General features: G+C 75.8%; 51 protein-coding genes, 1 tRNA gene, 1 pseudogene and 1 riboswitch (2 of these 54 cut by a window edge). Of the genes and pseudogenes, 25 read left to right on the forward strand and 28 right to left on the reverse strand.

Annotation, left to right across the window (positions count from 1 at the left end; translation table 11 throughout):
• A protein-coding gene (locus AAHH18_RS01090; protein ID WP_343300252.1) for an MFS transporter crosses the window boundary here: on the forward strand, nt 1–221 show its 3' end. The gene continues 1,078 nt to the left of window position 1, outside the view; only the last 221 of its 1,299 coding nucleotides appear in the window; its start codon lies beyond the left edge, outside the window; it ends in the stop codon at nt 219–221.
• Between the two features lie 74 nt (nt 222–295).
• Here AAHH18_RS01090 and AAHH18_RS01095 read toward each other — a convergent pair whose 3' ends face one another.
• A complete protein-coding gene (locus tag AAHH18_RS01095) occupies nt 296–1,027 on the reverse strand; it encodes a DinB family protein (RefSeq protein WP_343300253.1) in 732 nt (243 codons plus the stop codon).
• A 169-nt stretch (nt 1,028–1,196) separates the two neighbouring features.
• On the opposite strand from AAHH18_RS01095, the gene AAHH18_RS01100 reads away from it, so the two are divergent.
• Nucleotides 1,197–1,694 (forward strand): DUF2975 domain-containing protein, encoded by a 498-nt coding sequence (locus tag AAHH18_RS01100; RefSeq protein WP_343300254.1) that lies wholly within the window; start codon nt 1,197–1,199, stop codon nt 1,692–1,694.
• A complete protein-coding gene (locus tag AAHH18_RS01105; protein ID WP_343300255.1) occupies nt 1,694–1,924 on the forward strand; it encodes a helix-turn-helix domain-containing protein in 231 nt (76 codons plus the stop codon). Before AAHH18_RS01100 ends, AAHH18_RS01105 begins: the two co-directional genes overlap by 1 nt.
• 11 nt (nt 1,925–1,935) lie before the next feature.
• On the opposite strand, the gene AAHH18_RS01110 is transcribed toward AAHH18_RS01105, so the two are convergent.
• A complete protein-coding gene (locus tag AAHH18_RS01110) occupies nt 1,936–2,898 on the reverse strand; it encodes a cold-shock protein (RefSeq protein ID WP_343300256.1) in 963 nt (320 codons plus the stop codon).
• 226 nt (nt 2,899–3,124) lie between these two features.
• Here AAHH18_RS01110 and AAHH18_RS01115 point away from each other — a divergent pair, with 226 nt between their 5' ends.
• Nucleotides 3,125–4,648 (forward strand): SDR family NAD(P)-dependent oxidoreductase, encoded by a 1,524-nt coding sequence (locus AAHH18_RS01115; protein ID WP_343300257.1) that lies wholly within the window; start codon nt 3,125–3,127, stop codon nt 4,646–4,648.
• Nucleotides 4,649–4,669: 21 nt separating this feature from the next.
• On the opposite strand, the gene AAHH18_RS01120 is transcribed toward AAHH18_RS01115, so the two are convergent.
• From AAHH18_RS01120 to AAHH18_RS01145, 6 genes are all read right to left on the reverse strand, one after another.
• The gene (locus AAHH18_RS01120; protein ID WP_343300258.1) at nt 4,670–5,320 is read right to left on the reverse strand and encodes a TetR/AcrR family transcriptional regulator; all 651 of its coding nucleotides are present in this window, start codon (nt 5,318–5,320) and stop codon (nt 4,670–4,672) included.
• Between the two features lie 192 nt (nt 5,321–5,512).
• Nucleotides 5,513–6,751: an Nramp family divalent metal transporter gene (locus AAHH18_RS01125; RefSeq protein WP_343300259.1), complete on the reverse strand. Its 1,239-nt coding sequence runs from the start codon at nt 6,749–6,751 to the stop codon at nt 5,513–5,515.
• A gap of 206 nt (nt 6,752–6,957) precedes the next feature.
• Entirely contained in the window at nt 6,958–7,590 is a 633-nt protein-coding gene (locus AAHH18_RS01130; protein ID WP_283318892.1) for a hypothetical protein, read from the reverse strand.
• A gap of 107 nt (nt 7,591–7,697) precedes the next feature.
• Nucleotides 7,698–8,741: an ABC transporter ATP-binding protein gene (locus tag AAHH18_RS01135; protein ID WP_343300260.1), complete on the reverse strand. Its 1,044-nt coding sequence runs from the start codon at nt 8,739–8,741 to the stop codon at nt 7,698–7,700.
• Nucleotides 8,738–10,519 carry an ABC transporter permease gene (locus tag AAHH18_RS01140; protein ID WP_459349053.1) on the reverse strand — a complete coding sequence of 594 codons (1,782 nt, stop codon included), beginning with the start codon at nt 10,517–10,519 and terminating at the stop codon, nt 8,738–8,740. The genes AAHH18_RS01135 and AAHH18_RS01140 overlap by 4 nt, the downstream gene beginning before the upstream one ends.
• 4 nt (nt 10,520–10,523) lie before the next feature.
• Nucleotides 10,524–11,618 carry a thiamine ABC transporter substrate-binding protein gene (locus tag AAHH18_RS01145; RefSeq protein WP_343300261.1) on the reverse strand — a complete coding sequence of 365 codons (1,095 nt, stop codon included), beginning with the start codon at nt 11,616–11,618 and terminating at the stop codon, nt 10,524–10,526.
• An 83-nt stretch (nt 11,619–11,701) separates the two neighbouring features.
• Nucleotides 11,702–11,835: riboswitch (TPP riboswitch) on the reverse strand.
• A 154-nt stretch (nt 11,836–11,989) separates the two neighbouring features.
• Between AAHH18_RS01145 and AAHH18_RS01150 the strand changes: the two genes are divergently transcribed.
• Both AAHH18_RS01150 and AAHH18_RS01155 read left to right on the forward strand, forming a co-directional pair.
• A complete protein-coding gene (locus AAHH18_RS01150; RefSeq protein ID WP_283318888.1) occupies nt 11,990–12,277 on the forward strand; it encodes a DUF4235 domain-containing protein in 288 nt (95 codons plus the stop codon).
• An 87-nt stretch (nt 12,278–12,364) separates the two neighbouring features.
• Nucleotides 12,365–13,123, forward strand: a complete 759-nt coding sequence (locus AAHH18_RS01155) for an SAM-dependent methyltransferase (protein ID WP_343300262.1) — start codon at nt 12,365–12,367, stop codon at nt 13,121–13,123.
• A gap of 41 nt (nt 13,124–13,164) precedes the next feature.
• Here the strand turns inward: AAHH18_RS01155 and mnhG are convergent, their stop codons facing one another.
• Genes mnhG through AAHH18_RS01185 form a run of 6 tightly spaced genes read right to left on the reverse strand, consistent with a single transcriptional unit; the run spans nt 13,165 to nt 19,843 of the window.
• A complete protein-coding gene (gene mnhG / locus AAHH18_RS01160; RefSeq protein ID WP_283318886.1) occupies nt 13,165–13,599 on the reverse strand; it encodes a monovalent cation/H(+) antiporter subunit G in 435 nt (144 codons plus the stop codon).
• Nucleotides 13,596–14,045, reverse strand: coding sequence for a monovalent cation/H+ antiporter complex subunit F (locus AAHH18_RS01165; RefSeq protein ID WP_283318885.1), 450 nt, complete (start codon nt 14,043–14,045; stop codon nt 13,596–13,598). Before AAHH18_RS01165 ends, mnhG begins: the two co-directional genes overlap by 4 nt.
• Nucleotides 14,042–14,638: a Na+/H+ antiporter subunit E gene (locus tag AAHH18_RS01170; RefSeq protein ID WP_343300263.1), complete on the reverse strand. Its 597-nt coding sequence runs from the start codon at nt 14,636–14,638 to the stop codon at nt 14,042–14,044. The genes AAHH18_RS01165 and AAHH18_RS01170 overlap by 4 nt, the downstream gene beginning before the upstream one ends.
• Nucleotides 14,635–16,185 carry a Na+/H+ antiporter subunit D gene (locus tag AAHH18_RS01175; protein WP_283318883.1) on the reverse strand — a complete coding sequence of 517 codons (1,551 nt, stop codon included), beginning with the start codon at nt 16,183–16,185 and terminating at the stop codon, nt 14,635–14,637. The genes AAHH18_RS01170 and AAHH18_RS01175 overlap by 4 nt, the downstream gene beginning before the upstream one ends.
• Entirely contained in the window at nt 16,182–16,703 is a 522-nt protein-coding gene (locus AAHH18_RS01180) for a Na(+)/H(+) antiporter subunit C (RefSeq protein WP_283318882.1), read from the reverse strand. Before AAHH18_RS01180 ends, AAHH18_RS01175 begins: the two co-directional genes overlap by 4 nt.
• Nucleotides 16,700–19,843, reverse strand: coding sequence for a Na+/H+ antiporter subunit A (locus AAHH18_RS01185; RefSeq protein WP_343300264.1), 3,144 nt, complete (start codon nt 19,841–19,843; stop codon nt 16,700–16,702). Before AAHH18_RS01185 ends, AAHH18_RS01180 begins: the two co-directional genes overlap by 4 nt.
• Nucleotides 19,844–20,134: 291 nt before the next feature.
• On the opposite strand from AAHH18_RS01185, the gene AAHH18_RS01190 reads away from it, so the two are divergent.
• Nucleotides 20,135–22,471, forward strand: a complete 2,337-nt coding sequence (locus tag AAHH18_RS01190) for a (Fe-S)-binding protein (protein ID WP_343300265.1) — start codon at nt 20,135–20,137, stop codon at nt 22,469–22,471.
• Nucleotides 22,472–22,755: 284 nt separating this feature from the next.
• Nucleotides 22,756–23,889 (forward strand): alpha/beta hydrolase, encoded by a 1,134-nt coding sequence (locus tag AAHH18_RS01195; RefSeq protein WP_343300266.1) that lies wholly within the window; start codon nt 22,756–22,758, stop codon nt 23,887–23,889.
• A 39-nt stretch (nt 23,890–23,928) separates the two neighbouring features.
• On the opposite strand, the gene AAHH18_RS01200 is transcribed toward AAHH18_RS01195, so the two are convergent.
• The gene (locus tag AAHH18_RS01200; protein ID WP_343300267.1) at nt 23,929–25,512 is read right to left on the reverse strand and encodes an MFS transporter; all 1,584 of its coding nucleotides are present in this window, start codon (nt 25,510–25,512) and stop codon (nt 23,929–23,931) included.
• A gap of 82 nt (nt 25,513–25,594) precedes the next feature.
• Between AAHH18_RS01200 and AAHH18_RS01205 the strand changes: the two genes are divergently transcribed.
• Both AAHH18_RS01205 and AAHH18_RS01210 read left to right on the forward strand, forming a co-directional pair.
• Entirely contained in the window at nt 25,595–26,110 is a 516-nt protein-coding gene (locus AAHH18_RS01205) for a TetR family transcriptional regulator (protein ID WP_283318876.1), read from the forward strand.
• 463 nt (nt 26,111–26,573) lie between these two features.
• Nucleotides 26,574–29,288: pseudogene (locus tag AAHH18_RS01210) on the forward strand (cation-translocating P-type ATPase); the annotation flags it as partial.
• A gap of 579 nt (nt 29,289–29,867) precedes the next feature.
• Here AAHH18_RS01210 and AAHH18_RS01215 read toward each other — a convergent pair.
• From AAHH18_RS01215 to dcd, 5 genes are all read right to left on the reverse strand, one after another.
• Nucleotides 29,868–30,668, reverse strand: coding sequence for an SDR family NAD(P)-dependent oxidoreductase (locus AAHH18_RS01215; protein WP_343300268.1), 801 nt, complete (start codon nt 30,666–30,668; stop codon nt 29,868–29,870).
• A gap of 123 nt (nt 30,669–30,791) precedes the next feature.
• Nucleotides 30,792–32,579: a glycoside hydrolase family 15 protein gene (locus AAHH18_RS01220; protein WP_343300307.1), complete on the reverse strand. Its 1,788-nt coding sequence runs from the start codon at nt 32,577–32,579 to the stop codon at nt 30,792–30,794.
• Between the two features lie 109 nt (nt 32,580–32,688).
• Complete coding sequence (locus AAHH18_RS01225) at nt 32,689–33,582, reverse strand: SDR family oxidoreductase (protein ID WP_343300269.1); 894 nt, start codon at nt 33,580–33,582, stop codon at nt 32,689–32,691.
• 132 nt (nt 33,583–33,714) lie between these two features.
• The gene (locus AAHH18_RS01230) at nt 33,715–34,821 is read right to left on the reverse strand and encodes a hypothetical protein (protein ID WP_283318873.1); all 1,107 of its coding nucleotides are present in this window, start codon (nt 34,819–34,821) and stop codon (nt 33,715–33,717) included.
• A 13-nt stretch (nt 34,822–34,834) separates the two neighbouring features.
• Entirely contained in the window at nt 34,835–35,410 is a 576-nt protein-coding gene (gene dcd, locus AAHH18_RS01235) for a dCTP deaminase (RefSeq protein WP_283318872.1), read from the reverse strand.
• 196 nt (nt 35,411–35,606) lie between these two features.
• Between dcd and AAHH18_RS01240 the strand changes: the two genes are divergently transcribed.
• The 9 genes from AAHH18_RS01240 to AAHH18_RS01280 all read left to right on the forward strand — a co-directional run bounded on the left by AAHH18_RS01240 (nt 35,607) and on the right by AAHH18_RS01280 (nt 41,395).
• Nucleotides 35,607–38,102 (forward strand): GH36-type glycosyl hydrolase domain-containing protein, encoded by a 2,496-nt coding sequence (locus AAHH18_RS01240; protein WP_343300270.1) that lies wholly within the window; start codon nt 35,607–35,609, stop codon nt 38,100–38,102.
• A gap of 82 nt (nt 38,103–38,184) precedes the next feature.
• A tRNA-Gly gene (locus AAHH18_RS01245) sits at nt 38,185–38,258 on the forward strand.
• 135 nt (nt 38,259–38,393) lie between these two features.
• Entirely contained in the window at nt 38,394–38,654 is a 261-nt protein-coding gene (locus tag AAHH18_RS01250; RefSeq protein WP_343300271.1) for a hypothetical protein, read from the forward strand.
• Nucleotides 38,655–38,743: 89 nt separating this feature from the next.
• Complete coding sequence (locus AAHH18_RS01255) at nt 38,744–39,370, forward strand: nucleotidyltransferase domain-containing protein (protein WP_343300272.1); 627 nt, start codon at nt 38,744–38,746, stop codon at nt 39,368–39,370.
• A 1-nt stretch (nt 39,371) separates the two neighbouring features.
• Nucleotides 39,372–39,749, forward strand: coding sequence for a HEPN domain-containing protein (locus tag AAHH18_RS01260; protein WP_343300273.1), 378 nt, complete (start codon nt 39,372–39,374; stop codon nt 39,747–39,749).
• A 190-nt stretch (nt 39,750–39,939) separates the two neighbouring features.
• Entirely contained in the window at nt 39,940–40,059 is a 120-nt protein-coding gene (locus AAHH18_RS18285; protein ID WP_459349056.1) for a hypothetical protein, read from the forward strand.
• A gap of 164 nt (nt 40,060–40,223) precedes the next feature.
• On the forward strand, nt 40,224–40,484 hold the full coding sequence (locus AAHH18_RS01270) for a hypothetical protein (RefSeq protein WP_343300275.1): 261 nt from the start codon (nt 40,224–40,226) through the stop codon (nt 40,482–40,484).
• Nucleotides 40,485–40,490: 6 nt separating this feature from the next.
• Complete coding sequence (locus tag AAHH18_RS01275; RefSeq protein ID WP_343300276.1) at nt 40,491–41,078, forward strand: hypothetical protein; 588 nt, start codon at nt 40,491–40,493, stop codon at nt 41,076–41,078.
• Nucleotides 41,079–41,116: 38 nt separating this feature from the next.
• Nucleotides 41,117–41,395 (forward strand): DUF7710 domain-containing protein, encoded by a 279-nt coding sequence (locus tag AAHH18_RS01280; protein WP_343300277.1) that lies wholly within the window; start codon nt 41,117–41,119, stop codon nt 41,393–41,395.
• A gap of 68 nt (nt 41,396–41,463) precedes the next feature.
• Here AAHH18_RS01280 and AAHH18_RS01285 read toward each other — a convergent pair whose 3' ends face one another.
• Nucleotides 41,464–41,682 carry a hypothetical protein gene (locus AAHH18_RS01285; protein WP_343300278.1) on the reverse strand — a complete coding sequence of 73 codons (219 nt, stop codon included), beginning with the start codon at nt 41,680–41,682 and terminating at the stop codon, nt 41,464–41,466.
• 160 nt (nt 41,683–41,842) lie between these two features.
• Here AAHH18_RS01285 and AAHH18_RS01290 point away from each other — a divergent pair, with 160 nt between their 5' ends.
• Nucleotides 41,843–42,454, forward strand: a complete 612-nt coding sequence (locus AAHH18_RS01290; protein WP_343300279.1) for a hypothetical protein — start codon at nt 41,843–41,845, stop codon at nt 42,452–42,454.
• A gap of 828 nt (nt 42,455–43,282) precedes the next feature.
• Here AAHH18_RS01290 and AAHH18_RS01295 read toward each other — a convergent pair.
• The gene (locus tag AAHH18_RS01295) at nt 43,283–43,765 is read right to left on the reverse strand and encodes a DinB family protein (RefSeq protein ID WP_343300308.1); all 483 of its coding nucleotides are present in this window, start codon (nt 43,763–43,765) and stop codon (nt 43,283–43,285) included.
• A 332-nt stretch (nt 43,766–44,097) separates the two neighbouring features.
• On the opposite strand from AAHH18_RS01295, the gene AAHH18_RS01300 reads away from it, so the two are divergent.
• From AAHH18_RS01300 to AAHH18_RS01310, 3 genes are all read left to right on the forward strand, one after another.
• Nucleotides 44,098–44,790, forward strand: coding sequence for a biliverdin-producing heme oxygenase (locus tag AAHH18_RS01300; RefSeq protein ID WP_343300280.1), 693 nt, complete (start codon nt 44,098–44,100; stop codon nt 44,788–44,790).
• A gap of 45 nt (nt 44,791–44,835) precedes the next feature.
• Nucleotides 44,836–45,462 (forward strand): TetR/AcrR family transcriptional regulator, encoded by a 627-nt coding sequence (locus AAHH18_RS01305; protein ID WP_283318865.1) that lies wholly within the window; start codon nt 44,836–44,838, stop codon nt 45,460–45,462.
• Between the two features lie 82 nt (nt 45,463–45,544).
• On the forward strand, nt 45,545–46,882 hold the full coding sequence (locus AAHH18_RS01310) for a GGDEF domain-containing protein (protein WP_343300281.1): 1,338 nt from the start codon (nt 45,545–45,547) through the stop codon (nt 46,880–46,882).
• Between the two features lie 53 nt (nt 46,883–46,935).
• Here the strand turns inward: AAHH18_RS01310 and AAHH18_RS01315 are convergent, their stop codons facing one another.
• The 5 genes from AAHH18_RS01315 to AAHH18_RS01335 form a co-directional block, all read right to left on the reverse strand.
• Nucleotides 46,936–48,906: an NHL domain-containing thioredoxin family protein gene (locus AAHH18_RS01315; protein WP_343300282.1), complete on the reverse strand. Its 1,971-nt coding sequence runs from the start codon at nt 48,904–48,906 to the stop codon at nt 46,936–46,938.
• Between the two features lie 151 nt (nt 48,907–49,057).
• Nucleotides 49,058–49,285 (reverse strand): DUF6458 family protein, encoded by a 228-nt coding sequence (locus AAHH18_RS01320; RefSeq protein WP_283318862.1) that lies wholly within the window; start codon nt 49,283–49,285, stop codon nt 49,058–49,060.
• A 188-nt stretch (nt 49,286–49,473) separates the two neighbouring features.
• Nucleotides 49,474–51,642, reverse strand: coding sequence for a S9 family peptidase (locus tag AAHH18_RS01325; protein ID WP_459349054.1), 2,169 nt, complete (start codon nt 51,640–51,642; stop codon nt 49,474–49,476).
• A 12-nt stretch (nt 51,643–51,654) separates the two neighbouring features.
• Entirely contained in the window at nt 51,655–53,757 is a 2,103-nt protein-coding gene (locus AAHH18_RS01330) for a cytochrome c oxidase assembly protein (protein WP_343300283.1), read from the reverse strand.
• Nucleotides 53,757–54,554, reverse strand: coding sequence for a copper resistance CopC family protein (locus tag AAHH18_RS01335; protein WP_343300284.1), 798 nt, complete (start codon nt 54,552–54,554; stop codon nt 53,757–53,759). The genes AAHH18_RS01330 and AAHH18_RS01335 overlap by 1 nt, the downstream gene beginning before the upstream one ends.
• Before the next feature lie 128 nt (nt 54,555–54,682).
• On the opposite strand from AAHH18_RS01335, the gene AAHH18_RS01340 reads away from it, so the two are divergent.
• Nucleotides 54,683–55,372, forward strand: coding sequence for a JAB domain-containing protein (locus AAHH18_RS01340; protein WP_343300285.1), 690 nt, complete (start codon nt 54,683–54,685; stop codon nt 55,370–55,372).
• A gap of 6 nt (nt 55,373–55,378) precedes the next feature.
• On the forward strand, nt 55,379–55,813 hold the full coding sequence (locus AAHH18_RS01345) for an NUDIX hydrolase (protein WP_343300286.1): 435 nt from the start codon (nt 55,379–55,381) through the stop codon (nt 55,811–55,813).
• A gap of 80 nt (nt 55,814–55,893) precedes the next feature.
• Here AAHH18_RS01345 and AAHH18_RS01350 read toward each other — a convergent pair whose 3' ends face one another.
• Nucleotides 55,894–57,671, reverse strand: the 3' portion of a protein-coding gene (locus AAHH18_RS01350) for a putative Ig domain-containing protein (RefSeq protein WP_343300287.1). 55 nt of this gene lie beyond the right edge of the window; 1,778 of the gene's 1,833 nt are visible here — the last part of the coding sequence; its start codon lies beyond the right edge, outside the window; it ends in the stop codon at nt 55,894–55,896.

Here is a 57,671-nt window from a genome sequence, read left to right on the forward strand (position 1 = left end):
TCGTCAGCTGGCTGCTGCGCGTCGGGTTCCTGGTGTCGCCGACCGTGGTGGGCGTGATCGCGGACGCCTCGAGCCTGCGGGTCGCGCTGCTGAGCGTCGTCGTGTCGGGCCTCGTCGTCGCCGGGGTGGGCCGGGTGCTGCTGACGCGCGCGGCCGCGACCGAGCCGGACGAGGAGCCCGTGACCGCCTCGGGTGGGCCGGCGGCGTCGCCCGGCGCCTGACGCGCCCGACCGCGCACGACGAGACCGGACCGACGCGGCCTCACCCGGCCGGACCAGCCGCGCGGCCGGAGCCGTCAGGCCGGGTCGGCGTCGGTGCGGCGCGCCGCGAGCGCGTCCAGGTCCCGCAGCGCGAACCGCAGGTGCGACCACTCCTCGTCGAGGATCGTGTGCAGGCAGGACAGCACCGTCTCGAGGTGGTCGGGCCCCCACGGGTTCGGCCGCGTGCCGGCCAGGTCCTCCGGGGTGACGGAGGCGAGGTGGTCGCGGACCATCGCCTGGCGCTCGGCCCGCACGGCCAGCACCCGCTCGAACGTCGGCGACGCCTCGGAGAACACGGCGGGGTCGTGCCCGTCGGTGGCGTACTCGACGTTCGGCTGCCCGACCGGGTGGTACGGCCGCTCGATCCCGAGCACCGCGCCGCGCAACCACGTGTCGGTCGCCATCACCAGGTGCCGCAGGGTCTGCGAGAACGACCACTCGCCGTCCACCTGCAGGTCCACGGTGCCGGGCGGCATCGCGGCGGCACGCTCGACGGCCCCGTCCCACGCCCGCTCGACCGCCGCCCAGGCGGCACGCAGCCCCTCGGGGTCCTGGGCCTGGCGCAGCGCCCGGCCGGGGAACCGCCGGTCCAGCTCGGCCTCCACCAGCGGCGCCACGTCCACGCCGTTGACGAGGAACCTCCCCTCGCCGAGCCACGGCGCGTCGAGGTCGGCCCCGTCCACGTCGACCCCGCGCAGCACCGCCCCGGACAGCGTGCTCCGGACGAACCTCGCCCCCCGCAGGTCCTCGTCCACGAACTCGGTCACCACCGCGTCCCCCTCCGCTCGCGCACGGTCGCGCCCCTCGCCGGCCGCTACCCGATGTCTACACCCGGCCACCGACACCGTCCACGGCCACCCACCCCACCGTCCAACGATCGAATGCTATCGTTTGTCGATAGCCTGGCGCGCGCGTCGGGCACCGAGAGGAGTCGCCATGCCCCAGCTCGTCCGACGCCTCCTGCGGGTGGTGATCGTCCTGCTGCTCGCCGGGATGCTGTTCTTCCAGGCCGTGCTCATCCCGCTGCTCGGCGTCGACATCGCCGAGGGCGGCCCGGACGTCGTGCACCTGCGCTGGCCGGTGGTCGTCATCGGCGTGCTCGGCGTCGCCACGGTGGAGGTCGTGCTCGTCTGCCTGTGGCGGCTGCTGACGATGGTCCGCACCGGGACCGTGTTCAGCCGCTCGGCGTTCCGCTGGGTCGACGTCGTCATCGGCGCCCTGGCCGTCGCCGCCGGCCTCGTGGTGCTGCTCGGCGTCCTGCTCGCGCCGGGCGAGGCCGTGCCCCCCGGGATCGTGCTGGCCCTCGGCGTCGTCGCGATCGGCATCGGCGGCGGCGCGCTGGTCGTCCTCGTCATGCGCGCGCTGCTGGCGCAGGCCGTCGCGCTCGACACCACCGCCACCACGCTGCGCGCCGAGCTCGACGAGGTCATCTGATGCCGATCGTGGTCGACGTCGACGTCATGCTCGCCCGCCGCAAGATGTCCGTCGGGGAGCTGGCCGACCGGGTGGGCATCACGCCGGCGAACCTCGCCGTGCTCAAGAACGGCCGCGCCCGGGCCGTGCGGTTCAGCACCCTGGACGCGCTCTGCGCGGTGCTCGACTGCCAGCCGGGCGACCTGCTGCGCCACGTGCCCGGGGAGGTCACCGCCCCGGCGGGCCGGTGACCTCCGACCGGTCAGAGCAGGTCGACCCGGTCCGCCTGGGGGCCCCGGTCGCTCTGGCGCACCTGGTACCGCACCCGGTCGCCCTCGTAGAGCTCCTCGCCGTCCCGCACGACCGACACGTGCACGAACAGGTCCGGACCGCCGTCGTCCGGCGTGATGAACCCGAAGCCGCGCTCCGCGTCGTAGCGCGCGACGACGCCCTGGCCGCCGCGCTGCGGGCCGCGGGACGGCGCCGGGCCCCGGCCGGGGTCGCGCCGGTCCGACCCGCCGCGACCGCCGCGGCCGCCTCGGGACGGGCCGCCGACCAGCCGGACGCCCTGGGCCTGCAGGCCCTTCTCGCCCTCCGAGGCGCGGTAGCTCACCCGGTCGCCCTCGACGAGCTCGGTCAGGTCGCCGTGCAGCGAGCGCGCGTGCACGAACACGTCCTGCTCCCCGGAGTCGGGGGTGATGAAGCCGAAGCCCTTGCCCGCGTCGTACCAGGTCACGGTGCCGTCGGCGCCGTCGTCCGTCGCCGCGGCGCGGCCCGGTCCCGCGGCCGCGTCCGCGCCGAGCGGCAGCAGGTGGTCGGCCTGCGGCCCCTTCTCCCCCTCGACGACGAGGAACGCGACGCGCTGGCCCTCCGTGATCACACCGCCCCCGACGATCGCCGAGCTGTGCACGAAGATCTGCGCGTCGCCGCCGTCGGGCGTGAGGAACCCGTAGCCCTTCGCGGGCTCGTACCAGGCCACCGTGCCCAGCACCCCGAGCGCCGCGTCTGCCGCGACGTCGCCGGTCACCCGCACCTGCCGGGCCTGCGGACCGCGGTCGCCCTCGCCGACCTCGAACTCCACGGCCTGGCCCTCGCGGAGCGAGCGGGTGCCGTCCTGGCCGACGATCTCGGACGCGTGGACGAAGAGGTCCTCGGCGTCGTCACCGAGGGCGAGGAAGCCGAACCCTCGCTCGGCGTCGAACCAGCGGACGGTTCCCTGGGGCACGGTGACTCCTCGTGGTGCTGCGGTGGTGCTGCGCTGACGGTTGCTGCCTCCCAGTGTCCCCCGTCCCGGGGGCGGCGCGTCACGCCGGTCCCCGGCCGGTGCCCGCGACGTCGGGACCCCGGCGGCACGACGGCCCCGTCTGGGTGCCGGCAGCGCGCGCCGCGTACGATCCTCCGGGCCCCGCGCGACCGCGGCGCCCTTCCCCCACCCGAGGACGGACGGCGCTATGAGCGCGCAGACGACCACGCCCCCGCAGCACCCGGACGCACCCGGCGACGGCACGGACCCCGCCGTGCCCGGCGTCGACCCCGCGGAGTTCGCGACGTTCCTGCGGGTGGCCGACCAGGTCGCTGCCCTCCCGCAGACGCACCCGCAGCACGCCGCCGCCCGGCGCGCCGCGTCCGCCATGTTCAAGGCCGCGAAGAAGCACCGCCGCGGGGAGAAGCGCCGCCTGGTCGCGGAGGCCGACGCCGCCGTGGTCGCCGCCACCGCGACCGGCAGCCCCGGCCGCATCGACGACGAGACCGCCGGCATCCCGATCACGTCGTCGGCCACCGGCGCGATCGCCGGGACGCTGCTGCGGCCGCGCGCCTGCTACGTCTGCAAGCAGGACTACACGGTGGTCGACGCGTTCTACCACCAGCTCTGCCCGGAGTGCGCCGCGCTGCACCACGCCAAGCGGGGCGCGCGCACGGACCTCACCGGCCGCCGCGCGCTGCTGACGGGCGGCCGGGCGAAGATCGGCATGTACATCGCGCTGCGGCTGCTGCGTGACGGCGCGGACCTGACGATCACCACCCGGTTCCCCCAGGACGCCGTCCGCCGGTTCCGCGCGATGGACGACTCCGCCGACTGGATCGACCGGCTGCACGTCGTGGGCATCGACCTGCGCGACCCGGCGCAGGTGGTCGCGCTCGCCGACCACGTCGCCGCCCAGGGGGCTCTGGACGTCCTCATCAACAACGCCGCGCAGACGGTGCGGCGGTCGCCGGGGGCGTACGCGCGGATCGCCGAGGCCGAGGACGCCCCGCTGGACACCGACGCCGCGCGGATGATCACGACGTTCGGCCGGACCAGCGACGCCCACCCGCGTGCGCTGGCGGGGTCGGTCAGCGAGCTGAGCAGCCCGGCCCTGGCGATCGAGCGGGCCGGGCGCGCCGCCGCGGAGGCGCTGACCGCGCAGTCCCTCACCGCCGAGGCGGCGAGCCTCGAGCGGCTGGTGGCGGGGACGTCGATCGACGCCGGCGGGCTGATCCCCGACGTCGCGGAGACGAACTCCTGGGTCGCGACGGTCGAAGACGTCGACCCGATGGAGCTGCTCGAGGTGCAGCTGTGCAACCAGACGGCGCCGTTCATCCTCATCAGCCGGCTGCGGCCCGCCCTCGCGGCGTCGCCGGCGCGCCGGACGTACGTCGTCAACGTCTCCGCGATGGAGGGCGTGTTCGCCCGGGGCTACAAGGGCCCGGGCCACCCGCACACCAACATGAGCAAGGCCGCGCTCAACATGCTGACGCGCACGAGCGCGGGCGAGATGCTCGCCGACGGCATCCTCATGACCGCCGTCGACACCGGGTGGATCACCGACGAGCGGCCGCACCCCACGAAGGTGCGGCTGGCCGAGGAGGGGTTCCACGCGCCGCTCGACCTGGTGGACGGTGCGGCGCGCGTGTACGACCCGATCGTGCGGGGCGAGGCCGGCGAGGACCTGTACGGCTGCTTCCTCAAGGACTACGCCCGCTCGGCCTGGTGAGGGCCCGGGGCGCGGCGGCGGTCAGGCGCCGGGTTCCCACCGGGAGGGCACGAGGTCCGCGAGCAGCGCGCCGTGCGCCCAGCGCGCCCACGCGAGCGCGCTCCAGCCGCCGCGGCGCACCAGCGCGTTCCACGGCTCGGGGCCGAGCAGCAGCGTGAGCAGGTCGACGGCGTGCAGCGGCTCCAGCCCGGGGCGCAGCGACCCGTCGGCCACCAGCGCGTCGACCAGCAGGCCGTGCACCGCCCGCCGCCGCGTCTCGTCGCGCTCCCACGCGTCCCGCAGCACCGCGTCGCCCGGGGCGGCGGAGCGCACGAGGTCCTGCACGCCCGCGGCCCGGCCGAGCAGCTCGGCGAACCCGCGCACGTGCAGGAACACGCGCCGCGCCGGGTCGGCCTCGGCGACGACCGCGCGGACCCAGGCCTGGTCGGCCAGGTCGCGCTGCGCGTCCCGGCGGTCCGCGCCGTCCACCGCGTGGTCGAGGCAGCCGACCAGGATGTCCGCCTTGGTGGGGTACGAGTAGTAGACGGTCTGGACGCCGACCCCGGCGGCACGCCCGACGGCCGTGATGGTGGTGGGGCCGTAGCCGTCGGCCAGGAACAGCCGCGTCGCGGCCTGCGCGACGCGCGCCCGGGTCGCCACGGCCCGCAGGGTCCGCCCGTCGCCGCTGGTCACGCCGCTCATGGTAGCGCCGCTACGGATAGATTCCCGTACCGCCGCTCCGAAAATCTCGCCGCGCCCGGCGTCAACGGCACCCGCCCGGGGCCCGTCCGCCCCTCCGGCCCGGTCCGCGGGGTCGGTCGGGGCCCGCGACGTCCCCGCGTCGCCGCAGGTCGCGGCGGGTTCCGGGAGTCGCGCTCCGACTACTCAGGCCCCCGTCGCCAGCAGCACCAGCAGGGCGAGGTTCAGCGCCACCACCAGGGCCACGACGACGACCAGCACCGCCTGCAGCCGCGGCCCGTTGGCGTGCGCGCCCAGCAGCCCCCGGTCCCGGTTGAGCCGCACCAGCGGTACCGCGGCGAACGGGATGCCGAACGACAGCACCACCTGGCTCACCACCAGCGTCCACGTCGGGTCGGCCCCGAGCGCCAGCAGCACCAGCGCCGGGACCAGCGTGATCGCGCGCCGGAGCAGCAGCGGCACCCGGCGGTGGATGAGGCCCTCCATGACGGCCGCACCCGCGTAGCAGCCCACGGACGTCGAGGCGAGGCCCGAGGCGAGCAGCCCGACCGCGAACACCACGCCGACCCCGCCGCCGAGCGCGCCGCTGATCGCCGCGTGCGCGCCCTCGATCGTGTCCGTGCCCTCGACGCCGCGCAGGTTGGCCGCCGCCAGCAGGAGCAGCCCGATGTTGACCGTCCCGGCGACGCCGAGCGCCGTGCCCACGTCCCAGCGCGTGGCGCGCAGCAGCCCGGCGCGCAGCTCGGGCGCCGGCGTCCGGCCGAACCGGTCCCGGCTCAGCGCCGAGTGCACGTAGATCGCGTGCGGCATCACCGTGGCGCCCAGCATCGACGCCGCCAGGAGCACCGAGTCGGTGCCCGCGAACCGCGGGGCGAGCCCGGCGAGCATGCCCGCGGGGTCGGGCGGCCCCAGCAGCAGGCCGCCGAGGAACCCGACGACGATGACCACCAGCAGCGCGACGACGAGCCGCTCGAACCGCCGCTGGCCGTACCGGTCCTGCGTGGCCAGCAGCAGCATCGACACCACGCCGACCACGAGGCCGCCCGCGACGAGCGGGAGGCCGAACAGCAGGTGCAGCGCGATGGCGCCGCCCACGACCTCGGCGATGTCCGTCGCGGCGGCCACGACCTCCGCCTGCGCCCAGAACGCCAGCCGGGGCCCGCGTCGCATCCGCCGGCCGAGCAGCCCCGGCAGCGACTCCCCGGTGACGATGCCGAGCTTCGCCGACTGGTACTGCACCAGCACGGCCATGGCGTTCGCGGCGACCAGCACCCACAGCAGGAGGTAGCCGTACCGGGCGCCGGCCGTGAGGTTCGCGGCGACGTTCCCCGGGTCGACGTACGCGATCGCGGCGACGAACGCCGGGCCCAGCAGCGGCAGCACGCGCCCGCGCGACACCGCGGCGCGATCCTGTGTGGCGGTCACCGTACCTCCAAGTTCGGACGTCCGAACTCATCCTAGGCACACGCCGCCCCGGCCGCCGCCCGCCCCCTCCGGCGAGGTCGGCAGCTCGTGCGCGAGGTCGGCACTTCGTGTGCGAGTTCGGCACCTGGAGCTGCCGAACTCGCCTGGGACTGCCGACCTCGGCGGACGGGACCGGACGGGATGGGGCGGGGCGGGGCGGGCGGGGGTCAGGGGGTGGCGGGGGCGACCTCGCGGCGCCAGCGGCCCGCTTCTTGGGTGAAGCCGACGCGGCGGAGGTAGTCGCCGGAGTCCTGCGCGTCGTCGACGACCACCAGGGAGCGCAGGCCAGCGCCCGCGAACGCCCCGCTGCGGCGGTACACGAACTCGCCGGGCGCGAAGTCGCGGAACCGGGGCGTCACGTAGTCGAGCTGCACCTCGCCGACCCCCTCGCCGGCGTCGCGCACGACGACGACGCCGACCGTCTCGTCGCCGTGCAGCACGAGGTACGCCCACCGCGCGCCGGGGTCGTCGAGCGCGAACGACGGGTAGTACCGGGCGATGTCGGCGGCGTGCACGCCGAGCACGTGCCGCAGGTAGTCGTCGCGCGGGCCGACGGGCACCACCTGGTAGACGTCCGCGTCGTGCCGCTCGCGGGTGAGCCGCCACAGCCAGTAGGCGTCGATGACCGCGATGACGCCGTTCATGGCGGCGAACGGCCAGATCCCGACCACGGCGTTGTAGCCGGCGGCGACCACGGAGCCGGCGAAGTTCATCCACCGGAACCGCAGCACGCGGGCCTGCATGAGGGACACGACGACGAGGACGGACCCGGTCCACCCGATGATCTCCAGCCACGGCATGGCGTGACGCTACCGCCCGGTAGCGCCGCCGCACGATTCCGTAGCAGGACTACAGGATCCCGGCGCCGCCGCCACGGGCGCCACCACGCGCCCGGGACCGGTGCACGTCAGCCGCCGAGCACCGCCACCGACCCCTCGTCGGCCGCCACCCGCACGCGCGCGCCGTCCGCGGGTGCGCCGCCGTGCGCCGGCGTCGCGGCCACCGCCACGCCCTCCGGCTCGATGACCGCGACGAGCTCCAGGCGACCGCGGCGGGAGCGGCGCCCGGTGACCCGCGCGTCCCGCACCGGAGCACCCTCCCCCGCGGACTCCCCCGGGGCCAGCACGCGCCAGCCGCCCGGCGCCACGGCGAGCGTCCCCGCCAGCAGCGGGCCGTCGGCCGGCGGGGCCGCCGAGCCCCAGTCCGCGGCGGCGAGGAACGTCCGGTACCCCAGGAACTCCGCGACCTCCCGCCCGGCGGGGCGGTGCCACAGCTCCTCCGGCGGCGCGACCTGCAGCAGCCGGCCCGCCGCCATCACCGCGACCCGGTCCGCCACGGCGAACGCCTCGTCCTGGTCGTGCGTGACGAACAGCGCGGTCGTCCCGGTGGTCACCAGCACCCGCCGCAGGTCGTCGGCGAGCCGCTCGCGCAGCGACCGGTCGAGGGCCGAGAGCGGCTCGTCCAGCAGGAGCAGCCGGGGGCGCGGGGCCAGCGACCGCGCGAGGGCGACCCGCTGCCGCTCCCCGCCGGAGAGCGTCGCCACCGGCCGCGGGCCGTAGCCGGGCAGGCCCACGAGGTCCAGCAGCTCCGCCACCCGGGCGGTGCGCTCGGCGCGGCCGACGTCCCGCAGCCCGTACCCGACGTTGCCGGCGACGTCGCGGTGCGGGAACAGCTGACCGTCCTGGAACACCAGGCCGAACCCCCGCCGGTGCACCGGCACGGACGCCAGGTCCTGCCCGTCCCACAGCACCCGGCCGGCCGTCGGCGGCTCGAGCCCGGCCACGGCGCGCAGCAGCGACGACTTCCCGCAGCCCGACGGGCCCAGCAGGGCGAGCACCTGCCCCTGCGGCACGTCCAGGTCGACCCCCGCGACCGCCGTCACCCCGGCCGCGCCCCGCGTCGCCCCCGGGTACCGCACCTCGAGGTCCCGTACCGCCAGCCCGTCCGTCACAGCTCTCCTCCCACCGGCCCGCGCAGCCGCTCCGCGACCGCCATCACCCCCGCCGTCAGCACGGCCAGCACGACCCCGGCCGCCAGCGCCATGCCGTAGTTGTCCGCACCCGGCTGGCCGATCAGCCGGAAGACCACGACGGGCAGCGTCGGGCGGTCCGGTCGCGCCAGGAACGACGTCGCCCCGAACTCCCCGAGCGACACCGCGAACGCGAACCCCACCGCGAGGCCGACGGAGCGCGCCGCGAGCGCCCCGTCCACCGTCGCCAGCACGCGGCCGGGCCCGGCGCCCAGCGTCCGGGCCGCCTCCTGGAGCCGCGGGTCGACGGCGCGGAGCACGGGCAGCACCGTCCGGACGACGAGCGGCACCGCGACGACCGCCTGCGCGACGGGCACCAGCACGCCGGTGGCGCGCAGGTCGGTCGCGATGCCGAAGGGGTGCCCGAGCGTGAGCAGCGCGCCGAAGCCGACCGTCACCGCGGAGACGCCCAGCGGCAGCATGAACACGCCGTCCAGCACCCCCACGGCCCGCCGCGCGGCCGGCCGCCGGGGGCGCCGCGACACCAGCAGGGCGACCAGGCAGCCCACCACCAGGGCCAGCACCGTCGCGTCGACGGCCACCCGCAGCGAGTTGCCGAGCGCCTCCCAGACCGTGACCGTCAGCGCGTTCCGGCCGCCGGTGGTGCCCAGCGCGCGGTAGTGGTCCAGCCCCCAGCCGTCGCCGGTGCGCAACGACCCGAGCACCAGCGCGGCGAGCGGCAGGGCGAGCAGCACCAGCACCACCGCCGTGACGACCGCCGGCAGGGGGTGCGGGCGGCCGACCGCCCGGACGGGCGTGTCGACGAGCGACAGCGCGCGCTCCCGCCGGGCCCGCGCGCGGCCGGCCACGGCGAGCGCGGCGACGACCACCACCACCTGCACCACCGACAGCACCGAGGCGGCCCGCAGGTCCAGGAACTGGGTGGTCTGGATCCAGATCTCCGTCTCGACGGTGCCGAACCGCATCCCGCCGAGCACCAGCACCGTCCCGAACGCCGTCGCGCAGAACAGGAACACCAGCGACGCGGCGGACGTGAGGGCGGGGGTCAGCGCGGGCAGCGTCACGGTGAGGAACGCGCGCGCGGGCGACGCGCCGAGCGACCGGGCGGCCTGCTCGGGCCGAGGGTCCAGGCGCTCCCACAGGCCCCCGACGGTCCGCACGACCACCGCGTAGTTGAAGAACACCAGCGCCGCGACGATCGCGGCGAACGTCCCGTCGAGGTGCAGGAACCCGAGCGGCCCGTTGTCGCGCAGCAGCGCCCGGAACGCCACCCCCACCACGACGGTCGGCAGCACGAACGGCACGGTGACGAGCGCGCGCAGCACCCCCCGCCCCGGGAACCGGCTGCGGTACAGCACCGCCGCACCGGGCACGCCCAGCAGCACCGAGATCACCGTGCCGAGGGTCGCCTGCGCCAGCGTCAGCCCGACGATCCGCCAGGTCCGCGGCCGCCCGAGCACCTCCGCGAACCCGGACAGGTCCAGCGACCCGTCGGCGACGAGGCCGCGCCCGACGAGCGTCAGCACGGGCCACGCGAAGAACACCCCGAGGAACAGCAGCGGCACCGCGGCCGCCACCGCCCACGCCGTCCCGCGCGCGACCGCCCAGCCGCGTCCGGGGGCGGTGGGCGCGGTGGGCGCGGCCGGGGGCGGCGCGGGGACCTCCGGAGGGGTCGCGCGCGCCCCCGTCCCCGGCCGGCCGGAGCCGGTCGGGGACGGGTGCGTCAGCGGGCGGGTCACGACGTCAGCCCGTCACCAGGTCCGTCCACTCACGGACCCACGTCTCCCGGTTCGCCGCGATCTCGTCGAGCGGCACGGTGTACGGCTCGTCGGCCAGCGGCGCCCACTGCGCCCAGTCCTCCGGCAGGTCCACCGCCGAGCTCACCGGGTACATGTACATCGACCCGGGGATGTCGGCCTGCACCGCGTCCGACAGCAGCCAGTCCACCAGCCGGCGCGCGCCCTCGGGGTTCTGCGCGCCCGCGAGGACGCCGGCGTACTCGACCTGCCGGAAGCAGGTGCCGAGCAGCGCCCCGGTGGTCGGCTCGCCGCCGCCCTCGGGGATCGTCTCGGGCGGCGACGACGCGTACGACAGCGCGATCGGCCGGGAGCCGCCGCCGCCCCCGCCGGAGAAGTCGGTGTAGTACGCGTCCGACCAGCCCTCCGCGACCTTCAGGCCGTTCGCCGTGAGGTCACGCCAGTACTGCTGCCAGCCGTCCTCGCCGAACGCCCCGACGGTCGCCAGCAGGAACGCCAGCCCGGGGCTGGACGTCGCCGCGTTCGTCACGACGGTCAGGTCCCGGTACGCGGGGTCGGTCAGGTCCTCGAGCGTCGCCGGCTCCGGGACGTCCCGGTCGGCGAACCAGGCGTGGTCCACGTTGAGGCACACGTCGCCGAGGTCGACGGCGGTCAGCGACCCCGAGTCGTCGGGGGCGTACGGCTCCGCGTCGGCCGCGGCCGGCACCTGCGACGTGTAGGGCTCCAGCACGCCCTCGTCGATCGCCCGCGACGCGAACGTGTTGTCGATCCCGTAGACGACGTCGCCCAGCGGGGCGTCCTTGGTCAGGATGAGCTGGTTCACCAGCGCCCCGCCGTCACCGGGCGCGACCTGCGTGACGGTCAGCCCGGTGTCCGCCTCGAACTGCTCGAGCAGCCCGTCGCTGACGTGGAACGAGTCGTGGGTGACCAGCGTGACCGACCCGCCCGCCGTGCCGTCGCCGCCCGCGGACCCGCCGGACGGCGACCCGCCGGTGGCCGAGCAGGCCGTGAGGGCCAGGGCCGCGACCCCCAGGGCCGCGGTGTGCCGGATGGTCCGGCGTGCTGCGCGCGTGCGCGCCATGCGTCCTCCTCGATGTGCAACCGAGGGGGTCGCCGCGCGTCGTCCGCCCGCGCGCGCTGCCGCACCCGTGCCGACGACACGAGGCGACTGAGATCCCGACTCCCTACGCCGGTGCTAACCGGATCAGGTGCGAGGGTCTGCGGTTCCGTCCGCACTCTCAGCGTCGGTCGGGCGCCACCTCGCGGCGGCGGTCCGGGACGCTCCCCTGTCGTTCGGGGCCGACCCTACACCGCCGTCCCCGACGCCCCCTGCCGCCGCCCCCGCGCGACTGCGTGCGCCGGGGTGACCTGCGGTGCGGCACCCGCGGGGCTAGCGTGGGGCGCAGCACGCACGCGCCCGCACGACACCGCACCGACGCAGCAGGAGGAACCGTGGCCGACGAGGAGACCCAGTCCACGTTCGCGAAGATCACCGGCCTGGTGGTGGCGGGCGCGGTCGCGTGGCTCGCCGGGAAGGCCGTGGACGCCGCCTGGAAGGCCGCCGTCGGCCACAAGCCGCCGAAGCCGGAGGACGACGCCGACGACATCCGCATCGGCGAGGTGGTCGCGGCCTCCGTGATCACCGCCGGCGCCGTGACGCTGGCGCGGGTGTTCGCCACGCGCGGGACCAAGAAGTTCGTGCAGCGCGTCGACAGGAACCGGCACCTGCCGCACGCCTGACCAGGCACGGAGGTCCCCCTCCGGCCGACCTGCGCCCCGCTAGGCTCGAGCGTCCCGCTCGCCGACGAATGCGCAGGTCAGCCCGCCATGCCCGCGACGCCAGCCCGGCCCGCACGCCGCTGTGTCCAGACCGTCGACGACGTGCTCGACCTCATGGACCACCTGTTCGCCGAGCAGGCCGACCGGTGGTCGGACCGGGGCGGCGCGGACTTCTGGGACCGGTTCTACGCCGACCGCGGCCGGGGCGTGCCGTTCTTCCGCTGGGCCCCGGACGAGAGCCTGGTGGCGTGGCACGCCGACGGCCGGCTGCCCCTCGGTCCGGGCGCCCGGGTGCTGGAGCTCGGCTGCGGGCCCGGCCGCAACGCCGTCTGGCTCGCGCAGCAGGGCTGCACCGTCGACGCGCTCGACCTCTCGCAGGCGGCGCTGGACTGGGGACGGGAGCGGGCCGACGAGGCCGGCGTCGACGTCCGGTTCGCCCGCGCGGACGTCCTCACGTGGCAGCCGCCGGCGGAGCAGTACGACCTGGTCTACGACTCCGGCTGCTTCCACCACCTGCCGCCGCACCGCCGGCTGACGTACCGCGGGCTGCTGGAGCGGACGGTGCGCCCCGGCGGGCGGTTCGGCCTGGCCTGCTTCGCGACCGGGCACGACGGGCGCGGCGGCACCGAGGCGGACGACGCCGACCTGTACCGCGAGGGCGGGCTCGGCGGTGGGCTCGCCTACGGCACCGACGACCTGCGGCGCGCGTTCGGCTGGCTGGACGAGGTGGAGCTGCGCCGCATGCGGTCCGGCGACCCGGCGACGTTCGGCGAGGACTTCCTCTGGGCGGCGCTGTTCCGCCGGTGACGGCACACCGCCGGGGCGGGCACCGGAGGCCGGCGCCGGGGTCAGCCCCTGCGGCCGGACGCGCCCGGGGCGCCGTGCGCGTCGTCGTGGTCGTCGTCCTCGTCCCCGTCCTGCGTCCCCTCGCGCTCCGACGCGCGCTCCTGCGCCTCGGTGAGCTCGTCGACGACGAGCAGGTCGCGGCGCACCTTGCCCGTGCGGTAGCCCGCCCGCCCGACCAGGTGGGCCGCGACGGGCGCCGTGAGCATCTGGAACAGCGCCACCAGGATCAGCGCCCACACCGCGCCGCCGGACCGCAGCCGCAGCGACAGCCCGATCAGCACCAGCACCAGCCCGAGCACCTGCGGCTTGGTGCCGGCGTGCATCCGGGACAGCAGGTCGGGGAACCGCAGCACGCCGACGCCGGCCGCGAGCGCCAGCAGCGCACCGCCGATCAGGCAGACCGCCGCCACGACGTCCGCGACGGTGTCCGCGCTCATCGTCCGCTCCCCTGGCGCTCGTCGTCCGCGTGGTCCTCGTGCCCGTGCGCCGCCTCGTCGTGCACCACCTGCGCGTCCGCCTCCTGGGCACGGCGCCGGCGGCGCTGCTCCTCGGCCTCCTCCTCGGCGCGGATGCGCTCGGCCTCCTCCTGCGCGATCTCCTCGCGGCTGCGCACGCGCCCCTCGCCCTCGGGCTCCACGGACGCGAACCGCGAGATGGTCACCGAGCCGACGAACCCGACGAGGGACAGCACGACGAGCACGGGCACCACGTCGGTGCGCCGGTCGATCGACGCGTAGAGCGCGACGGCCGCGACCACGACGGTCACCACGATGTCGAGCGCGACCGTGCGGTCCAGCATCGACGGGCCGCGCTCCGCGCGGATCAGGGCCAGGGCGCCGGCGACGGTCAGCAGCGCGGCGCACAGCAGGTACACGACGGTCACGCGCCCACCTCCGTCCGGGGTGCCGGGCGCCGGGCCGTCCGGCGCGGGTGCGGGTCGAGGCCGGCGTCGCGCAGCTCGGAGTCCGACGCGAACGCCCGCAGCACGCGCTCCTCCTGGTCCAGCACCGCCTGCCGCGCCGCCTCCACGCCGCCGGACTGCTCGACGTCGAGCACGTGCAGGTACAGCATGCCGGTGAGCCGGTGCGCCTCCACGACGAGCGACCCCGGCACCAGCGAGCACAGCTCGGCCGTCATCGTGAGGTATAGGTCGGAGTGGCTGCGCAGCTGCACGCCGATCACCGCGCCGCGCGGCGTGTGCCGCGGGCGCAGCGCGAGCCACGACACCTCGACCGACGCGACCAGCAGGTCCCCGGCGAACCGCGCGACGAGGACGACCAGCCCCCACGGACGGAGCCGGCCGTGGAAGTCGATCGGGGTCATCCGCAGCGCGCCGGTCACGGCGACGGCCACGACGGCGCCGGCGAGGACGTTCGCGACGGTCAGGTCGCCCCACAGCAGCACCCAGACGACGACCAGCCAGAGCATCGTGGGCCACTGCGCGGCGAGCCGCCGCCGGCGCGGGTGCAGGCTCATCCGTCCGCCTCCGCCCGGGCGGCGTCCGCCGACTCGCCCTCACCCCGGCCGCCGTCGGGCAGCACGGACTGCACGTACACGTCGCGGTCGGCCAGCGCCGCGGCGGCCCGCTCGGCGTACCCGTACAGCGGGCCGGCGAACACCGTCAGCCCGAGGCCGAGCGCGACGAGGGCGGCCGCGGGGCCGACCATGCCCTTCGGGAGGGTGGCGTCGGGCAGGGGCTCCGGCGGCGTCTGCCAGAACGCCTTGTTCCACGCCTTGATGAGGGCGTAGAGCGTCAGCAGCGACGTCAGCACGCCCCCGACCACCAGCGCGAGCGCGAGCGGGCGGGCGTCCTGCACGCCGGCCTGCAGCAGCCCGACCTTCCCGAGGAACCCCGACAGCGGCGGGATGCCCCCCAGGTTCATCGCGGGGATGAAGAACAGCACCGCGAGCACGGGCGCGATCTTGGCGAGGCCGCCGAGCGACTCGAGCGACGTCGTGCCGCCGCGGCGCTCGATGAGCCCGGCCACCAGGAACAGGCCGGTCTGCACGGTGATGTGGTGGGCGACGTAGTAGATCGACGCGGCCCACCCCGCCTGCGACGACAGGGCGATCCCGAAGATCATGTAGCCGATGTGGCTGACGAGCGTGAACGACAGCAGACGCTTGAGGTCGTCCTGCGCGACGGCGCCGAGGATGCCCACGACCATCGTCGCGAGCGCCGCCCACAGCAGCACGTCGTCCATGCGGCCCTCGGGGAACAGCAGCGTCTGCGTGCGGATGATCGCGTAGACGCCGACCTTGGTGAGCAGGCCCGCGAACACGGCGGTGACGGGCGCCGGCGCGGTCGGGTAGGAGTCGGGCAGCCACGCGGACAGCGGGAAGATCGCCGCCTTGATGCCGAACGCGAGCAGCAGCAGCACCTGCAGCAGCAGCCGCACGTCCGGGTCGATCTCCGGGAGCCGCTCGGCGAGCTGGGCCAGGTTCACGGTGCCGGTCGCGGCGTAGGTCAGCGCGATGGCGATGAGGAACAGCAGCGACGACAGCAGCGCGACGACCACGTAGATGCTGCCCGCGCGGATCCGCTCGCCCGTGCCGCCCAGCGTGAGCAGCACGTACGAGGCGGCCAGCAGGATCTCGAAGCCGACGTAGATGTTGAACAGGTCGCCGGACAGGAACGCGTTCGCGACGCCGGCGGCCAGGATCAGGTAGGTCGGGTGGTAGATCGACACCGGCGCGGCCTCGTCGCCGTCGGCCTCACCCTGCGCCAGCGAGTACAGCTGGACGCACAGGGTGACCGCCGCGGAGACGGTGAGCATGAGCGCCGACAGCCGGTCCGCCACCAGGTCGATGCCGACCGGTGCCGCCCAGTTGCCGATGTCGACGACGAGCGGGCCGTCGTCGACGAGGACCAGCAGCGACGCGGCGGCCACCAGCACGATGCTGAGCGCGACGACGCTGATGATCCGCTGCGCCTGGGGCTTGCGGTAGAGCGCGAGCGCGAGGCCCGCGCCGAACAGCGGCACGACGACGGGCAGCGGGACCAGCCAGGTGTACTCCGTCACGCGCCCTCCCGCTGACCGGTGGCCGGCTCGGCGCCGGTGCCCGCGGGCACCGGACCGCCCTCGTCGGTCTCGTCGCGGGTCTCCGCGGCCTCCTCGTCGAGCGACGTGATGGTGTCCTCCGTGTCGGCGTCCTCGAACGCGCGCTCGTCCCGTGCCGCGAGCCGCGCGATGCGGCGGTCCTCGACGTCGTCCTGCACCTCGTCGTGCCGGTGCAGCTGCCACGACCGGTACGCCATCGCGAGCAGGAACGCCGTCATGCCCAGCGTGATGACGATCGCGGTCAGCACCATGGCCTGCGGCAGCGGGTCGCTCATGCGGCCCTCCGGCTCCAGGCCCACGATCGGCGGGCGGCCCGCGGCCCCGCCGGCCACCAGGAACAGCAGGTTCGCGCCGTTGCCGATGAGGATGATGCCGATGAGGACGCGGGACAGGCTGCGCTCGAGCAGCAGGTAGACGCCGGCGGTCACCAGCACGACGATCACCGCGACCAGCGCGAGGTTCGGGCTCATGTCGATCATCGCGACCCCCCGGGCGTCGTCGGTGCGGCGGGGCCGCCGGGGCCGCCTGAGCCGCCGGATCCGCCCGTGCCGTCCGGGCCGTGCGCGGCGGCGTGGCCCACGAGGCCCGCCGCGGCGGCGTCCACACGGATCTCCTCGCCCGGCTCGGCGTCCCCGCCGACCGGCTCGGCGTCGCCCTCGGCCTCGGCCTGCCGGTCGATCTCCGCCCCGAGCGAGCGCAGGATGTCGAGCACCAGCCCGACCACCACGAGGTACACGCCGACGTCGAAGAACAGCGACGTCACGAGCTTCACGTGGCCGAGCAGCGGCAGGTCCGCCTCGAGGATCCAGGACTGCAGCACCGTGCCGCCGAACACCAGCGCGCCGAGCCCGACGCCGGCGGACAGGAACAGCCCGCTGCCCAGCAGCAGGCCCGGCTGCACGGGCGCCGCCTCGCCGAGCTCGTACCGTCCCCCGGCCAGGTACCGGACGATCAGCGCGATGCCGGTCACCAGGCCCGCCGCGAACCCGCCGCCGGGCGCGTTGTGGCCGGAGAACAGCAGGTACAGCGAGTACACGATCATCGTGTGGAACAGCAGCCGGACCACGACCTCGAACACCACGGACCGGCGCCGCGGGGCGAGGGTCCGCCCGGCGCGCAGCCACTCGCGCGGCTGGTACGCGCTGCGGGCCTCGACCGGCCGGCGCACCACGGCGAGCGGGTCGTCGCCGCCGCCCCAGACCTGGCGCTGCTCGGGCGCCTCGCCGGCCCGGAAGATCGCGCCGGAGCGCCGCCGGAGGAACACCAGGGAGGCGACGCCGGTCGCGGCCACCAGGACGACCGAGATCTCGCCCATGGTGTCCCAGGCGCGGATGTCCACGAGCGTGACGTTGACGATGTTCTTGCCGCCGCCGTACGCGTAGGCCTCCTCGGCGAAGTCCACCGACACGGGCGGGTGCACGCGGGCGCCCGGCACGACGAGGGCCAGGCCGCCGACCGTGAGCCCCACGGACAGCGCGATCGCGAGCCGCACCCAGCGCGAGCCCACCAGCGGGCGGTCCGAGAAGTACGGCGGCAGCCGGCGCATCACCAGGACGAACACCACGAGGGTGACGGTCTCGACGAGCACCTGCGTGAGGGCGAGGTCCGGTGCGCCGTGCAGCAGGAACAGGGCCGCGACCCCGTAGCCCGAGACGCCCATGAGGATCACGGCCTTCAGGCGCCGGCGGGCGCGCGCCACGAGCACCGCCGCCACCGCCACGAACGCCCCGACGACGGCCTGCGCCGGGCGGTCCCACGGCCGGGTCTCGGCGGGGAGCCGCGTGTACGTCAGCAGCGGGACGCCCACGGCGACCACGAACACCACGAGGATCCCGCCCAGGTACACCGGCAGGGAGCCGCGCTGGGTCACGGCGGTGACGTCCGCGGCCACGTCGTCCAGGCGGCGCATGAACTTGCGGTAGACCCGGTCGGCCTCCGGCACGTGCGGCACCGCGGCCTGCGCCTGCTCGACGGGGCCGCGCACGACGAACAGCAGCACACCGGCCGCCAGCACGGCGACGGTGATGGCGAGCGTCGGCGTCAGGCCGCCCCACAGCAGCAGGTGGCCGGCCTCGCCCACCGGGTAGGCGTCCGCCTGCGGCGCGAGGAGCTGCTCCCCCAGGCCGGGCAGCAGCGCGACCGCGAGGCCGAGCACGGCCAGCACCATCGCCGGCCACACCAGCAGCAGGGACGGGCGGCCGACGGGGGCGGGCTCGGCGCGGTCGTCCTCCGGACCGGGCTCCGGGGACTCGCGCGGCACCGGCTCCTTGGCCGTCGCGTCCTTGGCCGCCGCGAGCTCGCGGACCGCGGCCGGGGACAGCACCGGCTTGGACCAGAACGCTCCCCACCACAACCGGATGCCGTACGCGACGGTCAGCGCGGAACCGACGGCGACGAGCACCAGGACCGCCGGGCCGAGCGGGTCGCCGTCGTGGCCGAGCGCCTCGAGGGCGGCCTCCTTGGCGACGTAGCCGGCGAACGGCGGGGCACCGATCATCGACAGGGTGGCCAGGGCGCCGGCCGTGGCGGTGATCGGCAGCGCCCGTCCCACCCCCGACAGCCGCCGCAGGTCGCGGGTGCCGGTCGCGGCGTCCACCACGCCGACCACGAGGAACAGCGCCGCCTTGAACATGGCGTGCGCCCCGATCATCGCGAGCCCCGCCAGGGCGGTCGCCCGGGTGCCGAAGCCGATGAGCAGGATGATGAGGCCGAGCTGGCTCACGGTGCCGAACGCCAGGATCAGCTTGAGGTCGTGCTGGCGCAGGGCGCGGTAGCCGCCGAGCAGCAGCGTCCCGCCGCCGAGCACGACCACCAGCCACCGCCAGGCGCTCAGCTCGGAGTACGCCGGCGCGAACCGGGCGACCAGGTACACGCCGGCCTTCACCATCGCCGCCGCGTGCAGGTACGCGCTGACCGGCGTCGGCGCGGCCATCGCGGCGGGCAGCCAGAAGTGCAGGGGGATCAGGGCGGACTTGCTCGCGGCTCCGACCAGCAGGCACACCACGCCGGCCGTGACCATGGCGCCGTGCGGCGGGTCGGCGAGGATCTCCGACAGGCGGTACGTGCCGGCCGCCTCGCCGAGCAGCACGACGCCGACCAGCATCGTCAGGCCGCCGGCCGTCGTGACGACGATGGCCTGCATGGCGGCGCGCCGGCTGGCCTTGCGCTCGTGGTAGTGCCCGATGAGCAGGTAGGAGAAGACCGTGGTCAGCTCCCAGAACACGAACAGCAGCAGCGTGTCGTCGGCCGTGACGAGGCCGAACATCGCGCCGGCGAACGCCACCAGCACGCCGCCGAACCGCCCGAGCCCGCTGGCGTGCTCCTTGAAGTAGGCCGAGCAGTAGATCAGCACGACCGCCCCGACGCCGCCGACCAGCAGCGTCATCAGCCACGACAGCGTGTCGAGGCGGAACGACAGCTCCAGCCCCAGCCCGGGGATCCACTCCACCCGCTGCGTGGGACCGCGACCGTCCACCACCTCGCCGGTCAGGGTCAGCGCCCACACGGTCACCGAGGCGGGCGCGAGCGCGAGCACCCAGAACGCCCTGCGGCCGATCCACGCCACCAGGGCAGGGGCGACCAGGGCAGCCAGCAGGTGCACCGCGAGGAGCTGCAGCACGTCCGCTCCGTCCTGTCGTGGGCGGGTGGTCGGTCGGTCGGTGACGCCGTCGTGGCCCGCGCCGGGGCGGCACGGACGGCGGTCGGCGGTCGTGTGGTGTTGTCAGCGGGCAGGTACAGGGACGCACGGCGACGCCACGCACGCAAGGGCGCAGGCGCCGACCGAGGTCGAGGGATTGCCACAACTGTATCAAGCGGTCACCACGCACCGCCCTGGATGTGCAGGACGCCACACTCCCGGGGGGACCTCGGGTCCGGGAGCGTCGCGACGGCGGGCGGCTAGCGTGTGCGCGTGGACGCGCTCCGGGTGACCTGCCTCGTCGTGGTGCTCGCGGCCACCGTCCTGGGCGTCGCGGTCTTCGCCCGCGGCGCCGTCCGGCTCACCCGCACGATCCGCTCGGGCCGCCCCGCGCCGGGGAGGCTGCGTCCCGCCGGGCGGCGGACCTGGCTGGTCGTGCGGGAGATGATCGGCCACGGGCGGTTCCAGCACCGACCGGTGGTGCGCGTCGCCCACTGGGCGGTGATGGTGTCGTTCCCGGTCCTGTTCCTCACGCTCGTCACCGGGTACGTGCAGGTGGTGGACCCGGGCTTCGTGCTGCCGGTGCTCGGCGGGTTCGCGCCCTGGTCGTGGGTCACCGAGGGCATCGCGTGGCTGTCGCTCGCGGGGATCCTCGCCCTGGTCGCCGTCCGCGTCCGCTCCACGCCGCGCGGCGCCCCGGCGACGCCCGCGCGGGCCGTCGCGGCCGCCGGGGCGGGCGTCGGCGACGGCAGCGGGCCCGCACCCACCGAGCCGGCGCGGCGGTCCCGGTTCTTCGGATCCCACACCGGGCAGGCCGCCGTCGTCGAGGCCACCGTGCTGCTGGTCGTGCTGGCCGTGCTGCTGCTGCGCGGCCTCGAGCACGAGCTCGCCGCGCGCGACGGCTCGGCCCTGGCGAGCGCCTGGCACTTCCCGACGACCGCGTGGATCGGCGACCTGTGGGCCGGGGCGTCGACCGGGGCGCTCGAGTCCGCCGTCGTGGTGTGCGCGACCGTCAAGATCCTCGTGTCGATGGCGTGGTTCGTCGTCGTGGGCCTGCAGCCCACGATGGGGGTCGCGTGGCACCGGTTCCTCGCCGTCGTCAACGTGTACGCGCGGCGCTCCCCCGACGGGGACGTCGCGCTCGGCCCGCTCGACCCGGTGCGCGTCGACGGGCGGGAGCTCGACGTCGCCACCCTCGAGGACCTGCCGGACGACGCCCGCCTCGGCGCGCGCGCCGTCGAGGACCTCACCTGGAAGCAGCTCCTCGACGTCACGACCTGCACCGAGTGCGGCCGCTGCCAGGAGCAGTGCCCCGCGTGGGCGACCGGCAAGCCGCTGTCCCCCAAGCTCCTGACGCTCGCGCTGCGCGACCACGCCGCCGCCACCGCCCCGTACCTGCGTGCCGCCCGCGCCGGCGCCGACGTCGAGCCCGGGCACGTCGACGTCGACCTCGTCGCGTCGGGCGTCATCGACGCCGACGCCCTGTGGGCGTGCACCACCTGCGGCGCGTGCGTCCAGCAGTGCCCGGTCGACATCGAGCACGTCGACACGATCGTCGACATCCGCCGCTACCAGACGCTCATGGAGTCGGCGTTCCCCGCCGAGCTCGGCGGGACGTTCACGAAGATGGAGCGCCGGGGCAACCCGTGGGGGCTGCCCGCGCGCCAGCGGCTCGACTGGGCGAAGAACCTGCCGTTCGACGTCCCCGTGGTCGGCGCCGACGTCGGGTCCGCCGCGGACGTCGACTACCTGTTCTGGGTCGGCTGCGCCGGCGCGTACGAGGAGAAGGCCAGGCGCACCACCCGCGCCGTGGCCGAGCTGCTCCACACCGCCGGCGTGACGTTCGCCGTGCTCGGCGACGGCGAGGGCTGCACCGGCGACCCCGCCCGCCGAGCCGGCAACGAGGTGCTCTACCAGATGCTCGCCGCCGCGAACGTCGAGACGCTCGGCGCCGCCGGCGCCCGCACGGTCGTCGTCACCTGCGCCCACTGCTTCAACACCCTGTCCCGGGAGTACCCGCAGCTCGGCGGGCACTACGACGTCGTGCACCACACCGAGCTGCTCGACCGGCTCGTCGCCGAGGGCCGCCTGACGCCCGTCGACCCGGGCGACGGCCCGCAGCGCGTGACCTACCACGACCCCTGCTACCTCGGCCGGCACAACGACGTCTACGAGCCGCCGCGCGAGCTGCTCGCCGCACTGCCGGGCGTCGAGGCCGTCGAGATGCCCCGGACGCGTGAGCGCTCGTTCTGCTGCGGCGCCGGCGGGGCGCGCATGTGGATGGAGGAGTCGATCGGTACCCGCATCGGCACGGCCCGCGCCGCCGAGGCCGTCGCCACCGGCGCGGACGTCATCGCGACGGCCTGCCCGTACTGCACGGTGATGCTGACCGACGGGGTGGCGGCGACGACCGCCCCGGCGGCGAGCGGCCCGGCAGCCACCGGCTCGGCGGCCACCGGCCCGGCCGCGTCCGAGGCCTTCGCGAGCGTCGGCGCGGCGAGCGGTGCGCCCCTCGACCGCGCGGCGGTCGGCGTCCCGGAGGTCACCGACATCGCCCTGCTGCTGCTCGACCGCGTCCGCGCCGGTGCCGTCGGAGGCTCCGAACGCTGACGGAGACCCCGGCGCGCCGTCGGAGGTGTCCGCGGTGACCTCCGATCCCGCGCGCACCCCTCCCTCGCCGTTGGGAGCCTCCGAACGGGCCCGGCCTGGCCCGGTGGAGCGCGGCAGGGGCGGGGCCCGCGGCGGGTCAGGGCACGGACGGCCTTCTCGGGCACGGACGAAGGACTCTGCCGGGCGGCGTGCCGCCACGGGAGGGTGGCGGCGACGGGCGCGCGCCACCCCGCCCGTCCGCGCCGGCCACCGCACGCCGGCCCCGGCACCGCGACGGGGGGTCCGTGTCCACCGAGCCACGTCCGGTCGGCGCCGCGCACCGGAGCCCCGCGCCGGCGCCCGCCAGGACCCGCGCCCGGCCCGCGCGCCCGCTGCCGGCGTTCACCGCGGCGACGGCCGGCGCCGGGCTGCTGCTCGCGGCGGCCGCCGGCCTGGGGGTGCCGCGGCTCGACGCCGGGGTGGCGGCGGTCCTGCTGACGGCCACCGCTGCGGTCGCCGGCGTCGCCTGCCTGGTGACGGGCGTCCTCGCCCTGCGGCGCGCGCTGGGCCGGTGGGCGCTGGTGGCCGCCCCGCTGTGGCTGGTCGTGCTGCTCGCGGCGGCCGGGTGCCTGGCCGTGGCGCTCGCGGCCACCCACCCGCCCCACCCGGCGGCGCAGCGCCCACCGCGAGAGGCCGAGACCGTGACGATGACCGCGGCGGACGGCGTGGTGCTGGCGGGCTGGTACCTGCCGTCCACCAGCGGCGCGGCGGTCGTCCTGCGGCACGGCTCCGGGTCGACCAGCGCCGCCGTCGTCGCGCACGCGCAGGCGCTGCACGCCGCCGGCTACGGCGTGCTGGCGACGGACGCCCGCGGGCACGGCGCCAGCGGAGGCCGGGGCATGGACCTGGGGTGGTCCGGCGAGCTCGACATCCGCGCCGCCGTGGACCTGCTGGTGCACCGGCCCGACGTCGACCCCGGCCGCATCGGCGTCGTCGGCCTGTCGATGGGCGGGGAGGAGTCACTCGGCGCCGCCGGCGAGGACGCGCGGATCCGCGCGGTGGTCGCCGAGGGCGCGACCGGCCGGACCCGCGGGGACAAGACGTGGCTCGCCGACGAGTACGGCCTCGCCGGCCGGGCGCAGGGCGTGCTCGACGCGGTCACCTACGGTCTGGTGGACGTGCTGACGCCGGGCGCGCCGCCGCGGACGCTGGCGGAGTCCGTGCGCCGCGCCGACGGCACACCCGTGCTGCTGCTCGCCGCGGGCACCGAGCCGGACGAGCAGTCCGTGGCCGGGCGGCTCGCGGCCACGGCACCGGAGCGGGTCGAGGTGTGGACGGTCGACGGCGCGCCGCACACGGGCGCCCTGGCGGCGGACCCGGCCGGGTGGCGCGAGCACGTCGTCGGCTTCCTGGACAGGGCGCTGGCGGCACCCGGCTGACCGGGGAACCGCTGACGGCGGGCCCGGAGCCGGGCGGTGTCAGGCCGTCGCGCGGCGCAGTGCCACGAACGAGACGGCTGCGGCGCCGACCGCCACGAGCGCCCCGACGGCGGCGGCGTGCTGCGTGCCCGCGTCGAACGCCAGCCGGGCGGACTCCAGCAGGGCACCGGCCGCGTCCGGGCCGAGCCCGTCCGCCACGCCGACCGCGCCGCCGAGCGTCTCCCCGGCGGCGTGCGCCTGGTCCGCGGTCAGACCGTCCGGCACCGCGACGCGGGCCCGGTACGTCGCGTTGAGCACCGAGCCCAGCAGGGCCACGCCCAGGGTGGTGCCGAGCTCGTAGGCGGTCTCGGAGATCGCGGACGCCGCACCGGCCTTCTCCGGCGGCACCGCCGTCGTGATCTGGTCGTTCGTGAGGGTCTCCGCGAGCCCGACGCCGGTCCCCATGATCACGAAGGTCACGCCGACGGTGACCGGGGTGGGGACGTCCCCGACGAGGGTCAGCACGCCGTACCCGGCGGCGGCGAGCAGGAACGACGACCCGATCAGCGTCGACGGGCGCACGTGCCGCACCAGGCGGACCGCCAGGAGGCCGGCGGCCACGGACGCCGCGAGACCCGGCACCAGCACGAGACCGGCGTCCATCGGGCTCAGCCCCGCGGCGAGCTGCAGGAACTGCGACACCACGACGAGCAGCCCGGAGAACCCGAGCACGGACAGCAGGTTGGCCGCGACCGCGCCGGAGAACGCCGGCCGGGTGAACAGGCGGACGTCGAGCATGGGTGACGCGAGCCGGCGCTGTCGGTGCACGAACGCCGCGCCCGCCGCGAGGCCGACGACCGCACCCGCGACGGTGCCCGCCGTGACCCCGTGCTCCCCGACCGCGATGATCGCGTGCACCAGCGGCAGCATGGTGGCGAGCGACAGCACGACGCTCCACGGGTCGAGCGGCCCGGGCGCCGGGTCCTTCGACTCCGGCACCAGCAGCAGCGCCAACGGCAGCAGGAGCAGCAGCACCGGCACGTTCAGCAGGAACACCGAGCCCCACCAGAAGTGGCTCAGCAGCGCACCGCCGACGACCGGTCCCAGAGCCGCCCCGCCGGCGAACCCGGACGCCCACACCGCGATCGCGAGGCGGCGCTGCGCCCGGTCCAGGAACACGTTCCGGATGAGCGAGAGCGTGGACGGCATCAGCGTCGCGCCGAACACGCCGAGCAGCGCCCGCGACGCGATCAGCATCTGCGGGGAGGTCGACCACGCCGCGAGCAGGGACACCGCCGCGAAGCCGGTCGCCCCGACGAGCAGCAGCCGGCGCCGGCCGATGCGGTCCCCGAGGGAGCCCATCGGCACGAGCAGGCCGGCGAGCATGAGCGGGTACGCGTCCACGATCCACAGCAGCTGCGAGCCGGACGCGCCGAGCGCCGCGGTGATCGAGGGCAGCGCGAACGACAGCACCGTGTTGTCCACGGAGATCAGCAGCACGGGCAGCATGAGGACCGCGAGCACGGCCCACGGCCGGACCGGCCGGCCGCGGTGCAGCAGGACGGACGCGGTGTCGGGGACAGCCGTCGAGGGACGGGCTGCGGGACGGGTGGCGGGACGGCCGGTGGCGGCCGGGGCGGACATGGCAGAGACCTCGTTCGGTGGGCGGACCGGACGACTGTACCGTCCGGACGGTACAGTCGTCGAGACCGGTACGGTCGTCGCCATGTCCGCCACCCGCGACCGGCTGCTCGACGCGTTCGAGAGCCTGCTCATCGAGCACGGGGCCCGCGCCGCCACGCTCGACGCGGTCGCGGCGGCCGCGGGCGTGTCCAAGGGCGGCCTGCTCTACCACTTCCCCAGCAAGGCGGCCCTGGCCCAGGGTCAGCGCGAGCGCCTGGCCGCGCTCGGGGACGCCGACGTCGAGGCGATGCGCGCCGCGCCCGAGGGGCCGGTCGAGTACTACCTGCGCAGCTCCACGGAGTCCGGCGGCCCGCTCGACCGGGCGCTCGTCGCCGCGATCCGGCTCGCGGAGGAGTCCGACGGCGACGCGTCGTCCGTCCTGGACCGCATGCGCGCGGCCTGGTACGACGCCCTCGTCGAGGAGCTCGAGGACCCCGCCCTCGCGCACGTCGTCGAGCTGATCGGCGACGGGATGTACCACCACGCCGTCACGGGCGTGAAGGACGACTCGGCGCTCGCGGACGCCCGCGAGGTGATCGGCCGGCTCCGCTCGCGGTGACCTCGGGCGGCGCGCCGCGCACCCGCCCGCGGACCCCCGGACGCACGAGGACCCCGCGGCCGGACGGCCACGGGGTCCCGCGGTGGTCGCGTCAGATCCGCACGCGCCGTGGGTTGCTCACCGACGTCCACGCGATCTCGTCGCGCTGCGCGTCGGCGCTCTGCTGGTCCTGCGAGGTCATGTCCATCGTCGCCCCCCTCGTCGTGGTCCCGGGGCAGCAGTCTGCGGGCGCGCGACGGGCGGCGCACCCCCTGCGGGTGAACTCCACGTAAAACCTCGCGGGCCGCCGCACCCGGCTCGCGCCGCACGGGCCCGTGGGACCCCCGACCCACGGCCCCGGGGCACCCGCGTGCGAGACGCGCGCGCGACGGGCGCCGCGTCGTCCCCAGGCCGGGGACCGGGGGCTCGATCCGGCAGGGGCGGCGTGTCACGATGGCGTGGACGCCGACGACCAGGTGGTGACATGACGACCTCCGCACCCGCGACGCCCTCACCCGCGCCCCCGGACGGGGCCGCGGGGCCGCGACCCTACGCCGAGCCCGCGGACGAGGTCCTCGCCGCCCTGGGTGCGACCCCGGACGGCCTCGGTGAGGCGGAGGCGGGACGCCGGCTCGCCGAGCGGGGGCCGAACCGGCTGCCCGCGCCACCGCGGCCCAGCGCCCTGCGGCGCCTGCTCGGCCACTTCGACGACATCCTCATCTACATCCTGCTGGCGTCGGCGGTCCTCAAGGCGATCCTGGGTGACTGGATCGACTTCAGCGTCATCCTGGCCGTCGCCGTCATCAACGCCGCCGTGGGCTTCCTCCAGGAGGGCCAGGCCGAGCGCGCGCTGGACGGCATCCGGACCATGCTGTCGCTCGACGCCCAGGCCCGCCGCGACGGCGAGTGGCAGGTCGTCGACGCCGAGACGCTCGTCCCGGGCGACGTCGTGCGGGTCCGCTCCGGGGACCGCGTGCCCGCGGACCTGCGGCTGCTCGAGGCGACGAACCTGCAGGTGGAGGAGGCCGCGCTCACCGGCGAGTCGGTACCCGCCGCCAAGGACGTCACGCCGGTCGGCGCGGACGCCGGGCTCGGCGACCGGGCCTCGATGCTGTACTCCGGCACGATCGTCGCCGTCGGCACCGGCACCGGTGTCGTCACCGCGACGGGCGCGGACACCGAGATCGGCCGCATCCAGTCGATGATCGCGGAGGTCGACCACCTCGACACCCCGCTGTCCCGCCAGCTCGCGGCGTTCGGCAAGACGCTGTCCCTCGGCATCCTCGGCATGGCAGCGCTCATGCTCGTCATCGGGCGCGTCATCCACGACTTCGACCTGCCCGACCTCGTCTCGGCGGCCATCGGCTTCGCGGTCGCCGCCGTCCCCGAGGGCCTCCCGGCGCTGGTGACGGTGACGCTCGCGCTCGGCGTGCAGCAGATGGCCCGGCGCAACGCGATCACCCGCAAGCTGACCGCGGTGGAGGCGCTCGGCTCGGTCACGACGATCTGCTCGGACAAGACCGGCACCCTCACGAAGAACGAGATGACCGCGCGGACGGTCGTGACCCCCGCCGCGACCTACGACGTCGAGGGCCTGGGGTACGCGCCGGAGGGTCGCGTGACGCTCGACGGCCGCCCGGCGCCGCTCGACGCCCACGGCGACCTGCGCGCCCTGCTCACCGCCGCGGCCGCCTGCAACGACGCCCGCGTCGTCCCGGACGGCAGCGGGTGGCGCGTCGTCGGGCAGCCGACCGAGGGCGCGGTGGCGGCGCTCGCGCTCAAGGCCGGGGTGGACGTGTCGGACGTGCGACGGCACGCCGTGCTGCCGTTCGAGTCCGCGACGAAGTTCATGGCCACGCTCGACGAGGTTCCCGGTGCCGGGCGGCGGGTGCGCGTCGTCGGCGCGCCCGACCGGCTGCTGGACCGGTGCACCCACCAGCGCGGGGCGGACGGCACCCCGGAGCCGCTGGACCGGGAGCGGTGGGAGGCCGTCATCGACCGGATCGGGGGCCAGGGCCTGCGGACGCTGGCCGCCGCCGAGCGCCCCGCGGCCGACGACGCCGACACGCTGAGCCCCGAGGACGTCGAGGACGGCCTGGTGTTCCTCGGGGTCCTCGGCATCGTCGACCCGCCGCGCCCGGAGGCCGTGCAGGCGATCGCGGACTGCCACCGCGCCGGCATCCGGGTCAAGATGATCACCGGCGACCACGTGGGCACCGCGACCGCCATCGCCCGCGAGCTCGGGATCGTGTCCGCCGGCGGCGACGTCCGCGCGCTGACCGGCGCCGACCTCGAGGCCATGACGCAGGAGCAGCTGCGCACCTGCGTGCGCGACGTCGACGTCTACGCGCGCACCAGCCCGGAGCACAAGATCCGCATCGTGCGCGCGCTCCAGTCGCACGGGGAGGTCGTCGCCATGACCGGCGACGGCGTCAACGACGCCCCGGCCCTCACCCGCGCGGACGTCGGCATCGCGATGGGCATCAAGGGCACGGAGGCCACCAAGGAGGCCGCCGAGATCGTCCTCGCGGACGACAACTTCGCGTCCATCGAGCGGGCCGTGGAGGAGGGGCGGCGGATCTACGACAACATCCGCAAGTCCGTCGTCTTCCTGCTGCCGACCAACGGTGCGCAGTCGCTCGTGATCCTCGTGGCCGTGCTGTTCGGACTCACCCTGCCGCTCGCCCCGGTGCAGATCCTCTGGGTCAACCTCGTCACCGCCGTGACGCTGTCGCTCGCCCTCGCGTACGAGCCCGCGGAGCCGGGAGTCATGTCGCGCCCGCCGCGCAAGCCCGGCGGGTCGGTGATCTCCCGCGACTCGCTGCGGCACGTCGTCGTCGCGTCGCTGCTCATCGGAGGCGCCACGCTCGCCGTGTTCAGCATCGAGCGCGCCCGCGGCACGGCGACCGACGTCGCCCAGACCACGGCCGTCACGATGCTGGCCCTCGGGCAGCTCGCCTACCTGTTCAACTGCCGGTTCCTGGGCGAGTCGAGCATCACCACGCGCGTCCTGCGCGGCAACCCGGTGGTGTGGATCGCGACCGGGGCACTGCTGGTGCTGCAGGTCGTGTTCACCTACGTGCCGTTCATGAACGCCTGGTTCGACTCGGCGCCGATCGGCCCGCGCGAGTGGGGCCTGACGCTCGGGTTCGCGATCATCGTGTTCCTGCTGGTCGAGGCGATGAAGGCGATCACCCGGACGCGTGACCGGGCCCGCACCACCGGCGGCGCACGGACGACCGCGGGGACCGCCGCGGCCGGCACCGCCGGGGGCCACGCCGCGACGGGCACCGCCGACGGCGTGCACGTCGACGAGGCCGCTGCGCGCCTGCCCGACCTGGTCGCCGCCGCCGAGCAGGGCGACGAGATCGCCCTGGTCCGCGACGGGCGCACCGTGGCCCGGCTCGTGCCCGCCCGCGATGGCGCCCGCCGGGCCAGCGGGCGCCGTGGCGGGGTCGACGCGCCCGCCGCCGCCACCACGGCGATCCAGCTGACGCCGCCTCCCGCCGAGGCGGGCGCGCAGGACGGCGGAGGCTCGCCCGGCACGGGAGAGGCGGACGGCTCGGGCGACACCGCTGTCACGGAGCCCACGACCGCCCCGGACGACACCGTCGTGCTCGCCCCCGTCGCCGGCGAGGACGACACGGTCGTGCTCGCCCCCGTCGACGACGCGGCGACCCCGGACGACACGCCCCCGCCCCGGCGCCGCAGCAGGCGGGACGTCGACCCCGGCGCGGCTCCCTGAGCCCGACCGTCCCCGCGCCGGGTCGAGCGCGCCTCAGATCGTCGCGACGGAGCCCGCGTCCACGCGGTAGTTCGACCCCGTGACGAAGCTCGCGCGCTCCGACACGAGGAACCCGATCACCGCCGCGACCTCCTCGGGCTCGCCCCGGCGGCCGCTCACCATCCCGGGTCGCTCCTCCTCGAGGAACGACGCGATCGCCTCCGCGCGGTCCGTCCCCCGCTGCTCCGCGCGCGCGTCCATCATCGCGTCGGTCATCGGGGTCGCGATGAACGCCGGCGACACCGCGTTCACGAGCACGCCCTCGGCCCCGTACGCCTTGGACAGCCCCTTCGCGAGCGACAGCACCCCGGCCTTCGACGCGCAGTACGGCAGCTCGTCGACGTCGGGCTGGACGCCGTCCTCGGACGCGAGCAGGACGATGCGCCCCCGGCCGGCCGCCCGCATGCCCCCGATCACCGCGCGCACCACCCGGACGGTCGCGAGCAGGTCCACCTCGAGCGTCCGCGCCCAGCCGGCGTCGTCGATCTCGTGGAACGGGCCCTGCGCGCCGGTCACCCCGGCCGAGTGCACGAGGATCTCCGGGGCGCCGAACGCGGCGCGCGCCCGGTCGAGCAGCCCGGTCACGTCGTCGGGCACGGTGAGGTCGGCGACGACGGGCAGGAGCCGGTCCTCGGCCGCCCCGAGCTCCGCGGCCGCGGCGGCCAGCCGGTCCGGTACCTGGTCGGTGAGCACGACGCGCGCGCCCTCGGCCAGCAGCAGGCGGGCGGTCGCCAGCCCGATGCCGGAGTCACCGCCGGTGACGAGTGCGATGCGGTCGGTGATACCCAGGTCCATGGGGTCCTCCTCGGTGTGGTCCGCGGATCCGGACGGGTCCTGCGGGTGACGGTCGGTGCCGGTCGGTGCCGGTCGATGCCGGTCGGGTGACGGCCGGCCACGGCCGCCGGTGGGCGGTGCCGGTCAGCCGTCGGCGTGCCCGAGCGCCGGCGCGAGCGTCAGCGCCGCCTGCACGAGCGCCAGGTGGCTCAGCGCCTGCGGGACGTTGCCCAGGAAGTCGCCGGTGCCGGCCTCGACCATCTCCGGCCACACGCCGACGTCGTTGGCCAGGGCCAGCAGCTCGTCCATCCAGTCGCGCGCCTCCTCGGCGCGGCCCACGAGCGCCAGCGCCGCCACGCCCCAGAACGCGCAGGCCACGAAGGCGCCCTCCTCGCCGGCCATGTCGGAGTAGCGGTGCAGCAGCGGCCCGGCGCCGAGCTCGGCCCGCAGGGCGTCGACGGTGCCGCTCATCCGCTCGCCGGTGTCGAACCCGCTGCGGGCGTGCAGCAGCACCGACGCGTCGAGGGCGTCCGACCCGGGGTACATCACGTACGCCCCGCGTTGCGGCGACCAGCACCGGTCCTCGACCCAGGTGCGGATGCGCCCGGCCTCCGACCGCCAGCGGTCGGCGTCCCCGGGGATCTGCCCGAGCTCCGCGAGGTGCACCGCGCAGCGCAGCGCCTGCCAGCACCCGAGCTTCGAGGACGTGTAGTGCCGCTCCTCGGGCAGCTCCCACATGCCGGCGTCGGGCCGGTGCCAGGCGTCGGCGGCCTCGTCGGCCACGGCGGCGAGCAGCCGCCCGGTGTCCGCGTCCAGCAGGTTCCCCGCGTCGACGTAGCCGCGCACGACGGCGAGCAGGTCGCCGTACACGCCGAGCTGGAGCTGGCCGTCGGCGCGGTTCCCCGCCACCACGGGCCCGATGCCGCGCCAGCCGGGGACGTCCCGGGTGACGCGCCCGGGCGGCAGGCCGCCGTCCAGGGTGAAGAACACCCGGGTGCCGTGCCGGCGCAGCGTGCGCAGCACCCAGGAGATCGCCGCGTGCACCTCCTCGCGCAGGCCGAAGCCGATCCACGCGTCGAGGGTGTACGCGGCGTCGCGCACCCAGGCGTACCGGTAGTCCCAGTTCTTGCCGCCCGCCCGGCTCTCCGGGAGCGAGGTGGTGCCCGCGGCGGCGATGGCTCCCGTGGGCTCGTGCAGCAGCAGCTTGAGGGCCAGCGCGCTGCGCTGCACGGCCTTGCCCCACGGCCCGTCGTAGTGGAACTCGCGCGTCCACGCCCGCCAGTTCTCGATCGTCCGGTCGACGCCGCGGTCGACGTCCTCCGGGTCCGGGACGGGCACCGGCTCGCTCTGCGTGCCGACCACCGCCACGAGGTGCCGTGAGCGCGCGGTCGCCGTGAACACCCCGGAGCACGCCTGGTCCTCGGTCACGACCGTCATGTCGCCGAGCGTCCGGACGGCGAGCGTGACGCCGTCGTCGCGCAGGACGGCCCCGTGCACGGTGTCCTGCACCCACGGCGACGCGGTCCCGAGCACCGTCCCCGGCGCGACCCGCCACGCCATCGGGACGGTCCCGGACAGGCCGTCGACCCGCCGCGCGAGCTCGCTCCACGGGAGTCGGCCGGCGACGCCGGTGTTCATCGCCTCGGTCACCCGCACCGAGCCGCCGTCGGTGACGTACGTCGTCTCGAGCACGTTCGTGCCGACCACGTACTGCCGGCGCAGGCGGTGGGGCACGGTCGGCGCGAGGTCGAACGAGCCGCCGCCCTCCGCGTCGAGCAGCGCGGCGAACACCGGCGGGGTGTCGAGGTCCGGCACCGGGAACCAGTCCACCCGGCCGTCGTCCGCCACCAGGGCCACGGTCCGCCCGTCGCCGAGCACCGCGTAGGCGCGCAGGTCCGCGTACCCCCCGGTGCGCGGGGTGGGAGCGCGCAGCTCGTCGGCGGCCGCGTGCCCGGACCCCTCGGTCGCGTGGCCGGCGTCGCCGTCGAGGTTCTCCAGCCCCTGCTGCTCGGTCACGCGCGTCCCCCGCCCGGCGCGGGCGTCACGGGGTCGGCATCCCGCCGTTGACGTTGAGGGTCTCCCCGCTGACGTAGCTCGACTCCGGCGACGCGAGGAACACGTAGGCCGGGGCGAGCTCGGCCGGCTGGCCCGCCCGGCCGAACGGCGTCTGCGACCCGAAGTCCGGCAGGGCCTCGGGCGGCTGGCCGCCGGCGGTCTGCAGCGGCGTCCAGATCGGCCCGGGCGCGACGACGTTGACGCGGATGCCCTTCGGAGCGAGCTGCTGCGCGAGCGCCTTCGACATCGTGTTGATCGCGGCCTTGGTGGTCGCGTAGTCCACGAGGATCGGCGACGGCTCGTACGCCTGGATCGACGAGGTGGTGATGATGCTCGCGCCCCGCGGCAGGTGCGGCAGCGCCTCCTGCACCAGCCAGAACAGCGCGTGGACGTTGGTGCGGAACGTCTGGTCGAACGACTCGGACGTCAGGTCCGCGAGGTCCTCGACGTGCTGCTGCCGCCCCGCGACCACGGCGAGCACGTCCAGGCCGCCGAGCTCGTCGAGCGCGGTGCGCACCAGCGACCGGCTGTACCCCTCGTCGGACACGTCGCCCGGCGCGAGCACGACGGTCCGGCCGGCCTCGCGCGCCACGGCGGCGACGTGCTCGGCGTCCTCCTGCTCCTCCGGCAGGTACGACAGCACGAGGTCGGCGCCCTCGCGGGCGAACGCGATCGCGACCGCGCGGCCGATGCCGGAGTCCCCGCCGGTGACGACGGCCTTGCGGCCCGTCAGCCGGCCGGTGCCGCGGTACGTGTCCTCGCCGTGGTCGGCGTGCGGCCGCAGGTCCGCGTCGAGCCCCGGCCCGTCCTGGCTCTGCGCGGGCGGCGCGGGCATCTCGTACTGGGCGATCGGGTCCTGGAACGTGTACTGGTCGGCCATGTCGCGTCCTGCTCTCCGTGCGGCTGCGGGTTCCGGGTACGCCGACGCCCGCCGTCCGGAGGGCGGCGGGCGTCGGCCTTCCGCCATCGTCGGACGGCCCCGGGGGGCCCGCAACAGGAGCGGGCACCCGCCCTACAGGTCGACGGGGTCGACCAGGAACCCGGACTGGTCGGCGATCTCCCCGCCCACGTCGGCGTGGACCTCCCGCGCCACGGACCGCACCACCCGGGCGGCCCGCCCGCGCGCGACCCGGTGCGCCAGCGAGGGCCGCTCGGCCTCCAGCTGCTCCACGTCCGGCGCCTCCCAGCGGACCCGGTACGCCACGACCTCGCCCTGCGCCCAGGGCAGCCCCGCCAGCACGACCGGCACGTCCCGCTCCGCGGAGACCTCCACCGCGACGATCCCGTCGACGCCGAGGTCCACCTGCAGCCCGAACGCCTCGGCGGCGGGCGGGTGCGCGCGCATCCAGGCGTCGAACGCGTCCGCCTCGGCGTGCAGGCGCCGCCGCTCGGCCTCGTCCGCGACGCCCGCGCCGACCTGCTCGCGGGCGGCGAGCACGGCGCCGGTGTCCTGCGGCGAGGGCCGGGGGACGCCGGGGGCGGCAGCGCCCGCCCCGTCGAGCCGGGCCTGCGGGGCGACCCGGCGCGCCGCGGCCAGCACCGTCCCGGGCTCGACCCACCGGTCGGTCAGCACCACCAGGTCGAGCGCGGCGTCCATGTCCGGCTCCAGCACGACCCCGGAGTCGACCCGCACCGCGCCGCCCAGCCGCCGCGCGACCGCCACCAGCCACTGCGCGACGCGCAGCTCCTCCCGGACCGGGCCCGCAGCCCCGAACGCCCGCCGCAGGCCGTCCCGGTCGCCGCCGAACGCCGGCGCCTCCTGGCGCTCGCGCGGGCAGTCGACGACCCACGCCACGCGGCTGTCCGTGGGCAGCCCCCACGCCGCCACGCGCGCCGGCTCCAGGGCGTACGGCCCGGTCAGCGTGGAGAGGCGGCCGACCCGCAGCACGCCGGGCGTGGCGGACGGCGCCGGCGCGCGCGTGGCGCCCGTGGAGCGGCGGCCCGACGGGATGCGCGGCGGGCGCTCCCAGCGGGCGGCCGGGAACCGGCTCGTCGCGAGCACCTCGACCTCGTCCGTCGCCACGCCGTCCGGCAGCACGAGCAGGTGCCGGCCGGGGGGCGGCGCGACACCGGCGCGGTCGGGACCGGTGCCGGCGGGAAGGGCGGGGAGCAGGGTCATGCGGGCAGGGCCCTCAGACGTCCGTCCGGTGGAAGCTCTGCCACGACCGGGACGCCGTCGGGCCGCGCTGCCCCTGGTACCGCGACCCGGCGGCGCCCTGGCCGTACGGCCGCAGCGCCGGGGACGACAGCCGGAAGAAGCAGAGCTGGCCGATCTTCATGCCGGGCCACAGCGTGATCGGCAGCGTCGCGACGTTCGACAGCTCGAGGGTCACGTGACCGGAGAACCCGGGGTCGATGAAGCCCGCCGTGGAGTGCGTGAGCAGGCCGAGCCGGCCGAGCGACGACTTGCCCTCGAGGCGCGCGGCGATGTCGTCCGGCAGCGTGACCTGCTCGTACGTGGAGCCGAGCACGAACTCCCCGGGGTGCAGGACGAAGGGCTCGTCCCCCTCGACCTCGACGAGCCGCGTGAGGTCCGGCTGCTCCGCCGCGGGGTCGATGACCGGGTACTTGTGGTTGTCGAACAGCCGGAAGTAGCGGTCGAGCCGGACGTCGACGCTGGACGGCTGGACCATCGCCGGGTCGTACGGGTCGAGCAGGACCCGTCCGGAGTCGAGCTCGGCGGAGATGTCGCGGTCGGAGAGCAGCACGGGGACACGGTACCGACCCTCGCCGTGCGGCCGCGGGGCCGGGCCGCCGGAGGTGCCCGCCGGGACCGCGCGCGGCGGGCGCTCGCCCGGGACCTGGGGCGCCGGGGGCCCTCCACGGCGGACGCTATGCTGACCGTCGGCGGCGCGTGGGAGCGCTCCCGCGCGGCACGATCACCAGACACCGAGAGGCGCAACGATGCGGTACGGCCACTTCGACGACGCGGCACGCGAGTACGTCATCACGACTCCGCACACGCCGTACCCGTGGATCAACTACCTCGGCTCCGAGGAGTTCTTCTCCCTGCTGTCGCACACCGGCGGCGGGTACTCGTTCTACCGCGACGCCAAGATGCGGCGCCTGACCCGGTACCGCTACAACAACATCCCCGCCGACGAGGGCGGCCGCTACTTCTACGTCAACGACGGCGGCGACGTCTGGACGCCGGGCTGGCTGCCGGTCAAGGCCGACCTCGACCACTTCGAGACCCGCCACGGCCTCGGCTACTCCCGCATCACCGGCGAGCGCGGCGGCCTGCGCGTCGAGACGCTGTTCTTCGTCCCGCTCGGCGAGACCGCCGAGGTCCAGCACGTCACGCTGACCAACACCTCGGACGCCGAGAAGACCGTCTCGCTGTTCTCGTTCGTCGAGTTCTGCCTGTGGAACGCCCAGGACGACCAGACGAACTACCAGCGCAACCTGTCGCTCGCCGAGGTCGAGGTCGAGCTCGACGGCCCGTCCGGCTCCGCGATCTACCACAAGACCGAGTACCGCGAGCGCCGCGACCACTACGCCGTCTACGGCGTCAACACCCGCGCCGCCGGCTTCGACACCGACCGCGACACGTTCGTCGGCCCGTGGAACGGCCTCGGCGAGGCGGCCGTCCCGCGCGCCGGCAGGGCCACCGGGTCGATCGCGTCCGGCTGGTACCCGATCGGCTCGCACCAGGTCGACGTCACGCTCGCCCCCGGCGAGAGCCGGTCGCTGACCTACGTGCTCGGCTACGTCGAGAACCCGCACGAGGAGAAGTGGGCGCCCGCCGCCGACGGCGAGCTGCCGATGCAGCGCGTCAACCGCGAGCGCGCCCACGCCCTGCTGTCCCGGTTCGCCACCACCGAGCAGACCCTCGCCGCCTTCGAGGCGCTGCGGGCGTACTGGACCGACCTGCTGTCGACCTACTCGGTCACCTCGTCCGACGAGCGCCTGGACCGGATGGTCAACATCTGGAACCAGTACCAGTGCATGGTCACGTTCAACATGTCCCGGTCGGCGTCGTACTTCGAGACCGGCATCGGCCGCGGCATGGGGTTCCGCGACTCCAACCAGGACCTGCTGGGCTTCGTGCACCTCATCCCCGAGCGGGCGCGCGAGCGCATCATCGACATCGCGTCGACGCAGTTCCCCGACGGGTCGGCGTACCACCAGTACCAGCCGCTCACGAAGCGCGGGAACAACGACATCGGCTCCGGCTTCAACGACGACCCGCTGTGGCTGATCCTCGGCGTCGCCGCCTACATCAAGGAGACCGGCGACTGGTCGATCCTCGACGAGGCCGTGCCGTTCGACAACGAGCCCGGCTCCGAGGTCCCGCTGTTCGAGCACCTGACGCGCTCGTTCCAGTTCACGGTGCAGAACCGCGGCCCGCACGGCCTGCCGCTCATCGGCCGCGCCGACTGGAACGACTGCCTCAACCTCAACTGCTTCTCCACCGAGCCCGGCGAGTCGTTCCAGACGACCGAGAACCAGGCCGGCGGCGTCGCGGAGTCCGTGTTCATCGCCGCGATGTTCGTGTTCATCGGCCCGGAGTACGCCGAGCTCGCCGAGCGCCGCGGGCTCACCGACGTCGCCGCGCAGGCCCGCGCCGCGATCGAGGAGATGCGCGCCGCGGTGCTCGAGCACGGCTGGGACGGCGAGTGGTTCCTGCGGGCGTACGACTTCTACGGCAACCCCGTCGGCACCGACGCCAAGCCGGAGGGCAAGATCTGGATCGAGCCGCAGGGCTTCGCCGTCATGGCGGGCATCGGCGTCGACTCCACCGACCCCACCACGCCCGAGGCCGCCGCCAGCCCCGCGCTGCGCGCCCTGAACTCCACGCGCGAGCACCTGGCGACCCCGCACGGCATGGTCCTGCAGTCGCCGGCGTACACGAGCTACCAGATCGAGCTCGGCGAGGTCTCCACGTACCCCCCGGGCTACAAGGAGAACGGCGGCATCTTCTGCCACAACAACCCGTGGGTCATCATCGGCGAGACCGTCGTGGGCCGCGGCGAGCAGGCGTTCGACTACTACCGGCGCATCACCCCCGCGTACCGCGAGGAGATCTCCGACGTGCACCGGCTCGAGCCGTACGTGTACGCGCAGATGATCGCCGGCAAGGAGGCCGTCCGGCACGGCGAGGCCAAGAACTCCTGGCTGACCGGCACCGCGGCGTGGAACTTCGTCGCCGCGTCGCAGTACCTGCTCGGCGTGCGGCCCGGCTACGACGGCCTGGTCGTCGACCCGCAGCTCGGCCCGGACGTGCCGACGTTCACCGTCACCCGCGTGGCCCGCGGCGCGCGGTACGAGATCACCGTCACCAACTCCGGCCGGCCGGGCGCCCGCGCGGCGCTTGTCGTGGACGGCACGCCCGTCGACGGCCGCACCGTGCCCTACGCGCCGGCCGGGTCGACCGTGCGGGTCGAGGTCACCGTCTGACACCCGCGGCGGCTCCGGGCGACCCGACCGGGCGTCCGGAGCCGCTATGCTGGGTGCGCGCTCCCGCAGGCGGGGGCGCTGCGCGGGTGTAGTTCAATGGTAGAACTTCAGCTTCCCAAGCTGACAGCGCGGGTTCGATTCCCGTCACCCGCTCCATCGTCGTCGTAGGTCAGGGCCACGTCGAGCCCCGTCCGGCCCCTTGGATCCTGCCGCTCGTCGGCGTACCGCCCCGGGATCCTGACCGTGGGTGCTTGGACCACCTCGCACCACCACCGCCGCAGCTCAGGCGCCGTGCGCCGACTTCCCTCGGACCGCCGGCAAGCCCGGTACACGGGCCCCGACGGCGCCCATCGCACGCTCGGCACCTTCCCGACCAAGGCCGAGGCCGACCGGGCGCTGGCGCACGAGGTCTCGCGCAGGGCGCGCGGCGTGTGGCGCGACCCGCGGCTGGGCGAGCAGCCGGTGGGCGCGTGGTTCCGCGGCTGGATCGGGACGCGTGGGGATCTGGCGCCGAGCACGCGTGACCTGTACGCCCGGCTGCTCGAGCGGTAGCTGCGAGGAGGGCCAGGCACTCGACCACGATGTGATCGCGTGAGTACTCTAGTTGTCACACGAAGCATCTGCTTATCACGGGAGTGGCGATGGATGTCTCTCATCCGATGATGGACGTGGTGCCCTCAGCTCACGGCCCGGTCCTGGCCGTGCTCGCGGCCACCACCACACCCCTCACCGGGCGCAAGATCGCCGAGCTCACCGAGCCACGCGTCTCCCAGCCCCGCGCGGCGCGCATCCTGGCCGACCTCACCGAGGCCGGCCTCGTCGACCGCATCCGGGCCGGCTCGGCGTCCCTGTTCACGCTCAACCGCGAGCACCTGGCCGCGGGCGCGGTCGAGGCTCTCGCCACCGTCCGCACCCGCCTCTGGCAGAGGATCGCGGAACACGCAGCCGGCTGGGTCCACCCACCCGAGGCGATCGTCGTCTACGGGTCGACAGCCAGGGGCGACGGCAGCTCCGCCAGCGACGTCGACCTGCTCGTCGTCCGGCCCGCCACCGTCGACGAGGACGACCGTGACTGGCAGCACGGAGTCACTGCCCTCGGCTTCGCCGTGCCCCGGTGGACCGGGAACGACTGCGACATCCTCGACCGCTCACCCGACCAGCTCCGCGCGATGGCCGACGCCGGAGAGCGCCTCCTCGCGGAGATCCGCCGCGACGGCCGGGCAGTCGTCGGTTCCCTCGCCGCCGTCCCGACCCCCAAGGCGGCCTGACGTGGGAGCGCGGGAGGAAGCGAGGGCTCACCTGGCCAAGGCGCGCGAGTTCCTCGACGCCGCGCGGCTCGAGCTCGACGCCGACCTCCTCACGGCCGCCGCATCGTCCGCCGTCCTCGCAGGCATCAACGCCAAGGACGCGATCTGCCTTCGCCTCACGGGTCGCACGAGCAAGTCCGACGACCACCGGGCGGCCGTACCGGAGCTCGCCGCCGCGGGCCCGGCCGGCAAGGCGCTCGAGTCCACGTTCCGCCGACTCCTCGCCCTCAAGACGTCCGCGCAGTACCAGGCCGCGCCGATCAGCCGCGCCAACGCCGCCAAAGCCCTCGACTGGGCCACGCGGATGGTCGACACCGCTCGAGACGTCGCGAGCAGCTGACCCACGAGCCGGCACCGCCGCGAACCACTCCTGCCGGACACGATGATCACGTGTTCGTCGTCCGGGCAACCACGTAGCTGCTGAGCCGTCTCGGACGGCCCTCACCACCGCCGACCCACGCTCGCCTGACCTCACGGTCGCCCAGGCCGCCGACGAGCTCGCCGTCACCGAACGCTTCATCCGCACGCTCATCGCCGACGGCCATCTCCGCGCCGTCAAGGTCGGCGCCCGCGTCGTCCGCATCCGCCGCACCGACCTCGAGGACCTCCTGCGCCCCGCGCGGGTCGTGCCCCATCTCGGCCGCCGCTGAACGCGCACGGGCTAGGTTTCCGCCATGGACGTCGATCAGTTCAGCGAGGAGGGCGCGGCCGCCCTCCGGAACGCCGCCGTACGACTGTGCGGAGCACGCCAGCGCTACGCATCCGCGACGCTGCCATGAGCGGCCTGTCGAGCGAGATACCCACCGTTCACGCGATGAACGAGGAGCTCCGTCGGCTGACCACCCAGTTCAACGACCGCGTGTGGGACCAGGCGGGGACCGTGACGCTGCTCCTCGAAGGAGTCGGCGACGAGTGGGAGCCCTGGGACAGCATCGCGGGCATAGCGGTCACGAGCGGCGTTCGTGCGTCCTTCCTTCCGACCGAGCCGCCCGAGACCTTCGACGGAGGGCCCGGTGCGCTCGAGGCGGTTGCCCCGCCAGGAGGCCCGCTCGTCATCTCGGAGAGCTGGGGCTAGCGGGCGGTGGGTCTCGTTGGTCTCGCGTCCCGGCTGACCGGTCGCCTCGACCGGTCGATCGCGGTCGTCGTCTTCACGGTGCCGCCGACGCGCCTGCGGGAGATGGACGTCGCGCTGGGACCCTGCGTGCCGACAGCCGATCGAAGGCGGCCCTTGGTCGGCCCGCTCGGGCAGCAGTACGGCGAGACGCCGCAGATGACCGCGGCTCTCCTGACTGCACTGACCGGCGCGCCGTCCGACCACGCGCTCACGGTGGTCGAGAGTCGCGGCAAGGGCCGGCTCAGCGCGTGCTCCGAGCCGTTCGTCAGGGCCATGGCCGCCGCCAACGCCCACCTCATCGAGCTCGCCGGCGAAGACGACGCACGAGGTGACCGTGACCTGCCAACCTTCGTCAGGAAGCAGTCAGAGCACGAGCTCGCCTGGCGCAACGCCGTCCGGTGGCCCCGAGGAACGGCGAACATGCCCGACCGCCTCGTGCGAATGGCGTGGGCGCGCGTCGCCCTGGAGCGCGACCAGCCCCTCTACTGCTGGCATGGTCCCGCTCGACCGATGGTCACGGTCGTCAGCGGCAGAGGGCCGTACACCCGTCGATGACCGGTGTGCACGCGCTCGCCGCCTGGCGGCATCGCCACGTGAGCGACCACCCGGTGGTCGGGGTCTTCCACGGCGAAGGCGCACAGGTCGCCTCTGCCGTCTTCCGCACACAAGCGGAGGGCCTCGTGTGGGCCGCGAAGCACTCGGCGCCCGGGATCCTGACCGAGTACCCCGTCGGAGACGGCTGCTACGGCATCGCCGTGGCCCAGGGCTCCCTCACGTCGACGCGCCCCCGTCACGGGTCCCCGGAGCACGTCGCCGGCTTCTCGCCAGGCTGGACGCAGCACACCCACATCACGGCGGGCACGCCCGAGTAGTCAGCTCGGCGCCGGTGCGGTCCGTGGCCCGGCCTCTCGCCGCCACGTGGTCAGCGCTCGCGCAACCGCTACCAGTCGCGGCGGGCGTCGACCGCGCGCAGCAGCGCGTCCAAGGCGGGCCCGGCCTCGTCGCCGGAGTGCTCGCGGACCGCGGCGATGAGAGCCCGGCCAAGGTCCTCGCGCTCCTCGGTCTCGGCGAAGCCGCTGCGCGCGGTGGGCGCGCTGATGTGCCCGCGCGTGTCCCACTCCCGGAGCGGGGCGCCGAGCCGTTGGCGGGCGAGACGCATGGTGGGGGCCGCTCGCGACGTGACGCGGTCCTGACCGACCCCCGCCCCTCAGTCGGCGGCGCGAGACCCCCAGTCCGTCGGTGGGGGCACCACTCAGTGGCCACTGGGTGCCGCTCGGCGCCGGTTAGCGTGCGACCTCCTGAGCAGAGGGAGGCACCACATGGACCGCCAGATCGCGTCGATCGACCTGCAGCTGCCGGAGCGCTGGCGCGTCTGGCGACCGGGCGACGGTCCCCGTGCCGCCCGGCGCGCGGCGGACGAGCTGGCGAGCGGGCCCGTCGCGGGCGCGCGGCTGCGGGCGGCGGTCGAGGCGGTCGACAGGGCGGTGCTCGACCTGCACACCCGGCACGTCCGCGCCGGCGTGTGGGTGCCGGAGCCGACCGGGGACGTGGCCGCGTCCCTGGCGTGCGAGCTGCTCGCGGAGTCGCCCGAGGGGCCGGACGCGGCGGACACGTACCTGGGACGGGTGCGGCGCAAGGTCTACCGGTCACGGCGGACGACCACGCGGATCGCGCACCACGCCGCGAGCCGGTCGCAGGTGCCCGCCGGTGCGGCCGTCGTCGCGCTGCGCAGCGAGGGCGCCGCGCGGCACGAGGTGGTGTGGACGGTGTTCCCGCCGGGCGCGCGTCAGGCCGTGCAGCTCCGGTTCGACACCCGTGGCAGCCAGCGGTACCCCGAGCTGCTGCGGCACGCCGAGTCGATCGCGACGGGGATGCGCGTCCGGTTCACGGCGCCCGCGCGGGCCTCTGCCGTCGCCGGGCCGGAGCGCTGACCCCGGTCCGTGCACACGGGGTCCACAGCCGGCGGGCGGGTGTCCACAGGCCGCGGGTCCGGATCGCGCCTGACCTGGGACCCGGTGCACAACCTGGGGACAGAACCTGTGGAAACAACCGGACATATCGCTCGAACGGGTGTCGATACGCGGCGATACGGGGGACGACAGGCTGTGGACAACAACCAGGCGGTTGTGGACAAGTGCGCCCGGGCACGGAGAAGGGCCCCTCGGAGTAAGCGTCCGAGGGGCCCTTCCCGTGGCCGTCGACCGGGCTCCCCCGACGAGTCGGGGACCGGCGGCCGCTCTGACGGTGCGGCTCCGTCCCGGCACCCGGTGGGCACCCCCGAGAGGGCGCCTCCCGCGGGCGGGACAGCGGCGACCAGGCCGTCGGGGTCCTACGAGGACTCTGCGTCGTCATCCGCAGCCCTGCCGGTCTCCCGGCCGGGACGTCCCGTCGTTCTCCCTCTGGCCCGACCTCTCCGGTCCCGCTCCGAGGGCGTCCGGCGAACCGGTCGTCCTGCGGTGACGGGGTGTCCGTCGAGGTCGATGGAGCAGTTCTAGTCCTGCCCGGGAACGCGCCGCAAGGGCCTGGAGCAGGCAATTCTCATCCACCGCTGCATGCACATGTTGTCCACATGTTCACCTGCGTGATCGCGCGGAACTCACAGGGCTGTGCACAGAATCTGTGGATGACGGGCGCCTCGGCGCGCCTCCCGCGCAGCACGAGCGGGGCGCCGTAGCGTCGTCCACGGATCGAGGCCCCTCGGAGTAAGCGTCCGAGGGGCCTCGCCGCGTCTCCGGCGTGGGGCGCGCGGTGCCGGGCGCTCAGGCCCCGACGTCGTGCAGGTGGTGCACCACGTCGTGCAGGAAGTACTGGCCGAGCGTGGTCACGGTGAACGCGGAGCCGTTCGAGCGGAGCCCGGTGCGCTCCCACTGGTCGTCGCGCACGGTCTGGAACCGGGCGGCGAGCGCCGCGGCGGCGTCGGCCAGCTCGTCGGCGACGCGCCCCGGGTCCTGGAGGTCGTAGCGGTCCTCGACGGCGGTCGCGTCCTGGTCCCAGTTGGGGAACTGCGGGCCGTCCTCCTCGAGCATGAGCCGCAGTCGCTCGTCGAACACCCGGTGGACGTCGCGCACGTGCGCGCCGTACTCCAGCGGGGACCAGACGGCCGGGTCGGGGCGGTCGCGGACGTCGATCCGGCCGAGCGCCGCCCGCCAGCGCGGGACGAGGTCGTGGATGGTGCCGGCCACCTGCGGGCCGGCGACGTCGGTCCCGGCGAACCCGCACTCCGGGCACCGCTCGCGCAGCACCCACGTCCAGTCCTTCGCGTCGGGCGTGGCGGGGGCGTAGGCCGGGGCGGGGTCGCCGGCGGTGGGCCTGCCGGGTTCGTCGGGCTCGTCGGGGTCGGTCGGCGCGGGTGCGGCGTCAGCTGTCACGCCCTGCACGGTAACCCGGTGGCCGCCCGCGCGGTCGTCATCTGCGCCCGGTTCGCCGGTCCGGCGGCACGGTCTCCGCGCGACCCGTCGACCTCGCCGTCGCCGACGGCGACCGCGGCGCCCAGGGTAGGCAAACCTAACTTCGTCGGGTACGTTTGCTGACGCGGCGTCAGGACGACGCCGCACCACCACGTCCGGGAGCCGCGATGACCGCCACGCACGACCTGCCCGCCGCCGCGACCCGCCCCGACGAGGGCGACGTCCGCACGCCCCTGTCGACGATGCTGCGCGAGGGGACCCGCGCCGAGCACGAGGCCGCGGAGGGCTCGGCGTTCGTGGACGACCTGCTCGCCGGCCGCCTCACCGTGGCCGCCTACGCGGACCTCGCCCTGCAGCTCCACACCGTGTACTGCGCCCTGGAGGAGGTCGGCGACGCGGTCCGGGCCACCCCCGCCGGGTCGGGCGTGGTCTTCGACGAGCTGCGACGCGTCCCCGCCCTCGAGTCCGACCTGGCGCACCTGCTCGGCCCGGCGTGGCGGGAGGCCGCCGACCCGCTGCCGGCGACCGCCGCGTACGCCGCGGAGATCCGGGCGGGCGGCGCGGACGCCGGGGCGTACGTCGCGCACGCGTACACGCGCTACCTCGGCGACCTGTCCGGCGGGCAGGTCATCGGCCGGATGGTGCAGCGCCACTACGGCGTGCCGGACGCCGGAGTCGGGTTCTACGCGTTCCCGGCGGTGCCGAAGCCCAAGCCGTTCAAGGACCTGTACCGCGCCCGGGTCGACGCCCTGCCCCTCTCCGACGCCGAGCGGGACGCCGTGGTCGAGCGGGCCCGTGCCGCGTTCCGGCACAACAGGGTGCTGTTCGCGGCCCTGGCCGCGCGGCACCGGCCGGCCTGACGGGCCGCGGCGCGACGTGCTGACACCTCGTGCGAGAATGTCAGCATGCCCAAGATCATCGGCGGCTCGCTGCACGAGCACCGCGAGCAGACCCGGCTGCGGCTGTTCGGCGCGCTGTCCCGGCTGATGGGCGAGCGCGGCTTCGACGCCATCACGCTCGCCGACATCGCCCAGGCCGCCGGCGTCGGACGCACCGCGGTGTACAACCACTTCGCGGACAAGGAGTCGATGCTCGTCGGCTTCATCCTGCACGAGACCGAGCAGTACGTGGCCGCCCTGGAGGCGGAGCTGGCCGGCGTCGACGACCCGACGGCCCAGCTGCGCGCCTACGTGCGGGCGCAGTGCGAGCTCAAGCGCGACTACCACCTGGCGCCCGGGCCGGACCTGCGCTCGGTGCTCTCCCGCGGCACCCAGCAGCGCGTCCGCGAGCACGTCGTGCTGGTCGAGTCGCTGCTGCGCCGCATCCTCGCCGCGGGCATCGAGTCCGGGGAGTTCCCGGAGCAGGACCTCGGCACCACCGTCTCCCTGGTCAACGCCTGCCTGAGCGGCCGGGGGCTCCCGGACGACCCCGAGGCCCGCGAGCGCGCCGTGGAGTCCACCGTGATGTTCGTGCTGCGCGCCGTCGGAGCCGGTGAACGCGCCGGGCTCGAGGCGGAGCCGGTCCCGGCCTGACGCCGCCCGGATCACCCGCTCGGGCGCGCCGTCGCCGCCCCGAACCCGTGTGGCGGCGGCGCGCGTCGGCGATGATGGGCCCGTGACCGACGCACCGACGCCGGCCCGGGAGGCCGCGCCCCGGGGTGACGGGGACGACGCCCGGCAGCTCGCCCTGCTCGCGCACCGCCTCGGCGGGCTGCTGACGCTGGCCGACGCGTACGACGCCGCGGCCGCCGCCACGCGTGACGTGCTGCGCGCCGGGGTCGCCGCCGTGGCCAGGCGCGAGCTGGACCAGTGGCAGGTGCTCGCCGCCGACCCCGCGGACGAGGCCGCCGCGGTGCTGGACGCCGTCCGCGACGGCGAGGCGGCCCGGGCGCTCGACCACCGTCAGGAGACGTGGCGCAACGGTCCCGGGGAGGACGCGGGCCGCTCCCGCCCCGCGCTGGTGGCGCCCGTCGTGGTGAACGGCGAGCTCTGGGGCGCGTTGTGCGCCGTCCGGGACGCGCCCGCGCTGCCGTTCACCCGCGACGACGCCGCGCGCGGGGAGGTGCTGGGCACCCTGCTCGGCGCCCACATCGCGCGCCTCGACCTGGCGGAGCAGGTGCGCCACCTGGTGTCCGACGACGCGCTCACCGGCCTGAGCACCCGCCGCGTCGCCGACGAGGCGGCGCAGGCCGCGATCGACTCCGGCGACGAGACGTGCATCGTGATGTGCGACGTCGACGGACTCAAGCGGGTGAACGACGAGCTCGGGCACGACGCCGGCGACGACCTGCTCCGCGCCGTCGCGGCCGTGCTCCGGCGCGCCAGCAGCGGGCTGCCGGGGTCCACCGCCGCGCGGATCGGCGGGGACGAGTTCTGCATCGTCACGTGCGGCATCCCGCGGACCACGGTGGTGCAGGTGATGGACGCGACCGTCGGCGACGCCACGCTGCCGCACGGGTCGTCGCTGTCCTACGGCATCGCCTCGTCGGCCCGCGGCTCCCTGGGTGCCGCCCCGACGCCCCGCTCGCTGTTCCGGCGCGCGGACGCCGCGCAGTACCACGCGAAGCGGAGCCACGCCGCGGCCCGCGCCCGTCAGTACCGCGCGGACGACCCCGGCGCCGTCCTCGGCCGGGCGGTCGCCGCGGGCGTCACCGCGCTCGCCGCGACCGCGCCCGCGCCGCTGTCGCGCCTGTGCGCACTCGCCGCGGCGCTGACGGAGGCGATGGGCGGCTCGGGGTGGACGGTGTCCCGGGACGCCGGAGCGTCCGGCGACGGACCTGTCGTGGTCGCGCGGGGTGGCACGTCCTCGCTGCACGTCAGCGGCATGCGGCAGGTCGAGCTCGTGAGCGCCCCGTGGACCGTGCAGCTCGAGTCCACGCTGTCGTCGACGGACCGCACCGTCGGCACGACCCTGCAGACGCTCGTGTCGCTGGCGGTGCTCGGCGCGTCCTGATCGCGGCACCGTCGGCCGCCGCCCCAGCCGCGCCGCGGCACGCGTCCGGGACGTCAGCCGTGCAGCGGCAGGGTCAGCGCAGCCGGGGCACCCGGGACGACGCGCACCGGGACGCCCCAGTCCTGCGAGCTCAGGTGGCACGCCGGGAACTCGATCGCCGGGTCGTCGTCGCAGGACGCCGCGCGGGCGGTCACGTGCAGCACGCCGTCCGCGACCTCCGGGTTGATCCGCAGCGTCCGCGTCAGCGGCACGTCGTCACCGGCGCCGTCGAGCAGCAGCTCCGGCGGGGTCGAGGACACGCGCAGCAGCGTGGACGGGCCGTAGCGGTCGTCGTACTTCTGGCCCGCCGCGGGGGTGAAGACCACGTCGAGGGCGAGCTCGCCCGGAGCGATCTCGGTGACCGGCCGCTGCGTGCGGTGCGCGCCCGCGTCCAGCACCTCCCCCGCGAGCGTCGCCGGCAGGGCGAGACGCGTCAGCCGGTGCGCGGCCGACTCCACGACGACCAGCGTCACGCCGCCCGCCTCGGGGTCGACCTGCACGACCACGCCGCTCGGCTCGGCCAGACCGGTCGCGAGCGTCGACACCTCGCCCGCGCCGCCGTCCCCGCCCGGGGCCCAGCGACGCACCGCGCCGTTGTAGGTGTCGGCGACGACGACCGACCCGTCCGGCAGGGCGGCCACGCCGAGCGGGTGCTGCAGCAGCGCCTGGTCCGCGGCGCCGTCGCGGTGACCGAAGTCGAACAGCCCCGCCCCCACGGCGGTCCCGACCGTGGCGGCGGTCCAGGCGTCCGCGGGGCCGGCGCCCGGGGTGCCCGGGACCTCGCCCGGGTCGATCCAGCGCAGCGCCGAGACCTCCGAGTCGGCCAGCCACAGGCGCCCGCCGGCGCCGAGCGCCACGCCGGACGTCTGCGCGAACCACGCCTCGCGCGGGTCGCCGTCGACCAGGCCCTCGTTCATCGTGCCCGCGACGGGCTCGACCGCGCCGGACAGCGGGTCGAACGCCCAGAGCTGGTGGTCCCCCGCCATCGCGACCAGCGCGGTGCCCGTCTGCGGGGACCACGCGACGTCCCACGGCGAGGACAGCGGCACGGAGGTCCCCGCGCGCGGCACGCCGTCGGTGCGCCAGAGGTCCGGCCGGCCCGGCAGCGGCGACGGCACGGTCGGCTGCCCGACGAGGTACTGCTCCCCCGTGCCGGCGACCGTCGTGACGTGGCCGTCCGCCAGCCGCACGCCGCGCAGCGCGTGGTTCACGGTGTCGGCCACCAGCACGTCGTAGCCGACCGCCGCCGCCACGTCCTCGGGCAGCAGCGCCAGGCCGTTGGGCTCGCTGAACCGGGCCTCGTCGGGGCCGCCGTCGGCCAGGCCGCGCTCGCCGGACCCGATCCGGCGCAGCAGCGTCTCCCCGTCGGAGGCCAGCTCCGCCAGGCCGTGGTGCCCGGCGTCTGCGACCAGCAGCGAACCGCCGGGCAGCTCGACCGCCTTCGCGGGGAACCGCAGCGTCCCCGCCGTCGGCTCAGGCGGCACGTACGGGCCGGACCCCCGGTGCAGCGTGCCCTTGGCGTCGTGCTCCTCGACGAGGTCGGCCACCAGCCGTGCCACGTTGGCCCGGTGCCCCTCGCCGGCCATCTGCGCGACGACGTAGCCCTCGGGGTCCACCACGACGAGCGTCGGCCACGCCCGCGCGGTGTACGCGGACCACGTGACCAGCTCGGGGTCGTCCAGCACGGGGTGGTGCACCTCGTACCGCTCGACGGCGGCCGCGAGCGCGACCGGGTCGGCCTCGTGCACGAACTTCGGGGAGTGGACGCCGACGATCACCAGGACGTCCCGGTACTGCTCCTCGAGCTCGCGCAGCTCGTCCAGGACGTGCAGGCAGTTGATGCAGCAGAACGTCCAGAAGTCGAGCAGGACGATCTTGCCGCGCAGGTCCGCGAGCGAGACGTCCCGGCCGCCGGTGTTGAGCCAGCCGCGGCCGACGAGCTCGGACGCACGGACCTTCGGGAGACGGGTGGGGCTGGTGGTCACAGGAGTAGTGAACACGACCGGGCCCGGCGGTCGTCCCGCGGTGTCCGGGTGCTGGTCGTCCTCGACCGGTCACCGGCCGGCGCGTCGCAGGACGCGCCGGCCGGGAGCGGGCGGTGCGGTCGCGTGCCGCACCGCCCGCCGGGTCAGGCCGTCACGCCGCGGGGGGCGGCGTGCGGTCCTCGTAGCGCTCCACGACCTCGCGGTGCGAGGTGTTCGCGCGCTGGTTGGTCAGGACCAGCGCGAGGATCAGCGCGAGCACGCCCGCACCCATGCAGATGTAGCCGATGACCGTCAGGTCCACGCCGGAGATGTTGTCACTCACGCCGAACGTGAGGATCGCCCCGATGACGATCAGCGCGATGCCGCCGCCGATGCCCATGGTCGCCACTCCTTCCACCGGCCCGGGCGCGGGGTGCCCCGGGTCTGGGAACCGAGTGTGGTGCGGGTCGGGCCGGCGCGCGCGTCGAGAACGGCGCTCGGAGGCTCCGCCCGGACCGAACCCCACGGTTGCGCAACTGCTGGGTTGCGCAACCGTGGGGTGTCCGACGTGTCCCGGCGGGCGTTCGCCTAGCCGAGCACCTCCGGCAGCGGCGGCAGGTCGTCCCCGGCCAGGCCCAGGACGTGCTCGGCCAGGAACGCCTCCACCACCTGGTACCAGACCTTGGCGTGCTGCGGCGTCAGCACCCAGTGGTTCTCGTCCGGGAAGTAGAGGAACCGGTGCGGCGTGCGTCCCTCGTCGTCCGCCGCGAGCGCCGAGCGGGACAGCAGCTCGTACCACAGGCGCAGCCCCTCGCCGATCGGGACCCGGTAGTCCTTGTCGCCGTGCACCACCAGCATCGGGGTGACGATCTTCTCGACCGACAGATGCGGCGAGTTCGCGAGTGCCATCTCGGCGGTCATCTCGCGCTCCCAGTAGTACGAGCTGTCCGTCGTGGGCCCGAACTGGTCCAGCGCCCACAGGCTCGCGTGGGTGACGATCGCGCGGAACCGGTCGGTGTGCCCGGCGACCCAGTTGGCCATGTAGCCGCCGAACGAGCCGCCCATCGCGGCCGTGCGGGTCTCGTCGACGTCCGCGCGGGCGACGGCCGCGTCGGTGACCGCCATGAGGTCGGTGAACGGCGCCGCCCCCCACGCGCCCCAGCCGCGCTGCACGAAGTCCTGCCCGTAGCCGGTGGACAGCGCCGGGTCGGGCAGCAGCACCGCGTAGCCGCGGGCGGCCAGGATCCACGGGTTCCAGCGCCAGGACCAGGCGTTCCAGGAGCCGAGCGGACCGCCGTGGATCCACAGCGCGAGCGGCGCCGGCGCGGCGGCGGACGCGCCCTCCGGCAGCACGAGCCACGCCCGCACGGCCGCGCCGTCCTCGGCGGTCGCCGTGACCTCCGTCAGCGTGCCGGGCAGGGCGGGCAGCGGCGTCGGACCGGGCAGGGCGACGGCCTCGACCGGTGCGCCCGAGCCGAGCGCCGCGGCGAGGTCGACCCGCACCGGGTGCGGCGGGGCGGCGTACGAGCTGCGCAGCGCGTACAGCGCGGTGCCGTCCGGGCTGACGAGCAGGTCCGTGAACGCGGCGTCGTCGGCCGTCACGCGGGTGACCGCGCCGGTGCCGGGGTCGACGTGGAAGACGGGGCTGCGCCCGCCGTCGTCGGCGACCACGAGCAGGCCGGAGCCGTCGCGGGTCCACACGACCTGGCCGGGCCAGCGGTCCCAGTCGGGGGCGACCCGCTGCGGCGCGGGGCCGTCCGCCTCCAGCCCGACGACCCACAGCTCCTCGCGGGGCGCGGTCGTCGGCGTCGTGATCGTCTCGCGCACGTAGGCGACGCGGCGCGAGTCCGGCGAGATCACGGGGCCGTACACGTCGGCGCCCGGGTCGTCGACCAGCACGCGGCGGCTGCCCGTCGCGACGTCCACGGCGACCAGCCGGTGCCGCTCGACGCCGCGCGCGGCCGGCCGCGTCCACGTCGTCACGAGCGTCCGACCGTCCGGCGACAGCACGGCGTCCTGGTGCCGCAGGCCGGTGCCGGGGTCGGGCGTGACGTCGCGGAGCTCCAGGCGCGTCGCGGGCTCGCCAGCGGCGGCGGGTGCGGCGACGGGTGCGGAGACGGCGGACAGGTCCGCGGCGAACAGGTGCGTCACGGCCGGCCCGAGGTCGTGGTCCCAGTAGCGCACCGGGTAGGAGCTGTGCAGCACGGCGGACACCTTCGCGTCCTTGCGCAGCCCGATGAGGCGCTCGTCGGACTCCTCGTCGGTCGCCCGCGGCAGGACGTCCGACGGCACGACCACGACCGGGGCGTGCTCGGCGACGGCCACGCCGTCGATCCCGGCCTTGCGGGCGGCGACCACCCGCGCCTCGGCGCCGTCGGCGGGCAGCAGCCAGAGCGCGGCGGGTGTCTCGTCGTCCGGGGACTCGGCGTCGGCGTCCGGGCGGGCCGACGTGAAGAGCAGGTCGCCCGTCGACGCGAACCGGGCGGAGGACTCGCCCTTCGCCGACCGGGTGAGACGGCGCGCGGGGCGCTCGCCGGCGGGGTCGACCTCCCACAGGGCGCTGACGTAGCGGGTGTGCTTGGCGTCGAGCGTGGCGACCGCCGTGACGAGGCGGGTGCCGTCCGGCGAGAGCGTCAGCCCGGACAGCCGCGGCAGGGCGACGTAGGCGTCGAGGTCGTGGAACGGGGTCGGCGTGGTCGCTCCGGACGGGGAGTCGGCGGTGCCGGGGACGGGCGTGGTGTCAGAGGCGTCGGTCACCCCGCCGTCCTATCACGCGTCCGCGCGATCGCCCTCGGATTTCCCGCCGCCGGTACCGCCGTCCCGGGCCGCGAGGCGGGCGAGCATGGCGTTGTACTCGTCCATCTCGGTGTCGCCGTCGCGGTCGACGCGGCGGTCCCGGCGGCGCGCCGTCCGCTCGTCGTCCCGCGCCCAGGCGATCGCGACGCCCACCGCCAGCGCGAGGGTCGGGAGCTCGCCGATCCCCCAGGCGACGCCGCCGCCGCGCTGCTGGTCGACGATGGCGGACGGCCCCCACTCGCGGCCCATGAGCCCGAACCAGTCCGGGACCAGCAGCACGTCGCCGGTGGTGAGCGCGACGCCGAAGAACGCGTGGAACGCCATGGTCGCGAACAGCAGCAGCAGCCGCTGCGGGTAGCCGGGCCGGGTCGGGCCGGGGTCGATGCCGACGAGCGCGTTGACGAACAGGTACCCGGCGAGCGAGAAGTGCACGACCATCGCGTAGTGGCCGAGCTCGGAGGTCAGCGCCCAGCGGAAGACGTCGGTGTAGTAGAAGACCACCATCGAGCCGGCGAAGTTCACGGCGGCGACGACGGGGTGGGCGAAGAACCGGCCCCACCGGCTGTGGACGAGTGCGAGCAGCCACTCCCGGGGACCGCGGGAGGCGTCGGGCGCGCCGCGCCGGGCGGCGGACGACCGCGCCGGCAGGGCGCGCAGGGCGAGCGTCACGGGCGCCGACAGGGCGAGCAGCACCGGCACGACCATCGCGAGGATCATGTGCTCGACCATGTGCGCGCTGAAGAGCACGTGCCCGTACATCGCCGGGCCCCCGGACGTCGTCCAGAAGAACAGCACCATGCCGGCCACCCACGACGCGGTGCGGGCCCACGGCCACGCGTCGCCGCGGCGGCGCAGGCGCAGCACCCAGCGCAGGTAGACGACGAGCCCCGCGACGGCCGCGGACGCGAGCAGCACGTCCCAGCGCCACTGCGTGATCCACGCGAGCGTGTCCGGCTCGGGCGGCAGCGCGTGCCCGGTGACGATCTCCGCGGGCGTCGGGTCGGTGATCGGGTCGTCGGGCACCGGCGGCGGGGAGGCGCCCAGCGCGACGGCGACCCCGGACACCGCCCCCATCACGGCGAGCTCCACGAGCACCAGGCGCCAGAACAGCCACGTCGCGGGTGCGCGCTCGGCGCCGGCCAGGCGCGACACGACGCGCCGGCGGTGCGCGAGGCCGATCAGCCCGAGCACGCCGAACAGGGCGACCTTGACGAGGAGGAGCACCCCGTACCGGGTCCCCAGGTCGGACCACGTGCCGAGCCGGACCACGGAGTTGACGACACCGGAGACCGCGACGGCGGTGAGCGACCACCCGGCGACGACCGAGAACCGCGCCACCGCCGGCGCCAGGTCCGCGCCCAGCCGGTGCGCCAGCGGTGAGAGCGCGACGAGGGTGCCGATCCACAGGGCGGCACCCACCAGGTGCAGGAACATCGACGAGGTCGCCAGGTCGTGGCTCGCCGCCCCCGCCGCGTGGCCCGTCTGCGCGGCCTGCCACAGCGCGGTCAGGACGAGCACGGAGATCCCCGCGGCACCGAGCGGCGACGTCGTCATGAGGGCGAGCGCCGTGACCACCGCGGCGGCGACGGCCACGAACAGCAGCACTCGCCCGAGCTCGAACTGCGTGACGAACTGCCCCAGCTCGCCGCCGAACGCCGGGTCGTCGAGCCGCAGACCCGCCACGTTCGCGTAGGTGAGGACGAGCTCCACGACGGCCGCCAGCGTCCACACCGCGGCGGCGGTCGCCGTGACGCCCGAGGCCGCGCGCACGACGGAGCCGCCGTCCGGCCGGCGCACGAGGACGGTGACGAGCAGCACCAGGCCGCCCAGCGTCGCGGACGCGGCGAGCTCCGAGACCGTCGAGGCCACCGGCAGGCCCCAGCGCACCAGGGCGCCGGGGTCGCGCAGCGCGGTCGGCACGGCGGCGCCCGTGAAGGCGAGCCCTGCGACGACCGCGGCCACCGCCGAGACGCCCAGGGCCGTCAGGCGCAGGACGCGCGCGGTGGTGCCGGTCCCGTCGGGGACCGGTCCCGAGGGGGCCGCCCGGGGCGGGCGAGCGGTCGCGGTACCGGGCATCAGCGCCCCGCCCGGCCGTCCCGGTCGTCGCCGTCGTCCCGGCCGTCGTCGTCCCGGCCGTCGTCGTCGTCCCGGCCGACACCGTCGCCGTCGTCGCCCGCGCCGGACGCCGCCCGGCCCGCGGCGGAGCGACGGCGCTCGCGCACGACGAACACCGCGACCGCGCCGGCGGCCAGCACGGCCACCACCACGACCGCCACCACGCCGGCCTCGAGACCGGCGTCCTCGTCCTCCACGACCTCCTGCTGCGGCGAGAGCTCCGCCGAGGTCGCGCCCGACGGGCCGGAGCTCGTGGAGCCCGCGGTCGTGCTGGTGGGCTCCGGCGCGACGGGCGGGGCCGACGAGGAGGGCGCCTCCGGCTCGGCGGCCTGCGGCGGGGTGGGTGCGGACGCCGTGAACGTCAGCTCCCCGGACAGCGGGTGCCCGTCCGCCGAGGTGACGCGCCACTGCACGGTGTAGGCGCCCGCCGGCAGGTCGTCCGCGAGCGCCTGGGCGACCGTGCTGTCGACGAGCTCCGGCGTCCCGGTGCTCACGGTGCCGCCGTCCGGTCCGAGCACCACCACCTCGGTGCCGATCGCCTGCGCGGGCTGGTCGAACGTCAGCGTGACCCGGGCCGGCGGCGTGGCGACGGTGGCACCGTCCTCCGGGTCCGTCCCGAGCAGGGAGTTGTGCGCGGCGGCCCGCGGCGCGGTCGCCAGCAGGGCGACGAGCGCGAGCAGCAGCGCGGCCAGCACCGGGCCGGCGGTGCGAGGCAGGGAGGGGCGGCGCAGGGTGGCCACGGGAGCGGTGGAGGTCACGCCCCCATCATCACCCGCCCGGCGCCGCCGTGCCGCCGACCTGGGGACGACGACCCGTCCGGACGCACGAGCAGCCGGGCCTGTGGACAACCGGGGTGCGGCACCGTCCGGCCCCTAGCGTGGAGGACGTGACGCCCCTGATGCTCGCCGACCTCGAGCCCGACCAGCGCCCGCGGGAGCGCATGCTGCGCCTCGGCGCCGACGCGCTGTCCGACGTGGAGCTGGTGGCGCTGCTGCTCGGGTCGGGCCGACGCGGGTCGAGCGCCCTGCAGACCGCCCGCGACCTGATCGCGTCACGTGGCGGGCTCGCGGGCCTCGCGCGCTGCGGGTCCACCGACCTGCTCACCGTGCCCGGCGTCGGACCCGCCAAGGCGACCCGCGTCGTCGCGGCGCTCGCCCTCGCCCGGCGGTTCGGCAGCTCCGCCGACCGCCGCGAGACGGTCCGCACACCCGCGGACGTGGCGCGGGTCGCGGCGCCGCTGCTCGCGGGTCCGGTGGACGGCCGCCTCGTCGTCGTCGCGGGCGACCGGGCCTCACGGGTGCTGGGCGCCGTGGTGGTGCCGGGCGTGGACGCGCACGCGGAGCCGTTCGACGCCCGCGAGGTCCTCGCCGAGACCCTGCGGCGCGGCGGGGTGACGCTCGCGCTCGCGCACCGGCACGCCCCGGAGGACGCGGCGCCGCACGCGGCGGACCGGGCGGCGGCGGCCGCCGTCGCGGCAGGCGCCGCGCACTGCGGCATCCGCCTGCTCGACCACCTGGTGCTCGCGGGCGACACGTGGACCAGCGTGGCGCCGGACCGGACCGCGGGGGCAGGATGACCGACCGTGTCCTCCTGCGAGCCCTCTGCCGAGCACCCGCCCGTGATCCGCGTCGCCGCTGCCGTCATCACCGACGCGCACGGCCGGTGGCTGCTGGTCCGCAAGCGCGGCACCACCCGGTTCATGCAGGCGGGCGGGAAGATCGACCCCGGCGAGGACCCGGCCGGGGCCCTGGTGCGCGAGCTCGGCGAGGAGCTGGCCGTCGTCGTCGACCGTGCCCGGCTCCGGGACGCCGGGCGCCGCGAGACCGCCGCAGCGAACGAGCCCGGCCACCACCTGGTCGCGCACGTCTTCGTGGTCGACGGCATCACGGACGCGGTGCCGACGGCCGAGATCGAGGAGGCCGTCTGGGTCACGCCCGAGGACGCCGCGCGGTTGCCGCTCGCCCCGCTCACCGCGGACCTGCTCGCGGAGGCGGCGGAGCGCACGCCCGGCGCGTAGCGGCACGACGGGTCGCCGGCGTCCCGCTGCCGCGGTCGGACCGGCCCCGGCGCCCGGCGCCCGGCGCAGCCCGGCCGGCGTCAGACCCGTCCGCGCGAGGCGCGCCGCGCGACGGCGACCGCGCCGACGCCGGCGAGCAGCAGCGCGACCGCGACCAGCCCGGCCGTCCTGCTCTCCGTCCCCGACCGCGCGAGCGACCCCGCGGCAGGCCCACCGCCCGCCGGCGTCCCACCCGGCTGCGGAGCCTCCTGCGGGGGCGTCGGCGTCTCGGCCGGCACGGCGACGACCACGAAGGTCGCGGACGCCACGCCGGAAGCCGCGGTGGCGGCGACCGTGACCGTCCCGGGGGCGGTGCCCGCGGGGACCGTGAAGGAGAGGTCCGCCGCCCCGTCCGTGCCGGCGACCGCCCGGCCGACGAGCACGCCGCCCGGCGCCAGCGTGAAGGTCACCTCCTCGCCCGGCGCGAACCCGGTCGCGCGGGCCACCTGCACCGCGCCGGCGGACAGGCGCGGCCGGTCGAGCCGGAGCGCGGGCGCCGCCACCTCCTCGATCGTCCAGGTGAACGTCGCGGTGTCCGTCAGCCCGTGCGCCGTCGCCGTGACCACGACGTCGAAGCGGCCCGCGGTGGTCGGCGTCCCCGCGATCCTCCCCGTGGCCGGGTCCAGCACGAGGCCGTCGGGCAGCCCGGTCGCCGCGAGCACGACCGGCACCTCGGGTGTCACGGAGGCCGACAGGGTCAGCGAGGTGGGTCTGCCGACGGTGCCGGTGCGGTCGCCCGGGGGCTGCACCACCACGGACTGCCGGACGACGCGAGCGAGGTGCGGCGCCGGCGTGCCCTGGAACGTCGTGAAGACGCCCGCCGCGAGGAACGCCCCGTCCGTCCCGGGCACCAGGTCGACGACGGCGGACGAGAAGCCGGCGCCGAGGTCGGCCGCGAACGCCGTGTCCAGCGTCAGGTCGGGGCGCAGCCGGGCGAGCGCCGGTGTCGTCTGCCCCTGGTACCCCGTGAAGGCGCCGCCCACGAGGTACCCGCCGTCGTCCTGCGGCACGACCGCGGTCGCGGCGTCGTCGAACCCCGTGCCGAGGGCGGCGGTGAACGCGGCGTCGAGCGTGAGGTCCGCGGTGAGGCGGAGCAGGTGCCGGGCGGGCGTCCCCTGGTACTGCGAGAAGTCACCGGCGACGACGTACCCGTCGCCGGTCGGCACCGCGTCGTACACCCCGAAGTTGAAGCCGGTGCCCAGCAGCGCGGCGAACGCGGTGTCGAGCGAGAGGTCGGCCGACAGGTGGGCGAGGTTGGGCGCCGGCTCACCCTGGTACTGCGAGAAGTCGCCGCCGACGAGCCACCCGCCGTCGGCCACCGGGGCCACGGTGCGGACGACGCCGTCGAAGCCGGCCCCGACCGCGGAGACGAACCCGGTGTCGAGCGTCAGATCGGGCCCGAGGCGCACCAGCGCGGGCACCGGCGTCCCCTGGTACTGCGTGAAGTCGCCCCCCACCACGTAGCCGCCGTCCGCGGTGGGGACGACGGCCCACACGCTGCCCGCGAAGCCCGCGCCGAGCGCCGCGGCGAACCCGGCGTCGAGGGTGAGGTCGGCGTCGAGCCGGACCAGCGTCGCCACGGGTGCGCCCTGGTACTGCGAGAACGTGCCCCCCACCAGGTACCCGCCGTCGGCGGTGGGTTCCACCACCCACACGTCGCCGTCGAACCCGGTGCCGAGGGCCGCCGACACCGCCGGGTCGAGCACCAGCGAGCCGGTCGCGGCGCGCGCCGGAGCCGGAGCCACGACGGCGCCGACGACGAGCGCCAGGACGAGCACCAGGCGGTGCAGGACCGCCCGTCGGCCCGGCAGGCTGCGCG

This window comes from Cellulomonas olei (assembly GCF_039548315.1).
Taxonomy (GTDB): domain Bacteria; phylum Actinomycetota; class Actinomycetes; order Actinomycetales; family Cellulomonadaceae; genus Cellulomonas.

Coding starts and splice junctions, on each gene's coding strand:
- AAHH18_RS01170 (WP_343300263.1), bottom strand. CDS start 14,638: ATGAGCCTGCACCCGCGCCGGCGGCGGCTCGCCGCGCAGTGGCCCACG.
- AAHH18_RS01305 (WP_283318865.1), top strand. CDS start 44,836: ATGCCCAAGATCATCGGCGGCTCGCTGCACGAGCACCGCGAGCAGACC.
- AAHH18_RS01230 (WP_283318873.1), bottom strand. CDS start 34,821: ATGACCCTGCTCCCCGCCCTTCCCGCCGGCACCGGTCCCGACCGCGCC.
- AAHH18_RS01290 (WP_343300279.1), top strand. CDS start 41,843: ATGGACCGCCAGATCGCGTCGATCGACCTGCAGCTGCCGGAGCGCTGG.
- AAHH18_RS01180 (WP_283318882.1), bottom strand. CDS start 16,703: ATGATCGACATGAGCCCGAACCTCGCGCTGGTCGCGGTGATCGTCGTG.
- AAHH18_RS01225 (WP_343300269.1), bottom strand. CDS start 33,582: ATGGCCGACCAGTACACGTTCCAGGACCCGATCGCCCAGTACGAGATG.
- AAHH18_RS01330 (WP_343300283.1), bottom strand. CDS start 53,757: ATGCCCGGTACCGCGACCGCTCGCCCGCCCCGGGCGGCCCCCTCGGGA.
- AAHH18_RS01100 (WP_343300254.1), top strand. CDS start 1,197: ATGCCCCAGCTCGTCCGACGCCTCCTGCGGGTGGTGATCGTCCTGCTG.
- AAHH18_RS01255 (WP_343300272.1), top strand. CDS start 38,744: ATGGATGTCTCTCATCCGATGATGGACGTGGTGCCCTCAGCTCACGGC.
- mnhG (WP_283318886.1), bottom strand. CDS start 13,599: ATGAGCGCGGACACCGTCGCGGACGTCGTGGCGGCGGTCTGCCTGATC.
- AAHH18_RS01145 (WP_343300261.1), bottom strand. CDS start 11,618: ATGGCGCGCACGCGCGCAGCACGCCGGACCATCCGGCACACCGCGGCC.
- AAHH18_RS01130 (WP_283318892.1), bottom strand. CDS start 7,590: ATGCCGTGGCTGGAGATCATCGGGTGGACCGGGTCCGTCCTCGTCGTC.
- AAHH18_RS01155 (WP_343300262.1), top strand. CDS start 12,365: ATGCCCGCGACGCCAGCCCGGCCCGCACGCCGCTGTGTCCAGACCGTC.
- AAHH18_RS01205 (WP_283318876.1), top strand. CDS start 25,595: ATGTCCGCCACCCGCGACCGGCTGCTCGACGCGTTCGAGAGCCTGCTC.
- AAHH18_RS01115 (WP_343300257.1), top strand. CDS start 3,125: ATGAGCGCGCAGACGACCACGCCCCCGCAGCACCCGGACGCACCCGGC.
- AAHH18_RS01285 (WP_343300278.1), bottom strand. CDS start 41,682: ATGCGTCTCGCCCGCCAACGGCTCGGCGCCCCGCTCCGGGAGTGGGAC.
- AAHH18_RS01200 (WP_343300267.1), bottom strand. CDS start 25,512: ATGTCCGCCCCGGCCGCCACCGGCCGTCCCGCCACCCGTCCCGCAGCC.
- AAHH18_RS01105 (WP_343300255.1), top strand. CDS start 1,694: ATGCCGATCGTGGTCGACGTCGACGTCATGCTCGCCCGCCGCAAGATG.
- AAHH18_RS01320 (WP_283318862.1), bottom strand. CDS start 49,285: ATGGGCATCGGCGGCGGCATCGCGCTGATCGTCATCGGGGCGATCCTC.
- AAHH18_RS01240 (WP_343300270.1), top strand. CDS start 35,607: ATGCGGTACGGCCACTTCGACGACGCGGCACGCGAGTACGTCATCACG.
- AAHH18_RS01215 (WP_343300268.1), bottom strand. CDS start 30,668: ATGGACCTGGGTATCACCGACCGCATCGCACTCGTCACCGGCGGTGAC.
- AAHH18_RS01270 (WP_343300275.1), top strand. CDS start 40,224: ATGAACGAGGAGCTCCGTCGGCTGACCACCCAGTTCAACGACCGCGTG.
- AAHH18_RS01300 (WP_343300280.1), top strand. CDS start 44,098: ATGACCGCCACGCACGACCTGCCCGCCGCCGCGACCCGCCCCGACGAG.